Annotated in this window: 53 protein-coding genes and 6 pseudogenes; 27 read left to right on the forward strand and 32 right to left on the reverse strand. The window is 59.9% G+C overall.

The annotated features are described in order from the left end of the window. The 3 genes and pseudogenes from FHX09_RS26550 to FHX09_RS26560 form a co-directional block, all read right to left on the reverse strand. Positions 1-813, reverse strand: a pseudogene (locus FHX09_RS26550) (ISNCY family transposase); the annotation flags it as partial. 142 nt (positions 814-955) lie between these two features. Further along, a complete protein-coding gene (locus tag FHX09_RS26555) occupies positions 956-1420 on the reverse strand; it encodes a DUF5680 domain-containing protein (RefSeq protein WP_132594199.1) in 465 nt (154 codons plus the stop codon). 69 nt (positions 1421-1489) lie between these two features. After that, positions 1490-2074, reverse strand: a complete 585-nt coding sequence (locus FHX09_RS26560) for a hypothetical protein (RefSeq protein WP_132594250.1) — start codon at positions 2072-2074, stop codon at positions 1490-1492. Between the two features lie 303 nt (positions 2075-2377). On the opposite strand from FHX09_RS26560, the gene dnaE reads away from it, so the two are divergent. Continuing rightward, positions 2378-5875, forward strand: coding sequence for a DNA polymerase III subunit alpha (dnaE, locus tag FHX09_RS26565; protein ID WP_132594201.1), 3498 nt, complete (start codon positions 2378-2380; stop codon positions 5873-5875). A 2-nt stretch (positions 5876-5877) separates the two neighbouring features. On the opposite strand, the gene FHX09_RS26570 is transcribed toward dnaE, so the two are convergent. Continuing rightward, on the reverse strand, positions 5878-7113 hold the full coding sequence (locus FHX09_RS26570) for a L,D-transpeptidase family protein (RefSeq protein ID WP_183722932.1): 1236 nt from the start codon (positions 7111-7113) through the stop codon (positions 5878-5880). 94 nt (positions 7114-7207) lie between these two features. Beyond that, positions 7208-8527 carry a DNA polymerase IV gene (locus tag FHX09_RS26575; RefSeq protein ID WP_183722934.1) on the reverse strand — a complete coding sequence of 440 codons (1320 nt, stop codon included), beginning with the start codon at positions 8525-8527 and terminating at the stop codon, positions 7208-7210. A gap of 45 nt (positions 8528-8572) precedes the next feature. Between FHX09_RS26575 and FHX09_RS26580 the strand changes: the two genes are divergently transcribed. After that, positions 8573-9160 carry a GNAT family N-acetyltransferase gene (locus tag FHX09_RS26580; protein ID WP_132594207.1) on the forward strand — a complete coding sequence of 196 codons (588 nt, stop codon included), beginning with the start codon at positions 8573-8575 and terminating at the stop codon, positions 9158-9160. Here the strand turns inward: FHX09_RS26580 and FHX09_RS26585 are convergent. Together FHX09_RS26585 and FHX09_RS26590 are read right to left on the reverse strand one after the other, a co-directional pair. After that, the gene (locus tag FHX09_RS26585; protein ID WP_132594209.1) at positions 9135-9806 is read right to left on the reverse strand and encodes a hypothetical protein; all 672 of its coding nucleotides are present in this window, start codon (positions 9804-9806) and stop codon (positions 9135-9137) included. The two genes, FHX09_RS26580 and FHX09_RS26585, sit on opposite strands and share 26 nt — an antisense overlap. 2 nt (positions 9807-9808) lie before the next feature. Beyond that, the gene (locus tag FHX09_RS26590) at positions 9809-10117 is read right to left on the reverse strand and encodes a DUF3572 domain-containing protein (RefSeq protein ID WP_132594211.1); all 309 of its coding nucleotides are present in this window, start codon (positions 10115-10117) and stop codon (positions 9809-9811) included. A gap of 132 nt (positions 10118-10249) precedes the next feature. Between FHX09_RS26590 and FHX09_RS26595 the strand changes: the two genes are divergently transcribed. Both FHX09_RS26595 and FHX09_RS26600 read left to right on the forward strand, forming a co-directional pair. Next, entirely contained in the window at positions 10250-10621 is a 372-nt protein-coding gene (locus FHX09_RS26595) for a response regulator (RefSeq protein ID WP_007531841.1), read from the forward strand. An 18-nt stretch (positions 10622-10639) separates the two neighbouring features. Continuing rightward, positions 10640-12010: a PleD family two-component system response regulator gene (locus FHX09_RS26600; protein WP_132594213.1), complete on the forward strand. Its 1371-nt coding sequence runs from the start codon at positions 10640-10642 to the stop codon at positions 12008-12010. A 704-nt stretch (positions 12011-12714) separates the two neighbouring features. Here the strand turns inward: FHX09_RS26600 and rpmG are convergent. The 5 genes from rpmG to topA form a co-directional block, all read right to left on the reverse strand. Then, positions 12715-12882, reverse strand: coding sequence for a 50S ribosomal protein L33 (gene rpmG, locus FHX09_RS26605; protein WP_003587245.1), 168 nt, complete (start codon positions 12880-12882; stop codon positions 12715-12717). Between the two features lie 93 nt (positions 12883-12975). Continuing rightward, positions 12976-14163 carry an MFS transporter gene (locus FHX09_RS26610; protein ID WP_007789726.1) on the reverse strand — a complete coding sequence of 396 codons (1188 nt, stop codon included), beginning with the start codon at positions 14161-14163 and terminating at the stop codon, positions 12976-12978. Positions 14164-14422: 259 nt separating this feature from the next. Further along, entirely contained in the window at positions 14423-14878 is a 456-nt protein-coding gene (locus FHX09_RS26615) for a DUF983 domain-containing protein (RefSeq protein WP_007789728.1), read from the reverse strand. Between the two features lie 32 nt (positions 14879-14910). After that, positions 14911-17283, reverse strand: coding sequence for a ribonuclease R (gene rnr / locus FHX09_RS26620; protein WP_132594215.1), 2373 nt, complete (start codon positions 17281-17283; stop codon positions 14911-14913). Continuing rightward, a complete protein-coding gene (gene topA / locus FHX09_RS26625) occupies positions 17280-19931 on the reverse strand; it encodes a type I DNA topoisomerase (protein WP_132594252.1) in 2652 nt (883 codons plus the stop codon). Before topA ends, rnr begins: the two co-directional genes overlap by 4 nt. Before the next feature lie 258 nt (positions 19932-20189). Between topA and FHX09_RS30380 the strand changes: the two genes are divergently transcribed. After that, positions 20190-20318, forward strand: a complete 129-nt coding sequence (locus FHX09_RS30380) for a hypothetical protein (RefSeq protein ID WP_281040991.1) — start codon at positions 20190-20192, stop codon at positions 20316-20318. Here FHX09_RS30380 and FHX09_RS26630 read toward each other — a convergent pair. The 4 genes and pseudogenes from FHX09_RS26630 to FHX09_RS26645 form a co-directional block, all read right to left on the reverse strand. Further along, a pseudogene (locus FHX09_RS26630) lies at positions 20311-20433 on the reverse strand (DNA-protecting protein DprA); the annotation flags it as partial. The gene FHX09_RS30380 and the pseudogene FHX09_RS26630 overlap by 8 nt on opposite strands. Before the next feature lies 1 nt (position 20434). Beyond that, on the reverse strand, positions 20435-21055 hold the full coding sequence (gene plsY / locus FHX09_RS26635; RefSeq protein ID WP_184450876.1) for a glycerol-3-phosphate 1-O-acyltransferase PlsY: 621 nt from the start codon (positions 21053-21055) through the stop codon (positions 20435-20437). Between the two features lie 20 nt (positions 21056-21075). Beyond that, positions 21076-22365: a dihydroorotase gene (locus FHX09_RS26640; protein WP_132594218.1), complete on the reverse strand. Its 1290-nt coding sequence runs from the start codon at positions 22363-22365 to the stop codon at positions 21076-21078. Continuing rightward, the gene (locus FHX09_RS26645) at positions 22362-23318 is read right to left on the reverse strand and encodes an aspartate carbamoyltransferase catalytic subunit (RefSeq protein ID WP_132594220.1); all 957 of its coding nucleotides are present in this window, start codon (positions 23316-23318) and stop codon (positions 22362-22364) included. The genes FHX09_RS26640 and FHX09_RS26645 overlap by 4 nt, the downstream gene beginning before the upstream one ends. A gap of 178 nt (positions 23319-23496) precedes the next feature. Between FHX09_RS26645 and FHX09_RS26650 the strand changes: the two genes are divergently transcribed. From FHX09_RS26650 to FHX09_RS26665, 4 genes are all read left to right on the forward strand, one after another. Beyond that, positions 23497-25146 (forward strand): acyl-CoA dehydrogenase family protein, encoded by a 1650-nt coding sequence (locus FHX09_RS26650; protein ID WP_132594222.1) that lies wholly within the window; start codon positions 23497-23499, stop codon positions 25144-25146. Further along, a complete protein-coding gene (locus tag FHX09_RS26655) occupies positions 25146-25763 on the forward strand; it encodes a GNAT family N-acetyltransferase (protein WP_132594224.1) in 618 nt (205 codons plus the stop codon). The genes FHX09_RS26650 and FHX09_RS26655 overlap by 1 nt, the downstream gene beginning before the upstream one ends. Before the next feature lie 149 nt (positions 25764-25912). Then, on the forward strand, positions 25913-26575 hold the full coding sequence (locus FHX09_RS26660; protein WP_184450878.1) for a TetR/AcrR family transcriptional regulator: 663 nt from the start codon (positions 25913-25915) through the stop codon (positions 26573-26575). 294 nt (positions 26576-26869) lie between these two features. Continuing rightward, complete coding sequence (locus FHX09_RS26665) at positions 26870-27202, forward strand: DUF6105 family protein (RefSeq protein ID WP_007792773.1); 333 nt, start codon at positions 26870-26872, stop codon at positions 27200-27202. On the opposite strand, the gene ruvX is transcribed toward FHX09_RS26665, so the two are convergent. Beyond that, positions 27139-27633 (reverse strand): Holliday junction resolvase RuvX, encoded by a 495-nt coding sequence (gene ruvX, locus FHX09_RS26670; protein WP_007792771.1) that lies wholly within the window; start codon positions 27631-27633, stop codon positions 27139-27141. The genes FHX09_RS26665 and ruvX overlap by 64 nt on opposite strands. Before the next feature lie 117 nt (positions 27634-27750). Between ruvX and FHX09_RS26675 the strand changes: the two genes are divergently transcribed. The 5 genes from FHX09_RS26675 (at position 27751) to FHX09_RS26695 (ending at position 31190) form a co-directional block, all read left to right on the forward strand. Next, on the forward strand, positions 27751-28455 hold the full coding sequence (locus FHX09_RS26675; RefSeq protein ID WP_007792769.1) for a metal-dependent hydrolase: 705 nt from the start codon (positions 27751-27753) through the stop codon (positions 28453-28455). Positions 28456-28580: 125 nt separating this feature from the next. Further along, on the forward strand, positions 28581-28868 hold the full coding sequence (gene gatC, locus FHX09_RS26680; RefSeq protein WP_007792766.1) for an Asp-tRNA(Asn)/Glu-tRNA(Gln) amidotransferase subunit GatC: 288 nt from the start codon (positions 28581-28583) through the stop codon (positions 28866-28868). A gap of 54 nt (positions 28869-28922) precedes the next feature. After that, positions 28923-30404 carry an Asp-tRNA(Asn)/Glu-tRNA(Gln) amidotransferase subunit GatA gene (gene gatA, locus FHX09_RS26685; protein WP_132594226.1) on the forward strand — a complete coding sequence of 494 codons (1482 nt, stop codon included), beginning with the start codon at positions 28923-28925 and terminating at the stop codon, positions 30402-30404. Positions 30405-30425: 21 nt separating this feature from the next. Continuing rightward, positions 30426-30890 carry a GNAT family N-acetyltransferase gene (locus FHX09_RS26690; RefSeq protein ID WP_132594227.1) on the forward strand — a complete coding sequence of 155 codons (465 nt, stop codon included), beginning with the start codon at positions 30426-30428 and terminating at the stop codon, positions 30888-30890. Between the two features lie 24 nt (positions 30891-30914). After that, entirely contained in the window at positions 30915-31190 is a 276-nt protein-coding gene (locus tag FHX09_RS26695) for a hypothetical protein (protein ID WP_132594228.1), read from the forward strand. A 36-nt stretch (positions 31191-31226) separates the two neighbouring features. Here FHX09_RS26695 and FHX09_RS26700 read toward each other — a convergent pair. Continuing rightward, positions 31227-31483: pseudogene (locus FHX09_RS26700) on the reverse strand (YjhX family toxin). Between the two features lie 293 nt (positions 31484-31776). Here FHX09_RS26700 and FHX09_RS26705 point away from each other — a divergent pair. Next, positions 31777-32283 carry a GNAT family N-acetyltransferase gene (locus FHX09_RS26705; RefSeq protein WP_132594230.1) on the forward strand — a complete coding sequence of 169 codons (507 nt, stop codon included), beginning with the start codon at positions 31777-31779 and terminating at the stop codon, positions 32281-32283. Here FHX09_RS26705 and FHX09_RS26710 read toward each other — a convergent pair. Next, the gene (locus FHX09_RS26710) at positions 32275-32589 is read right to left on the reverse strand and encodes a DUF1294 domain-containing protein (RefSeq protein WP_132594232.1); all 315 of its coding nucleotides are present in this window, start codon (positions 32587-32589) and stop codon (positions 32275-32277) included. The two genes, FHX09_RS26705 and FHX09_RS26710, sit on opposite strands and share 9 nt — an antisense overlap. Positions 32590-32728: 139 nt before the next feature. On the opposite strand from FHX09_RS26710, the gene gatB reads away from it, so the two are divergent. The 5 genes and pseudogenes from gatB (at position 32729) to FHX09_RS26735 (ending at position 36248) form a co-directional block, all read left to right on the forward strand. Next, on the forward strand, positions 32729-34231 hold the full coding sequence (gatB, locus tag FHX09_RS26715; RefSeq protein ID WP_132594234.1) for an Asp-tRNA(Asn)/Glu-tRNA(Gln) amidotransferase subunit GatB: 1503 nt from the start codon (positions 32729-32731) through the stop codon (positions 34229-34231). Between the two features lie 4 nt (positions 34232-34235). Continuing rightward, the gene (locus FHX09_RS26720; protein WP_007792746.1) at positions 34236-34739 is read left to right on the forward strand and encodes a GNAT family N-acetyltransferase; all 504 of its coding nucleotides are present in this window, start codon (positions 34236-34238) and stop codon (positions 34737-34739) included. A gap of 13 nt (positions 34740-34752) precedes the next feature. After that, positions 34753-35215, forward strand: a pseudogene (locus tag FHX09_RS26725) (GNAT family N-acetyltransferase). A 104-nt stretch (positions 35216-35319) separates the two neighbouring features. Beyond that, positions 35320-35718: an NADH:ubiquinone oxidoreductase subunit NDUFA12 gene (locus FHX09_RS26730; protein ID WP_007792741.1), complete on the forward strand. Its 399-nt coding sequence runs from the start codon at positions 35320-35322 to the stop codon at positions 35716-35718. A gap of 104 nt (positions 35719-35822) precedes the next feature. Continuing rightward, complete coding sequence (locus FHX09_RS26735) at positions 35823-36248, forward strand: DUF2155 domain-containing protein (protein ID WP_007792740.1); 426 nt, start codon at positions 35823-35825, stop codon at positions 36246-36248. 3 nt (positions 36249-36251) lie between these two features. Here the strand turns inward: FHX09_RS26735 and aat are convergent, their stop codons facing one another. The 5 genes from aat to FHX09_RS26760 form a co-directional block, all read right to left on the reverse strand. Further along, positions 36252-36866 carry a leucyl/phenylalanyl-tRNA--protein transferase gene (gene aat, locus FHX09_RS26740; protein ID WP_007792737.1) on the reverse strand — a complete coding sequence of 205 codons (615 nt, stop codon included), beginning with the start codon at positions 36864-36866 and terminating at the stop codon, positions 36252-36254. A gap of 6 nt (positions 36867-36872) precedes the next feature. After that, entirely contained in the window at positions 36873-38219 is a 1347-nt protein-coding gene (gene accC, locus FHX09_RS26745; protein ID WP_007792735.1) for an acetyl-CoA carboxylase biotin carboxylase subunit, read from the reverse strand. Between the two features lie 10 nt (positions 38220-38229). Next, entirely contained in the window at positions 38230-38703 is a 474-nt protein-coding gene (accB, locus tag FHX09_RS26750) for an acetyl-CoA carboxylase biotin carboxyl carrier protein (RefSeq protein WP_007792734.1), read from the reverse strand. 22 nt (positions 38704-38725) lie between these two features. Then, positions 38726-39163, reverse strand: a complete 438-nt coding sequence (gene aroQ / locus FHX09_RS26755) for a type II 3-dehydroquinate dehydratase (protein ID WP_007792731.1) — start codon at positions 39161-39163, stop codon at positions 38726-38728. A gap of 144 nt (positions 39164-39307) precedes the next feature. After that, positions 39308-40066, reverse strand: a complete 759-nt coding sequence (locus FHX09_RS26760; protein WP_007792729.1) for a DsbA family protein — start codon at positions 40064-40066, stop codon at positions 39308-39310. Positions 40067-40276: 210 nt separating this feature from the next. On the opposite strand from FHX09_RS26760, the gene FHX09_RS26765 reads away from it, so the two are divergent. Continuing rightward, a complete protein-coding gene (locus tag FHX09_RS26765; protein WP_132594236.1) occupies positions 40277-41434 on the forward strand; it encodes an aminotransferase class I/II-fold pyridoxal phosphate-dependent enzyme in 1158 nt (385 codons plus the stop codon). A gap of 89 nt (positions 41435-41523) precedes the next feature. On the opposite strand, the gene FHX09_RS26770 is transcribed toward FHX09_RS26765, so the two are convergent. Beyond that, positions 41524-42531 carry a 2-dehydropantoate 2-reductase gene (locus tag FHX09_RS26770; RefSeq protein ID WP_132594238.1) on the reverse strand — a complete coding sequence of 336 codons (1008 nt, stop codon included), beginning with the start codon at positions 42529-42531 and terminating at the stop codon, positions 41524-41526. Positions 42532-42601: 70 nt separating this feature from the next. Beyond that, positions 42602-42817: a hypothetical protein gene (locus FHX09_RS26775; protein WP_037117532.1), complete on the reverse strand. Its 216-nt coding sequence runs from the start codon at positions 42815-42817 to the stop codon at positions 42602-42604. Between the two features lie 196 nt (positions 42818-43013). On the opposite strand from FHX09_RS26775, the gene ftsZ reads away from it, so the two are divergent. Further along, positions 43014-44042, forward strand: a complete 1029-nt coding sequence (ftsZ, locus tag FHX09_RS26780; protein WP_007792717.1) for a cell division protein FtsZ — start codon at positions 43014-43016, stop codon at positions 44040-44042. 229 nt (positions 44043-44271) lie between these two features. Continuing rightward, positions 44272-44469: a hypothetical protein gene (locus tag FHX09_RS26785; RefSeq protein ID WP_132594240.1), complete on the forward strand. Its 198-nt coding sequence runs from the start codon at positions 44272-44274 to the stop codon at positions 44467-44469. A gap of 240 nt (positions 44470-44709) precedes the next feature. Here the strand turns inward: FHX09_RS26785 and FHX09_RS26790 are convergent, their stop codons facing one another. Both FHX09_RS26790 and FHX09_RS26795 read right to left on the reverse strand, forming a co-directional pair. Further along, positions 44710-45036, reverse strand: coding sequence for a hypothetical protein (locus FHX09_RS26790; RefSeq protein ID WP_132594242.1), 327 nt, complete (start codon positions 45034-45036; stop codon positions 44710-44712). A gap of 2 nt (positions 45037-45038) precedes the next feature. Further along, positions 45039-45292: pseudogene (locus FHX09_RS26795) on the reverse strand (DUF2188 domain-containing protein). 211 nt (positions 45293-45503) lie between these two features. Here FHX09_RS26795 and FHX09_RS26800 point away from each other — a divergent pair. Next, positions 45504-45677, forward strand: coding sequence for a hypothetical protein (locus FHX09_RS26800; protein WP_165933195.1), 174 nt, complete (start codon positions 45504-45506; stop codon positions 45675-45677). Between the two features lie 12 nt (positions 45678-45689). Here the strand turns inward: FHX09_RS26800 and FHX09_RS26805 are convergent, their stop codons facing one another. Further along, the gene (locus FHX09_RS26805; RefSeq protein ID WP_165933196.1) at positions 45690-46628 is read right to left on the reverse strand and encodes an MBL fold metallo-hydrolase; all 939 of its coding nucleotides are present in this window, start codon (positions 46626-46628) and stop codon (positions 45690-45692) included. 135 nt (positions 46629-46763) lie between these two features. Further along, entirely contained in the window at positions 46764-47594 is an 831-nt protein-coding gene (locus FHX09_RS26810) for an alpha/beta hydrolase (protein WP_007792703.1), read from the reverse strand. A 306-nt stretch (positions 47595-47900) separates the two neighbouring features. Between FHX09_RS26810 and FHX09_RS30150 the strand changes: the two are divergent. Further along, positions 47901-48023: pseudogene (locus tag FHX09_RS30150) on the forward strand (LysR family transcriptional regulator); the annotation flags it as partial. 46 nt (positions 48024-48069) lie between these two features. On the opposite strand, the gene FHX09_RS26820 reads toward FHX09_RS30150, so the two are convergent. Together FHX09_RS26820 and FHX09_RS26825 are read right to left on the reverse strand one after the other, a co-directional pair. Further along, a complete protein-coding gene (locus FHX09_RS26820; RefSeq protein ID WP_132594244.1) occupies positions 48070-48720 on the reverse strand; it encodes a TetR/AcrR family transcriptional regulator in 651 nt (216 codons plus the stop codon). A 220-nt stretch (positions 48721-48940) separates the two neighbouring features. Then, a complete protein-coding gene (locus FHX09_RS26825) occupies positions 48941-49594 on the reverse strand; it encodes a TetR/AcrR family transcriptional regulator (RefSeq protein WP_132594246.1) in 654 nt (217 codons plus the stop codon). Positions 49595-49716: 122 nt separating this feature from the next. Here FHX09_RS26825 and FHX09_RS26830 point away from each other — a divergent pair, with 122 nt between their 5' ends. Further along, entirely contained in the window at positions 49717-50910 is a 1194-nt protein-coding gene (locus FHX09_RS26830) for an HlyD family secretion protein (RefSeq protein WP_132594248.1), read from the forward strand. A 38-nt stretch (positions 50911-50948) separates the two neighbouring features. Continuing rightward, on the forward strand, positions 50949-52547 hold the full coding sequence (locus FHX09_RS26835; RefSeq protein WP_183722944.1) for a DHA2 family efflux MFS transporter permease subunit: 1599 nt from the start codon (positions 50949-50951) through the stop codon (positions 52545-52547). The last annotated feature ends 360 nt before the right edge of the window (positions 52548-52907 follow it).

The following is a 52907-nucleotide window of genomic DNA, read 5'->3' on the forward strand; positions in this document are numbered from 1 at the left end:
AGCTTGTCGCCAGCCGGCACCGCCTCGCCGGCCAGGACCCGCCGCTCGGTCTGGGCGATGATCCGTTCGATCAGCGGCTTATAGTGGCGGACTTGCGCCTGCCAGAGGTCAACCGCCGGGCCCGCCGCCAGGGGCAACTGTTCACTCGCCTGCTGCAGATAACTCAAGGTTGTCTGCGTGATCTTGAGCAGTGTGCGGTAGTGCTTGATCCGTTTCGGGCGGCCGCGGGAATATTCGATCGCCCGAGCCTGCTTCTTTGCCGCGCGGCAGTGGTCGCGCCATGGGATGGCACGACCCTGTGCATCGGCCTGCTGCAACAGCCGCACCATCACCCGGACAGCGTCCCATAACAGGCTGCTTCGGCTCGTGGATCAGTGCGGCCGTGACGGTGCTGTCCACACCCACGACCTTGCCACTTTCCAGCCTCTCCTGCCGGGCGCTCGCCAGTAGCACCTGGTTGATCTTTTCAAAGGTTTGCGCCCGGATCGCGCTGATCGTCTTGTGCAAGGCCGACTTCTTCGGAATCCACCCCCACGGCAGCCGGGCAAAGGCGCCCGAAACGAGGCGGAGTCTTCGAGATGGAAGGCCAGTTCCTGATAACTCAACTGGCGATGCTGCTTGAGGCACAGCCCTCGGCCGGCAGCCCCTCGCGACCGGTCTCCTTGAGACCATGCCGGCGCAGGTCCCGCGTCACCAGCCCGAGCAGATCGCGATCATCATCCAGCCATTGCGACATCGCCTTCAGTTCACGACCGATCTCGTGTTCGCGAAAAGATCGAATACACTGGCTTGGACCGTGCGTTCTTGGCGCATTGTCGGCTCCGGCGGTTACGGGTTTGTCTTTAGAATCAGTAGCTTGATCTAAAGTATACCTGAAACCGCCGGGCTTTGCCCGCGCAGATATCACGATTCATCTAATAATTTCAGCAGTTTACCGTTTACGGACGGGCGCTAGCTAGGAGTGGATGAGCCCACCTTGATAATCGAGTTCGTAAGCCCGGCGCTCGTTCACGACGATTACTTCGCGGCCGCTGAAATGGCTGCAGTCGCCGGTGCTTTGATCGGCATAGAAACCGAAGGCATGCTCGAATTCCATGCCGCCGAGAAAGCGTCGGTATTCGGCATACATTTTCGACAGCGCAGCCTTGATGACGGTCCCCGCTCGCTCTCCGTCGATCAGCGAATGCTCAACGATGCGGCCGAAATAGTTCATCGCCCAGATCGGTTCGCTGTCCAGCCACACCACTTCCTGCCCCGCGAAATCCGTTCCGCCGAAGTAGCTGTCGAGATAGCGCCACGGGCCGCGCTGATAGCCGATGTCATGCGATCCCGTCCGGCAGGCAGACGAAGGAATTCCACCGCCGACATAGGTATTGGCCTTGGCCTCGACGATAAAGCGGTTCAATTCGGCGATATCCATATCTTCGCCCTCCCGCTCGGCAGCCTCTCAATAATGGTGCCAATTGTAAAGAACAAAATAGGAACAAAGCTATTGCCCGCAGATTGCTTGTCCTGTGTCGTCCTTCCACTGGGCGATCGGTATGGTGCGGGGTTCGGCTTTGACGTCCTTGCCGTTCTTCTGCAGCTTGCCGGTCAAGGCGTTGTAGTCGCAGGAACCGCCGGCATTGGGGTCGAGCGTGTCGTAGTGATTGTAGGTGAAGCCGCCGACGACAAACTGCTTGTTCCGATAGGCAACCGTCAGCGTCTGGTCCCAGCGATCACGGCCGATGGCGCTGTTTTGTGAGTGTACGGCGATCGAGGATTTGCCGACGGCTTTCAACGACGGTTCCTGTCCGAAGACGCCCTCAGCGCTGGTGCTGCCCCAAATCTTGTTTGGCGCACTCAGCGAAAGTCGCAAGAGCTCGTGGTCGCTGTCGCGAAGATAGATGTATATGCCGATCTGGTCGTCGCTGGCGCTGCCTGCTGGCGCGACTAACAGTGCAAGATCCATTCCCCCGTCGCCATCCCAATCACCGGTCGCAGCATCGACGATGCGCGCAGCATCAATCTGCTCGGCATTGGCAGTAAACGCCGCCGATAAAGCCAATCCAGCAATTAATACAAACTTAAACATGCTTTTCTCCCGTCGCCACACCGCCAGCAGAGCGGAAAAGAATCCTGTTGACAATAGAACACTAGGAGAACAAAATAAAAACATAAGAGAACAGGAGAGCCAAATGACTGACATGATCCGTGATATCGCAGCATTCACCTCCATCGCAATGTTCGTTGCCAGCTTCTCGCTGATCTGCATGGCAATGTAAGAATTACGGGGACCGCATGACCGCCATGCGGTCTGAACGCTTCCCTTCTCTGGACATCGACCCCTCAATGCTGAGAATAGCTCTGATTGATTCAGGTGATCGGAAGGCATGTCATGGCGGGTGCGGAGAAAGACGCGGTAAGCGGTTTCATCGGCGGTACGCCCGGCTTCGTTCACCTTCGGGTCCACTCGGCCTATTCGCTGCTTGAAGGCGCGCTGCCGCTAAAGAAGATCCTCTACAAGGCGTCGGGCGATAGCCAACCGGCGATCGCGATCACCGACACCAACAACCTATTCGTCGCCCTCGAGTTTTCTCAGAAAGCGGTGGATGAAGGACTGCAGCCGATTATTGGCTGCCAGGTCTCGATCGACATGGAAGACGGCCTGGAGACGGAACGGCGTGGCGGCCAGCAGGCGCTCGTCAAGCTCCCGTCTTTGGTACTGTTGGCTGCGACCGAGGCCGGCTACGAGCGGCTGGTGGATCTCGTCAGTCGGGCCTATCTCGGCGGTGAGGGCGGTCAGTCGATACACATTTGTGCCTCTTGGCTCGATGAGATCGGAACCGACGGCCTAATTGCTCTGACCGGTGCCTTGACGGGGCCGATCGATATGGCGCTGAAGGACGGCCATACAGCTCAGGCGGAAGCACGCCTTCTGCTGCTGAAGCGGCATTTCGGCGACCGACTGTATGTCGAACTGCAACGTCATGGCACCTATGACAAACGCCATGAGCAGAAGGTGATCGGTCTTGCCTATGAGTATGATTTGCCGCTGGTCGCCACCAACGAAGCATTCTTCCCGACGCGCGACGACTATGATGCCCACGACGCCCTGATGGCGGTGGCCCACAACGCCATCGTTTCGGACGATACGCGGTTCCGCCTGACGCCCGATCACTACCTAAAGAGCCGCGCCGAGATGGCGAAGCTGTTTGCGGATCTGCCGGAAGCGTTGGAAAATACCATCGAGATCGCGCGCCGCTGCTCGTTCATACTCAAGACGCGCAAGCCGATCCTGCCGCGCTTCACGGGCGCCACGGCCGATCCCGAGGAAGCGGAACGCGAAGAGGCGCTCGAACTGCGCCGGCAGGCAGAGGAAGGGCTGGACAATCGCCTCGCCACGCTCGGCATGTCGCCCGGCTACGAGGAGAAGGACTACCGCGAGCGCCTGGAATTCGAGCTCAGCGTTATCGAACGCATGAAGTTTCCGGGCTACTTCCTCATCGTTTCGGACTTCATCAAATGGGCAAAGCAGCATGACATTCCCGTCGGTCCGGGTCGTGGCTCGGGTGCGGGCTCTCTGGTTGCCTACGCGCTGACGATTACCGACGTCGATCCGCTGCGTTTCTCGCTGCTCTTCGAACGCTTTCTCAATCCGGAACGCGTTTCGATGCCCGACTTTGATATCGACTTCTGCCAGGATCGCCGCGAAGAGGTGATCCGCTACGTGCAGCGCAAATACGGCCGCGAGCAGGTGGCGCAGATCATCACCTTCGGTTCGCTGCAGGCGCGCGCGGCACTGCGCGACGTCGGCCGTGTGCTGGAAATGCCCTACGGTCAGGTCGACAAGATCTGCAAGCTGGTTCCCAACAACCCAGCCAATCCCACGCCACTGTCGAAGGCGATTGAGGAAGAGCCGAAGCTGCAGGAGGAGGCCGGCAAGGAGCCGGTCGTCGCGCGCCTGCTCGATATCGCCCAGAAAATCGAGGGCCTTTACCGCCACGCCTCGACGCACGCCGCCGGTATCGTCATCGGCGACCGCCCGCTGTCGAAGCTGGTGCCGATGTATCGCGATCCGCGTTCCGACATGCCGGTCACCCAGTTCAACATGAAGTGGGTCGAGCAAGCCGGCCTCGTCAAGTTCGACTTCCTCGGCCTGAAGACGCTGACGGTGCTGAAGGTCGCCGTCGATTTTGTCGCCAAACGCGGCATCAAGGTGGATCTCGCTTCGATCCCGCTCGACGACAAGAAGACCTACGAAATGCTCTCGCGCGGCGAAACGGTCGGCGTGTTCCAGGTTGAAAGTGCGGGCATGCGCAAGGCGCTGATCGGCATGAGACCAGACTGCATCGAGGACATCATCGCGCTCGTGGCGCTTTATCGCCCCGGTCCGATGGAGAACATCCCGACCTACAACGCCCGCAAGCACGGCGAGGAAGAAATAGAATCGATCCATCCGACGATCGACTACCTGCTGAAGGAAACGCAGGGGGTTATCGTCTACCAGGAGCAGGTGATGCAGATCGCCCAGGTCCTGTCCGGCTACTCGCTTGGCGAGGCCGACCTTCTGCGCCGCGCCATGGGTAAGAAGATCAAGGCCGAGATGGACCAACAGCGCGAGCGCTTCGTCGATGGTGCCGTGAAGAACGGAGTGTCGAAGCCGCAGGCCGACAACATCTTCGAGCTTCTGGCGAAGTTCGCGAACTACGGCTTCAACAAGTCGCACGCCGCCGCCTACGCGATCGTCTCCTATCAGACCGCCTACATGAAGGCGCATTATCCGGTCGAGTTCCTCGCCGCGTCGATGACGCTTGATATGTCGAACACCGAAAAGGTCAACGACTTCCGCCAGGACGCCAAGCGCCTCGACATCGAGGTGATCCCACCCTCGGTGCAGACTTCGTTTCGCCACTTCGAAACCGGCGACAACAGGATCTATTATGCGCTGGCGGCGCTGAAGGGTGTCGGCGAATCGGCTGTCGATCATATCGTTGAGGTTCGTGGCGACACTCCATTCGCGAGCCTTGAAGATTTCTGCCTGCGCATCGATCCGCGACAGGTAAACCGCCGCGTGCTGGAAAGCCTGATCTTCGCCGGTGCTTTCGATTGCTTTGGGCTCGATCGCGCGCAACTGGCAGGTGGTCTCGACCGGATCATGGGCTATGCCCAGCGTGCACACGAAAACAAGCTGAGCGGCCAGTCGGATATCTTCGGCAGCGCTCTTTCGTCAGGCCCCGAGAAAATCTCGCTGCCGCCGTTTTCGCCGTGGCTGGCCTCCGAGAAGCTGCTTAAGGAGTTCCAGGTCCTTGGCTTCTACCTGACCGCGCATCCGCTCGATAGCTACCAAAACATTCTGCAGAAGATGCGCGTGCAGACCTTCGCCGAGTTTTCGGCGGCAGTGAAGCAGGGAGCAAGCAACGGACGCCTTGCGGGCACCGTCATTTCCAAGCAGGAGCGCAAGACGAGGACCGGCAACAAGATGGGCATCATCGTGTTTTCGGATTCATCCGGTCAGTTCGAAGCCGTGCTGTTTTCCGAGATGCTGAACCAGTACCGCGATGTGCTGGAATCCGGAAAGTCCTTCGTGATCACCGCGACCGGGGAGGAGCGGCCGGAAGGTGTCGGCCTTCGGCTGCAGACCATACAGTCGCTTGAGGAGAAGTCTCTGCAGATGCAGAAGGCTCTGCGCGTCTACGTGCGCGATTCCGGGCCGCTTCGCGCGGTCGCGGCGCACCTCAATGCCAAGGGTGATGGCCTCGTCTCCTTCATCGTGATTAAGGAGGAGGGCAAACGCGAGGTGGAAGTCGAGCTTCCGCAAAAATATCGCATCACGCCCGAGATTGCCGCGGCCCTTCGTGCGGCACCTGGCGTCGTTGACGTCGAGTTGGTCTGACGTCAGCCCCTTGTTAGGGTAATGAAGTCGGTTCCGTTGCCGGTCTCGAGTCCGAGGCCGGTGTCGGAAATCGTCAGTGTCGAGCCGGGGGTCAGCATGGCGTCGATTTTTCGCCGCGTCTCATCGGGAATATCGATACGGCTCAGAGCATTGGCGATCGGCGTGCCTGATATGATCGAGCTCTCGAGGCTGCTGATTCCAAGCCGCGTCATGGTTGCGCGCGAGAGTGTATTTGGAAGCGTCGCACCCATCCAGTCTGCCGAGCCGGTTTCGAAATCGATACTGCGTGCCATCAAGAAATGCGTGCCGAGGGCAAGGCGAGGGTTCTCGATCGAGATCGGCGCTTCAAGAACAGGCTGGAAACCTTGGCGGATCATGATGACGCCGTTCGGCGGCGTTCCCTTCCCGGCCGCGGCATAAACCGCCTTGGTGAGTGCGTCACTCGTTGGTGACTTGTCTGCCGTGGGCTCAACCGGATATTTCAATTTGAAATCGCTGATCGCCTGCAGCGTTGCCGAGCCGAGCAAGCCGTCGGGTCCACCTGCGGCAAATCCGAGCTCATTGAGGTGGGTCTGAAGGTCGATGACCTCCTCGCGCAGACTGCGGCGCGTGATGAGAATGCGGATCGGCGTGTCGTTCGCGGGCGCTCTTGCCGCCGGCGTTTGGGCAGCCGGTAGCGCGACGTCGTTCATCGCGACCTGAACGGGAGCCTGGCCGATCGCCGGCCGCAAAGCCGCGTCGGAAAGCAACGCTGCGGGCTCTGGCATGTCCGGCCGGAAGAGCGTCGGATGATCGATCGGTTCAGGCGTTAGTTCGCCATCGGTAATGATAACCGGAACGCCCATCTCCGTCAGCTGATAAAGCTGCTTGGCGAAGGCTGACGGCATGCGGACGCAGCCGTGCGATGCCGGGTACCGGGGCACGGAGTCCGACTCGTGAAGCGCGATGCCGGACCAGGTCAGCCGCTGCATGAAGGGCATCGGAGCCGCCGAATAGAGGTTGGACTCGTGATATCGCCGCTTCTCGATAACGGAAAAGATGCCGCTCGGCGTTGCATGGCCCGGCTTTCCGGTCGAGACTTTCGAGGTCGCCACGACCTCGGCGCCGTCATAGAGTGTGAGCGACTGCGCATCCTTCGATACGAAGATCTGCAGCGTGCGTGCATCCGCCGCGAGCGCGGGGTGCACGAGTGCGGTGGCCGACAGCAGGCCGAGGACAAAAACGAGACGCGACAACATATGACTCAACCGGTACGCAATACTTGAAACACCAGCCTAATCGGCGAAGCTTAAGGAAAACTTGAAATAGCGGACCTTGAGGCAGGCTCACATATTAGTGTTCGCGCTTGCCGCCAAACGTATATCCGGTCTGGACGGTGCCTTTGCCGAACTTGTCGCGCAGCTTGTCCATTGCCGCTTCGGCGGCTGCCCTGCGGCCGGATTGCGCATCGATAAGGTCGGGTGGATCGGCGCGCGCGGGGTCGCAAAGATCGGTCACGCCGATCCCGATCAGGCGAAACTTCGTACCGTCCGTTTCCTTCTCGAGAAGTTCCAGCCCGGTGCGGAAGATCCGGTCGGCAAGCTGGGTCGGGTCTTCGAGTTTGCGATTGCGAGTGCGCAACTTGAAGTCCGCCGTCTTCATTTTCAGAACCACCGTCTGGCCGGCAATGTCGTGCTTCTTCAGCCGCCAGGAGACCTTCTCCGAAAGACTGCGGAGGATCGGAACGAGTTCATCGTAGCGGGAAATGTCATCAAAGAAGGTCGTTTCGGACGAAACGCTCTTTGCCGCATCGTTCAGATGGACTTCGCGGTCGTCGACGCCACGCGAAAGGCGCGCCAGCCGCTGCCCCATGCTGCCATATCGACGCATGAGGTCGTTTTCCTCCATCCCCTGTAACTGGCCGATGGTGCGGATGCCGTCAGCCTCGAGCGTAGCCGCAAATGCCTTCCCCACGCCCCAGATCGTCGTCACCGGCCGCGGGGCAAGGAAGGAGACGGCCTCTTCCCGGCCGATGACCGAGAAACCTCTGGGCTTTTGCAAGTCGGACGCGACCTTGGCGAGAAACTTGCAGTAGGAAAGGCCGACGGAGATGGTTATGCCGATCTCCTTCTCGATGCGCTGGACGAACCTGGCAAGCGTGCGCGCCGGCGGATCGTGATGCAACCGCTCGGTGCCGCCGAGTTCCAGAAACGCCTCGTCGATCGAAAGCGGCTGAACCAGCGGCGTCAGTTCCTGCATCAAGGTGCGGACCTCGCGTCCGACCTTGACATATTTTTCCATGTCGGGCCGAATGACCACTGCCTGCGGGCAGGCCTCCAAGGCCTTGAACATCGGCATCGCCGAACGAACGCCATGGATGCGCGCGATGTAACAGGCGGTCGAGACCACCCCGCGCTTTCCGCCGCCTATGATGACAGGCTTGTCGGCGAGCTCAGGATTGTCGCGCTTCTCGATCGCTGCGTAGAAGGCGTCGCAATCGATGTGCGCCAGCGTCAGCTCGTACAGTTCCTTGTGCCGCACGAGACGAGGGCTTCCGCACGCCGCGCAGCGGCGCGTTTCGGCCTTCTGCTCGGCAAGGCAGTCGCGACAGAAGCCGGGTGTCTTGGCGTACACAGGTGTCATGACGAGAACAAAGATTGAACATTGCAACATTAGCCTCTAAACTTTTGAGTCTCAAGAGAGGCGAGGAGGATTGCATTGGATATCGATCTCCGTTTCGAGCCGGTGACCGCGAACCGGTGGGGTGACTTCGAACGGCTCTTCGGTCCTCGTGGAGCCTTCTATGACTGCTGGTGCGTTGCGCTCCGTTTGCCTCATGCCGTGCGAGCGAAGATGGGGCCGGGAGAGCGAAAATCGCACATGCAGGGCCGGATAGCCGTCGGTCCGCCGCCAGGCATCCTGGCCTATGCTGATGACGAGCCGATCGCTTGGGTCCAAGTCGGATCCCGGCACGACGTGCCGCAATTTAATTCGCCGCGAACGGTGTCCCGACCGGTGGAGGAAGGCGATGCTCACGATCCGTCATTCTGGGCAGTAAGCTGCTTTTTCCTGCTCGCGCATTTGCGGGGGCAGGGGCTCAGCCATCGTCTCCTTGCCGGTGCAATCGATCATGCGCGGCGTCACGGCGCTCGCTACCTTGAAGGCTGTCCGATCGACCACGTCAAGCAATCGAAGTCGGTGACGCTTTGTACGGGGTCGACTGCGATCTTCGATGCGGCTGGATTTGAAACCGTGGCAAAGCGAAAGGATGGCCGGCCGCTCATGCGGCTGGATTTGCGCTCGTGAGGGCATCGGCCGCGAAATGTGCCCTTAGCAGCTCTGCGGCATGGTCCCAGCCAGTGGCCGCCACGATGTTTCCAACCGGCGGTAGTGCGAACGGCTTGAAATCCGCGTTGGCCATCATGGTCAGGAGCAGGCACTCAGGCAGATGATCGGCAACGGAAAGGAGATTGCGCTGCATATCATCGATGAAGGCGACAGGCAGGCTTCGCCGATCATGAAGCCTTGCGACAACGGGCCCCTTGGGCTCCTCCGTGGCGATCAGGTCGAAAGAGAGGTCGAGCTGGTTGAGAAATTCTCGTCGGATACCGTGGTGCCGAGGTGGCATTGCGGTCAAGAAGACGATGTCGGCGTCGGCCGAGAGCGCCTGCAGCGTTTCGACCGCGTTTTCCGCCGGCCTCTGCCAGAGGTGCTGGTTCGCGAAGAATACTTCCTCAAACGAATCGATGGCTGCTTTATCCAACTCGCTGCCATCGAGCAAAGAGACGATATTGCCGTAGAGGCGGAACGACCGTGGCAGGAGGTCGTAACTGTGCGAGCGCAGAAAAGCGGTAAAGGGAGTGAGGAACTCGAGAACCACTTCGTCGATGTCGCAGACGACCAAAGGCCGGTCGCCGAGGCGCACCTGGCTGATGTTGGTAGCAGTATCCATGCTCAATATTCTCCCGAGCCAAGTCCCGGCGGCGAAAAGTGCAGCCATGCCGCATTCAATGCGTCGGGCGCGGTGCCGGTCGCCTGGCAAAAGGCCATCGCTGTCGGCTCGTGTTGCATGATGAAGTCCATCATGCCGGAAATAAACCCAGGATCGCTGATCGCGTGGCGGACTTGCGCCGGTTCGACGCCGGTCAACGCGAGGAAACGACTGAACAGTTCCGGTTCGTTGGCAAGCCAGGTGAGAACGGAGATTGCGGTCAGCTGTGGATCGGCCGCGAGTTGTTTCGAAGTCTTGAAGTTGCTTTGCATTTCTCTGGGTAAATTACCTATTTTTCAACCAAATAGCGATAGTGTGCCGCCATCGGTTCTATGGAACCAAGCCGCCGCATAAGTCTTCTTCTTGCGGGGAAGCGGTACCAGAACGGACGTAGGACGCGTGTCATGCCCAAACAGGTGATGATTGTAGAAGACAACGAGCTCAACATGAAGCTCTTTCGCGACCTTATTGAGGCGTCCGGCTACACGACGATCCAGACCCGAAATGGCATGGAGGCGCTCGATCTCGCGCGCAAGTACCGGCCGGACCTGATTCTGATGGACATTCAGCTACCTGAGGTTTCCGGTCTCGAGGTTACGAAATGGCTGAAGGAAGACGATGATCTGCACGTCATTCCCGTTATCGCCGTCACAGCATTTGCCATGAAGGGAGACGAGGAACGCATCCGCCAGGGCGGCTGCGAGGCCTATGTCTCCAAACCCATTTCCGTTCCTAAATTCATTGAGACGATCAAGACCTATCTGGGCGATGCCTGACGCATCGGAAAGAAGCCTATGACTGCGCGCATTCTGGTGGTTGATGATATTCCGGCCAACGTCAAGTTGCTTGAGGCTCGGCTAGTCGCCGAGTATTTCGACGTACTGACCGCCGGCGACGGCTATCAGGCCCTGGCAATCTGCGAGCGGAACCAGGTCGATCTTGTCCTTCTCGATATCATGATGCCTGGAATGGACGGCTTCGAAGTGTGCGAGCGCCTGAAAGCCAACCCAAAGACTTCGCATATACCCGTCGTCATGGTGACGGCTTTGGATCAGCCGGCCGACCGCGTGCGTGGCCTGAAGGCCGGCGCCGATGACTTTCTCACCAAGCCGGTCAATGACCTTCAATTGATCTCGCGGGTGAAGAGCCTCTTGCGGCTGAAGACGCTCAGCGACGAATTACGGATTCGCTCTGACACCGCCCATACGATGGGAATCGACGAACTGCTACGCTCGGGCGAGGGACGGGGCGACGAATCTGCCCAGGTCCTGCTCGTCGACGGGCGCGCCAATTCGCAGGAACGCATCATCAAGGCACTGAAGCCTATCGCCGACGTCTGCGCGATCTCGGATCCGCAGGCGGCTCTTTTCGAGGCGTCGGAAAATCCCTTTGAGCTCGTCATCATCAACGCCAATTTCGACGACTACGATCCCCTGCGTCTGTGTTCACAGCTTCGCTCTCTGGAGCGCACGCGTTATCTGCCGCTCCTGATCATCACGGAGCAGGGCGATGACGACATGGTGATCCGGGCGCTGGAACTCGGCGTCAACGACTATATCGTTCGGCCGGTCGATCCCAACGAACTGGTGGCGCGCAGCCTCACTCAGATTCGCCGCAAGCACTACAACGATCGCCTACGCGCGAGTGTCAAGCAGACGATCGAGCTTGCCGTCACGGATCCGCTAACCGGGCTCAGCAACCGCCGCTACCTGGATAATCACCTGAGCACGCTGTTCAATCGCTCAATGGCGCGGGGCCGCCCGCTATCGGTGCTGATCACCGATATCGATCGGTTCAAACAGGTCAACGACACCTATGGGCATGATGCCGGGGATGATGTGCTTCGGGAGTTTGCGAACCGCATTCGCTCCACCGTCCGCGGCGCCGATCTTGCCTGCCGCTACGGCGGTGAGGAATTCGTGGTGGTCATGCCCGATACCTCGCCCGAGGTGGCCGCAACCGTCGCGGAGCGATTGCGCTCTGTGGTCGAAACGACACCGTTCCTGCTGAAGTCATCGGGGCAGGAGTTGAGCGTGACTGCCTCCTTCGGCATCTCGTCGCGAATCTCGTCGGTCGTTACGCCGGGGCAGCTGATGAAGCAGGCCGATCTTGCGCTCTACGAGGCAAAAACGGGCGGTCGCAATCGGGTCGTCGCCGCGGCTTGAGTAACACTTCTATGAAGCATTTGGGTCATCCACAGCTACCCGATTCATGCCTGCCGACGCGTGGCAGCCAAGTAACTTGAATGCAAAGCCGGCCATTTGACCTGAACATTTGTTGGCTCTCGATAGCGCGCCAAGCAGATGCGGTACGGGCTCAGTGATAAATGTGAGGATCAATCAGATTTAGGCGACATTTCGCAAGTAGCTGTGATAACCAAGTTTCGAGGCGTAAAGGCGCAAGCTAATACTATTGACCTATAGTTTCGCCATTCTTTGTCAATTTGGCGCTATTCTTGCTATTGGAGGCGACTCGAAGCTCTAAAAACTGTCCCAAAGCCGTACTTTTAACCATAGAATCAACCTCGGAGATCTAACCATTAAGAATTTGTTGATTTTCTTTCATTTTCGAGCAAATTATCGAACCATAAGAGATAAGCACTCCCCGTGAGGAGTCTGAGATACCCCATGATGCTCAGGTCCGCCGCATCTCCTGGGTCGTGGGGTCGGTCGGCTGGTTTGCAACATTTAGCGGTTCCTCGTGCCGCGTTGCTTGCCGGTCGACCCCCTTTCAAGAAAACGCCGTCCTTTCCCATTTCGGGAGGACGGCGTTTCTGTTTTCAGGCATCAGAAATCAGACAATAAAGCCGGCGAACAAAAAGCGCGCAGCCCGTAGGCGCGCGCCTTTTTGAAGACGTCAGATCAAGCGATTACTTGATCTTGGTTTCCTTGAACTCGACGTGCTTCTTAGCGATCGGGTCGTACTTGGTCTTCGTCATCTTGTCGGTCATCGTACGGCTGTTCTTCGTCGTGACGTAGAAGAAACCGGTGTCGGCCGTCGACAGCAGCTTGATCTTGATTGTGGTAGCCTTGGCCATGGTCGTCCTGCCTTTAATAAAATGAAAGCCGTGGCAGGCCGGATAGGCTCCACGGCAAATTCTGGCGCGAAACTACGAATCCAGCCCGAAAAGTCAAGCCCGCTTTCGGAGGAAAAGCAGTCTGACGGCGGAAAGCAGGGCATAAAGCCCGAAGAATCCAGCGATCGCCCAGGCAAAACCGTTGTTGCCCGCAACGTCGATGGCCGCGCCGATGACCTGCGGTCCGGCCACTGTGCCAACCGCATAGCAAAACACAAAGGCCGCGTTGGCTGCCGCGAGGTCGGAGCCGGTCAGGCGCGAGCCCAGGTGACTGAGGCCCACCGTATAGAGTCCCGCAACGCAGCCGCCCCAGAAGAGGAGAACCGTCGCCATCAGAATCCAGCTGTGCACGAGGACCGGCAGCATCAGGGAGCCGATCAGGCCCATGAAGGCCATGGCGGCCAGCAGCGGACGCTTGTCCTTCATGCGGTCCGAAAGTAGGCCGACGGGAATCTGGAAGATCACGTTGCCGATTCCCATTACGGTCAGCAGCAGGGCTGCCTGCGATTCGGTAAAGGCGGCGCGCACTGCATAGATAGGGAACAGCGCCAGACCACCGGCTTCGACGGCCCCGAAGATGAAGACGGCAGCTGTTGCTGTCGGCACCAGGAAGACGTAGCGCATGAAATGCAGCTCGGGTTTCTCTTCGAGGACCGGACTCTCATACCGCGCGATATAGATTGGAATGGCTGCCAGCAGAACGGCGCCGGCGCCGACAGCAAACGGCAGGATGCCATCGCTGCCGAGAATCGAAAAGAGCAGCGGTCCGCCGGCAAACCCCAGCGACAGGACAGTGGCATAGATGCCGAGCACGAAACCGCGCTTGGAAGGCGGCGAGGCGGCGTTGATCCAGAATTCCGACAGGATGAACAGCGTCGTTGTCGCGCCGTGAAAGGCGAAACGCAGCGGAAACCACATCCAGAAATCCTGGGCGTAGTAGAAGGCGAGCGCGCTGATCGCTGAAATCACGACGGCCCAGATCATGGTCGGGGCGACACCATATTTGTGCGCCAGCTTCGTGGTGATGGGCGCAGCCGCCATCGCGGCAACCCCGGCCATCGCGGTGTTCAATCCGATAAGCGTCGACGGAATGCCGCGCTTTTCGAGAATGATGCTGAGAAGCGGAAGCCCGAGGCCGATTGCTATGCCGACAGCGGAGATGGACGAGACGGCTGCCACCAGCGAAGGCCAATGAATTTCTTCGACATCGCCTGCTGCTGTGCCGTTTCGCGGCTGAGACATATACGCATCCTTAGAGACCTGCTGCACAGAATCGCTCACCGCGAAGCACCATAGAAAGGCACAGGAGTACCAAATCCGAGTGACGGCTGTGCTTTACAAGATGAAACGCGCTGGCGGCAATAACCTGGATGATCTTGAATGGATATAGTCAAAGAACCTTACCGAATAGGCATGAGATTTCGCCCCGCGGAACCGGGGCACGGCTGGGCGTGCCACTACACGTCAATTGTGTCGTGAAGGTGAAGGGGCAGGTACGCGCCTAGCGTTTGCGGCCCGGTATCTCGTAGGCGTCGTGATCGTCGGTTTGTCCACCGAAGCCGTGCATCTTCAATGCCCATTGCAGGCCGATGACGCCGCCTTTGATCGGCTGGATGATCAGCAGTGTCGCCAGCAGCGTGATAGGCGTCCAGATCGCGAACGTCAGCCAGAGGGGCATTGGCCAGAGGAGGTCGGTTGCCATGTAGCCGCCGATAATGAGATGGCCGATGACCACGATGGCGAGATAGGGCGGCAGGTCGTCCGAGCGATGGTGGTGCATGGCCTCGCCGCAGGCGGCACAATTGTCCACCGGCTTCAGGAAGCTTTTGAAGAGTTTGCCGCTGCCGCATGCGGGGCAGGTGTTCAGCATGCCGCGCTTGATAGAGCGGCCGAGCGGACGCTCCACCTCCTCACTGCCTCCGTAACGGATTGCCTGGTCGGTAGAGGTGGTCGTCATCGTTCGTTTCCTTTCGCGGCGTCCCTACCCGCCTATCGCCGCCCTCTTGGCGGCCTTGTTCCGGCCTTCTTGCGCGCGCGGCTAGCGTCGCGCCGGCCCGCCTTGTGGAACGAACGTACAGCTGTGGGCATCTTTCGCCCTTCGCTGATCATCTCGAAGCGTAGCGCACCGGCAAGCGGAATGGCTTCTGCAAGCTTGACCGTGACACCGTCGCCGAGGCGATATCCAAGCCCGGTCTTTTCGCCAGACAGCGCCTGGTGTGCCTCATCATAGATGAAGTAGTCCGTTCCGAGCGTAGATATAGGAACGAAGCCGTCCGCTCCATAGTCCGGGAGAGTGACAAATAGTCCCGATTTCGTCACACCTGATACGCGTCCTTCGAATTCCTCGCCGACGCGACCGGCAAGATGATGGGCGATCAGGCGATCCACCGTTTCGCGCTCGGCAGCCATGGCGCGCCGCTCGAAGGTGGAGATCTCGGCGGCGATGTCATCGAGCACCCCTTCCTCATCGGGGGTGATGCCACCTTCGCCGAAGCCGAGCGAGCCGACCAGCGCACGATGCACGATGAGGTCCGCATAGCGGCGGATCGGCGAGGTGAAGTGCGCGTATTTCATCAGGTTCAGGCCGAAATGCCCGATATTCTCGGGGCTGTAGATCGCCTGGCTCTGCGAGCGCAGCACCATCTCGTTGACCATCGTCTGATGCGGGGTGTCATCGGCCTTGGCAAGGATCATGTTGAAATTGTTGGCGCGCATGTTGCCGCCCTTGGCGAGCGATATGCCAAGGGTCGCCAGAAACTCGCGCAGCACTTCCTGCTTGGCGAGTGTCGGGCCGTCATGGATGCGATAGATCAGGACCTGCCGCTTCTTCTCCAGCGTCTCGGCGGCCGAGACGTTGGCCTGGATCATCATTTCCTCGATGAGCTTGTGGGCATCGAGGCGTGGCGGCACGAAGACACGATCCACGGTGCCATCCGGCTTCAGCAGGATCTTGCGCTCCGGCATGTCGAGTTCGAGCGGCTGGCGTCGCTCGCGCCCGCGCGTCATCACCCTGTAGGCATTCCAGAGCGGCTTCAGAATGGGTTCCAGAAGCGGTCCCGTCTTGTCGTCGGGTTTTCCGTCGATCGCTGCCTGTGCCTGCTGGTAGGAGAGCTTTGCCGCGCTCTTCATCATGATGCGATGGAAGGTATGGCCGATCTTGCGGCCGTCCTTCGAAAACACCATGCGAACGGCAAGCGCCGGGCGGTCCAGACCTTCTCTCAGCGAGCAGAGGTCGTTTGAAATCCGCTCCGGCAGCATCGGCACGACCCTGTCGGGGAAATAGACCGAGTTACCGCGTTTCAGAGCTTCGCGGTCGAGTGGCGAATTCGGCCGCACGTAATAGGAAACATCGGCGATGGCGACGGTGACGATGACGCCGTCCGGATTGTCCGACGAAGGATCTGTCTCTGCATAGACCGCGTCGTCATGGTCCTTCGCGTCGGCCGGATCGATGGTGATGAGCGGGACATCGCGCCAATCCTCGCGATGCGACATTGTCGCGGGCTTGGCATCATCCGCCTCGGCGACAACTGCCGGCGGGAATATATAGGGAATGCCGTGCGCATGGATGGCGATCATCGAGATCGCCTTTTCGGATGCAACGGAACCGATGATTGACAGCACCTTGGCGCGTGGCAGGCCGAAGCGACCGAGGCGAGCGACTTCGACTTCGACGAGATCGCCGTCCTTGGCCTCGCCCTTGTACTCAGGGTCGATCACCATTTCCTCGCCGCGCCGCTCAATCGGCAGCAGACGGCCGGCTCCACCCGGCGCATCCTTGAAGACGCCAAGCAGCGCGCCGCGGCGCTTGTCGAGGATCTTGATGATGCGCGCCGTGTAGGCTGGCCCGCCGCGGTCGGCGGCCGGAAAGATCTTCGCCAGGATGCGATCGCCCATCCCGGCAACAGGGGCCTTGCCCTTGCCGTTGCGTCCCGCCGGGGACGTCGACTGGCGGATGGCGACGGCGGGCGCAACGCCCTGATCATCAGGCCACTCCGCCGGACGACCGATCAGTTCGCCGTCCTTGTCGCGCGTCGTGATGTCGAGCACGGTGACGGGCGGCAGGGCGCCCGGCCGGATCAGCGACTTTCGCGTCTTCTGGAGCATGCCTTCCTGCTCCAGTTCGCGCAGGAGGTGCTTCAACTCGACGCGGCTTTCGCCTTTCAGCCCGAAGGCCTTCGCCAGTTCGCGCTTCGACGCCTTCTGCGGATGATCGGCGATGAAACGCAGGATCACTTCGCGGGAAGGCAGCGTGCCGTGGGCCATGTTCAGCGGTTCGGCTGCGGGTTGCTGGCTGGCGCGTCCGATCTTGCCCGGACGCTTGCCCGTGCCCTTCGTTCTCTCCCGCGGGATTTTGCTCACTCTTTGCTCTTCTTCGTCTTTGCCGGCGCCTTGGCCGTCGTCGGCTTGGCGGCGGTCTTGGTCGTCTTGGTTTCGGCGGCCGCGGCCTTCGCCTTCGGTTTTGCCTTGCTCTTCGAGGCCGGTGCCTTGCCCGCCTTGGCGGCGATCAGCGCCAGCGCTTCCTCGACGGTCAGTGCCTGCGGATCAGTGCCCTTCGGCAGCGTCGCATTGACCTTGCCCCAGTTCACATAGGGGCCGTACTTGCCGTCACGAACGGTGATTGCGCCGCCATCGGGATGGTCGCCGAGTTCCTTCAGCGCTGCTGCTGCCGTCCGCCCGCGTCCGCCCGGCGCCTTGCTCGCTTTCTCGGCGATCACGGTCACAGCGCGGTTAAGACCGATCGAGAAGACGTCTTCGACGCTTTCAAGGTTGGCGTAGCCGCCATCGTGCAGCAGAAACGGCCCATAACGACCGATGCCCGAAGAAATCATCTTGCCGGTTTCCGGGTGCTTGCCGATGTCGCGTGGCAACGAAATCAGAGCCATCGCCTTTTCGTAGTCGATGTCCTCTGGTTTCCAACCCTTCGGCAGGGAAGAGCGCTTGGCATCCTTGCCATCTCCACGCTGTATGTAGGGACCGAAGCGCCCGGAACGCAGCGTCAATTCCTCGCCGGTCACCGGATCGGCACCGAGATTCTTCGGCTCGTTCAGCGCAACGCCTTCGGCTTCCGAACCGCCTTCGGATGAAAGCTGGCGGGTATAGTTGCATTCTGGATAGTTCGAGCAGCCGACGAAGGCGCCGTATTTCCCGAGCTTCAGCGACAGATTGCCCGTGCCGCAAACCTGACAGATGCGGGGGTCCCCGCCGTCTTCGCGTTTCGGGAAAACAAGCGGCGCCAGCGCCTCGTTGAGCGAGTCGAGAACGTTGGTGACGCGAAGCTCTTTCGTGTCCTCGATCTGGGAGAAGAAATCCTTCCAGAAATCGCGCAGAACCTGTTTCCAGTTCAGCTCGCCGGCCGAGATCCGGTCGAGCTTCTCTTCGAGATCCGCCGTGAAATCGTATTCGACATACTTGGTGAAGAAGCTTTCGAGGAAGGCCGTCACCAGCCGTCCCTTGGCCTGCGGGATGAGTTTGCGCTTGTCGATGGTGACATATTCGCGGTCCTGCAGCGTCGCCAGCGTCGCAGCATAGGTCGAAGGGCGACCGATGCCGAGCTCTTCCATCTTCTTGATCAGCGACGCTTCCGAGTAGCGCGGTGGCGGCTCGGTGAAGTGCTGGGTCGAATTGATCTTCTGCTTCGCGAGGTTCTCGCGCGCATTGATTTCGGGCAGGCGACCATCTTCGTCACCGTCGTCGCTCTGTTCGCCATCTTCCTTCTGGTCGGTATAGGCGGCGATGAAACCATCGAAACGGATCACCGAGCCGACAGCGCGCAGGCCGGCCTTCTCGCCGTTGTTGTCGGCCGTGATTTCAGCCGTCGTGCGTTCGATCTCGGCCGAGGCCATCTGGCTCGCGATACCACGCTTCCAGATCAGGTCGTAAAGCTTGATCTGGTCGGCATCGAGGAACTGACGCACGCGATCGGGCGAGCGATTGAAGTCGGTCGGCCGGATTGCTTCGTGGGCTTCCTGTGCGTTCTTCGCCTTGGTCGAATAGACGCGAGCTTTCTCGGGCATGTAGCGCTGGCCGAATTGATCGACGATGGCCTTGCGTGCCGCATCGATGGCTTCGGGCGCCATCTGAACGCCGTCCGTACGCATGTAGGTGATCAGACCAACCGTCTCGCCACCAATGTCGACACCCTCGTAGAGCTTCTGGGCAATCTGCATGGTACGAGACGCTGAAAAGCCGAGCTTCGAGGAAGCGGCTTGCTGCAGTGTGGAGGTTGTGAAGGGTGGTCCCGGGTTGCGTTTGACCGGCTTCGCCTCGACGGTATCCACTACATAGGTGGCACCCTCGAGAAGCGCTTTCAGTTTGCCGGCTTCCTCGCCGTTCGCGATCGAGCGAGCCTGCAACCGCTTGCCATTCGCTGCAACCAGCCTTGCCTCGAACTCGTCGCCTCGCGGCGTCTTCAAGAGAGCCGAAAGGTTCCAGTATTCTTCAGAGATGAAGCGCTCGATTTCGGATTCGCGATCGCAAACGAGGCGCAGCGCCACCGACTGCACGCGGCCGGCTGAACGTGCACCGGGAAGCTTGCGCCAGAGTACGGGCGACAGGTTGAAGCCGACGAGGTAGTCGAGGGCGCGGCGAGCCAGATACGCATCAACCAGCGGCACGTCGATATCACGCGGGTCGGCCATCGCATCGAGGACGGCCTTCTTCGTGATCGCGTTGAAAACGACCCGCTTCACAGTCTTGCCGTTCAGCACGCGCTTTTTGTTCAGCATGTCGAGGACGTGCCAGGAAATCGCTTCACCCTCGCGATCCGGGTCGGTTGCGAGAAACAGGCTGTCGGACGACTTCACCGCATCGGCAATGTCCTTGAGCCGCTTGGCTGACGCACTATCGACCTCCCACAGCATCTCGAAATCTTGATCGGGAAGAACCGAGCCGTCTTTGGCAGGTAGATCGCGGACATGGCCGAAGGAGGCGAGCACCTTGTATCCGGAGCCCAGATACTTGTTGATCGTCTTTGCCTTGGCAGGCGATTCTACCACTACAACATTCATCATGATTCTCTAAAAAATGGGCCAGGCCGGCGGATAAGCAGATGGAATCCCTGCCGTGCCAAGATAACCGGTTCCTCGACATGGACAGGGAAATCGTTTCGGTCAAGTGGTTTGACTGCATTTTTACGCATTATAATGCTACGCAACCAATGCGAGATAGCAATCGTATTACAATTTGTGATAATTGAGGTATCGTTTTTGAAGTGTGGTTCAGGCTAGCCGAAAAGGCAGGGTTTCTCTTTCCTGAGAGACTATCCCATGGCGGCCAAGTTCGCAAAGAAAGATACCGGACGATCCGGCTCGCATGAGAACATCGCCTTCATAAGGCCGATGCTTGCTGAGTTGCGACGGGTGGCCGAAAAAGAGAACGCCGATATAAATGATTAATGAGGTCGCGAAAGGTCGCCGGTCCGACATTGTCGGAGCGGATAAGACGCAGCCACGCGATGCGTCGGCGTTCTGTCAGCGCAATTCCCTTTGGCCTTGCGCTGCGAGCGTCCATCCTATCCCTTCGCCCCGATTTTGCTTTCCGTCCCGCTCATCAGGCGGGAGATGTTGGCCTTGTGCTTCCAGAAGGAGATTGCAGTCATGATCGCCGTGACAGCTGCAACCTTTTCGGCCCCCAGTATCCATAATGCAACCGGAATGACAAGCATTGCAACCAGTGCGGAAAGCGACGAGTACCGGGTCGTGAAGGCGACCGCCAGCCAGACCGCAGCAAAGGCAAGAACCATGATCGGCGCAACGCCGAGCAGCGTGCCGATATAGGTGGCGACTCCCTTGCCGCCCTTGAAGCCGATCCAGACCGGGAAGAGGTGCCCGATGAAGGCAAAGTAGCCTGCAATCAGCGCTGCTTCGTTACCCAGGAAGTAGCCGACGATCCAGGCGGCTGCGGATGCCTTCAGTGCATCGAGAAGAAGCGTTGCGGCAGCAAGCTTCTTGTTGCCGGTTCTGAGCACATTGGTCGCGCCGATATTGCCGGATCCAATGCTGCGCACGTCGCCAAGTCCGGCCGCCTTCGTCAGGATCAGGCCGAAGGGGATGGAGCCGAGCAGGTAGCCGATGGCGCCTGCCGCCAAAGCGATCGGCAGCGTGATCTGCCACGTCATGAGATCCGAGACCATGTTCCCCTCCGGTGGTCTTTTTATATCGTATGCACGCACTGTCCGGCGACGTAGGTCGCAACAGCGCGTCCGCTGAAGCGCGCGTCTTCGAACGGCGTGTTCTTCGAGCGGGAAAGAAGCATGTCCTTCGAAACAAGCCAAGGGTCATCGAGATCGATCAGCGTAATATCTGCTTTCGCTCCCGGCTTCAGCGTGCCGGCCTCGAGGCCGAAGATCTGCGCCGGCCGCGTCGACATCGCATCGATGAGGCGCATGAGGCTTACCTGACCGCTGTGATGCAGGCGAAGCGCCGCAGCGAGCATCGTTTCGAGGCCGACGGCGCCGTCCGCGGCCTCGCCGAAGGGCAGGCGCTTCGTGTCGACGTCCTGCGGATCGTGCGAGGAGACGATGATATCGATTGCACCGCGGGCCAGCGCATCCACCATCGCCACGCGGTCGTCTTCGGACCGCAGCGGCGGGTAGAGCTTGAAGAAGGTGCGGTACTCGCCGATGTCGTTCTCGTTGAGCGAGAGATTGTTGATCGAGATGCCGCAGGTCACGGTAGCGCCGCGGCTCCGGGCAAGTTCAATCGCTTCGACCGATTCCGGCACGGAGATCATCGCGGCGTGGTAGTTGCCGCGCGTCAGCTTCGCGATGCGCAGGTCGCGTTCGAGCGGGATGAGCTCGGCTTCCTTCGGAATGCCACCGAGACCAAGCCAGCTCGCGAACAGTCCCTCATGCATGACGCCGGTGGCGCCGAGATATTTGTCGCGAGTCTCACAGGAGATCACCGCGCCGAATTCACGCGCATAGGTCATGACCCGGCGCAGGACCTGGGTGTCATGGACGCTGGAGCGGCCATCGGTGAACGCGACGGCGCCTGCTTCAATCAGCAGGCCGATCTCGGTCATTTCTTCACCGGCAAGGTGCTTGGTGATCGCCGCTGCAGGATAGACGTTGACGAGTGCCTTGTCCTTCGCCGTCTTCTTGACGAACTCGACCAACGCGATGTCATCGATGACAGGATCGGTATCCGGCATCATGATGATCGACGTGACGCCACCGGCGGCTGCCGCACGGCTCGCCGACGCGATCGTCTCGCGATGTTCTGCGCCCGGTTCACCGATATGAACGCGCGCATCCACCAGGCCTGGCGTGGCAACGAGGCCGGTGCAATCGCGCACTTTGGCGCCAGCGGGCGTGCCCTGGTTCTGCGCATCCGCACCGGCTGCAACGATCACGCCGTCCTTGACGATGATGGTGCCGACTTCGTCGAGATTGCGCGAGGGGTCGACGATGCGAACGTTCTTGAAGACGATCGAGTTGCTCATGCGCCGGCTCCTTCGGTGCGTGGACCCTGATTTTGCGAGACAAGCAGCGTCTCCATCACGGCCATGCGCACCGCCACCCCCATTTCCACCTGTTCTGCGATTACGCTCTGCGGTCCATCCGCTACCTCCGAGGAAATCTCGACGCCACGGTTCATCGGGCCGGGATGCATGACCAGCGCATCGTCTTTCGCCGCCTTGAGCGTTTCGGCGTCGAGCCCGTAGAAGTGATAGTATTCGCGCACCGAGGGCACGAAGGCGCCAGACATACGTTCGCGCTGCAGGCGCAGCATCATCACCACGTCGGCGTCCTTCAGGCCTTCCTTCATGGAATGGAAGACTTCGACGCCCATGTCGGCAATGCCGGCAGGCAGCAGCGTCGCTGGAGCAACGACGCGTACGCGCGCGCCCATGGCGTTTAGCAGCAGGATGTTCGACCGCGCAACGCGGGAATGCAGCACGTCACCGCAGATCGCGACGATGATGCGCGACAGCTTGCCCTTGGCGCGGCGGATTGTCAGCGCGTCGAGCAGCGCCTGGGTCGGATGCTCGTGCTGGCCGTCGCCGGCGTTAACGACCGAGCAGGAAACCTTCTGTGCGAGTAGGGCGGCTGCGCCGGCGCTGGAGTGGCGGATAACCAGCACATCGGGCCGCATCGCGTTCAGCGTCATCGCCGTATCGATCAGCGTCTCGCCCTTCTTCACCGAGGAATTGCCGACCGACATGTTCATCACGTCGGCGCCGAGGCGCTTTCCGGCGAGCTCGAACGAAGATTGTGTACGCGTCGAGGCTTCGAAGAAAAGGTTGATCTGCGTGAGGCCTCTCAGCGTCGACGTTTTCTTCTCCCTTTGCCGGCTGATCTTGACGGCCTCGTCGGCCTTGTCGAGGAGAAAGGTGATATCCTGCTCTGTGAGCCCTTTGATACCGATGAGGTGGCGGTGGGGAAAGAAGACCATGAACCTGCCTCTTGCTGTCGTCTGCGGGGTCTATAAAGAGTGCGCCGGGCGGCGGCAAGCTTGCGCTGTGGGAAAGGCCCGTCTCCCCCTGCAATTTTGCCCGAATTCAACATTGCAGAGATAGGGAAATTATAACTTCCGGTTTCCCTTTGCCTGCCTCTTGCACTAGAAGCGATTCATGATGCCCGCCGAAGAGAAACTTGCCGAACTCAACCAGCCGAGCCTGTGGTCCGGGATCAATGCCTACAGGTCCGATCCGCTGATCGTGGACCTGACCGGCACGTTGCCGCGCGGGATCCGCGATGATCTCGACAATATGGGGCGCTACGTGACCTCTCCGGAGGCGCAGGAGCTGGCGCGCATGGCGAATCAGGGAACGCCGCAGCTGCGCACGCATGGTCCGCGCGGCGAGCGGCTGGATGTCGTCGAGTTCCATCCGGCCTGGCACGCGCTGATGCGCCGTTCGATGTCATCGGGGCTTCACTCGTCGGTGTGGGATCCGCAGGCGGATACCGAGGCGAAGGACCAGGCGCACAAGGTCAGGGCGGCGCGCTTCTATCTGACGGCGCAGCTCGAATCTGGCCATCTTTGCCCACTGACAATGACGAGCGCCTCGGTCGCGGCCCTTTCCGCCACGCCGGCCGTTCAGAAGGATTGGGCGCCGAAGATACTGTCGCGCAAGTATGATTCCACGAACAAGCCGGCCATGCAGAAGTCCGCCGTGACGATCGGTATGGGCATGACGGAGAAGCAGGGCGGCACCGACGTCCGCGCCAACAAGACGACGGCCGAAAAGGTCAGCGAAGGCATTTACCGCCTGTCCGGCCACAAGTGGTTCATGTCGGCGCCGATGAGCGACGCTTTCGTGATGCTGGCGCAAACGAAGGATGGGATGGGCTGCTTCCTCGTTCCTCGGCTGCTGGAAGACGGTTCGGCGAACGGCCTCCACTTCCAACGTCTGAAGGACAAGGTCGGCAATCGCTCCAACGCCTCGTCCGAGGTCGAATTCAGCGATACCTTCGGCTTCCTGCTCGGCACGCCGGATGGTGGCATCCGCACTATTCTCGACATGGTGACGTTGACGCGCCTCGACTGCGCGCTGGCCTCCTCGGGCATGATGCGTGCCTCGCTCGCGGAAGCCGTGCACCATACCCGCGGCCGCAGCGTCTTCGGCAAGATGCTGGTCAGCCAGCCGATCATGACGCGTGTCTTGGCCGATATGGCCCTCGATGTGGCGGCCGCGACAGCGCTGTCCTTCCGCCTCGCCGATGCGTTCGACCGGGCGCGCGGCAGTGCCGAAGAGGCGGCCTACGCCCGCGTCATGACGCCGGTTGCGAAATACTGGTGCTGCAAGATCGCGCCCGCACTGATCTACGAGGCGATGGAGTGCATCGGCGGCAGCGGCTACATCGAGGAGCGCCCGATCGCCCGCCATTACCGGGAAGCTCCGGTCAACGCGATTTGGGAGGGCTCGGGCAACGTCATGGCGCTCGACGTGCTGCGCATCCTGAACCGCGGCAAGGATCTCTTCGAAACCGTGTTTGCCGGGCTCGCGCGCGATCTCGGGCCGGCCGGCAAGAAGACGATCGACGTGCTGCGCGCCGCGATGGCGCTCTGCGAGCGGGACGAAGGCGCTGCGCGTCTGCTGGTCGAACAGCTCGCACTCGCTGCCGGCGCGGCCGAACTGTATCGCCTGGGAGCAGGCCGGATCGCCGACGCCTTCATTGAGACGCGGCTCGCAGGCGGCTGGCGCTCGACCTACGGCATGCTGGATTCGCGCTTCGACGCCAGCTACATCGTCGATCTGCTCTATCCGCCGGCAAGCTGATGACTATACTGCGCCCCGTCCGTGCCGATGATCTCGAACAGATCTATCGAATCTCGCTGGTGACGGGCGATGCTGGCCGCGATGCGTCCGAGTTGCATCGCGACGGCAAGCTGATCGGCCATGTCTACTCAGCGCCCTACGTCTTGCTCAGTCCCGAAACGGCTTTCGTGGCAGAAGATTTTGAAGGGGTTGCCGGCTATATTGTCGGTGTCTTCGACACGATTTCCTTCGAGGAGCGGCTTGAACGCGATTGGTGGCCGGCGCTCCGAGAGACGTACGCCGATCCACAGGGCGATCCGGCCAGCTGGGATGCGGATCAGAAATATATCGCCGCGATCCATCACCCGTCTCTGGTGCCTGCCGCGATCGTCGAAACCTTTCCAGCCCATATTCACATGAACCTTCTGCCGCGCCTTCAAGGCCAGGGGATGGGCACCGGGCTTCTTGATCGATGGTTGACGAATGCCCGAGACGCCGGCGTAACAGCAGTCCACCTCGGTGCCAGCGCCGATAACCATGGTGCCCTGCGCTTCTGGGGTTCCCGTGGGTTTGCACGTCTCGAACCTCCCTTTGTGGATGCTTCCGATCCGACGGCCTGGTTTGGCCAGGAGCTCTAGGGTCAAGCAGCGTCATGTCGCCGAACGGTGACAGTGCCCTGACTGCCGTCACCTTTGGCAGGCTGTCCACAATCTTTCAAAGGCTTGTCCGTTGTCGGTGTTGGGTGGTGTTGCTACTCACCGCAAGTGACAATTCGGACCGAATCCTAATGCTCAATGAACCCATGGTGCTAACGCCCGTTGCCGACGCAATCCGTGTCGAACCGGAAAAACGTATCCGAGACCGAAGCGCGACGGAGAAGGCAATCCTTAAGGCAGCCAAGTCGCTGCTGGCGGAGGAGGGGTTCCAGAATTTCGGGGTCAACGCAGTTGCCCGCCGCGCGGGATGCGACAAGCAGTTGATCTACCGTTACTATGGGGGCCTCAACGGCTTGGTGGAGGCGATCGGCGCTGATCTCGGCACCTGGGTCAAGGATCGTATTCCCGAGGACACCGGCGGCATGTTCCTTCTGACTTACGGCGACCTGATGGAGCGCTTGTCACTCTTGTTCCTCGAGGCCTTGAGGGATGATCCGCTTGTTCGTCGTATCGTTGCCTGGGAGGTTTCCGAAAACACCGAGCAGGTCAGGCGGCTTTCCGAGGCGCGGTCGAAGGCCTTGGCAAACTGGCTCGACCGGATGCGCGGATCGCTGACGCCGCCGAAGGGCGTCGATGTCGTGGCCGTCAATGCGATTCTGATCGCAGCCATTCAGCATCTCGTGCTTTCCGCCTCCGCCGGCGGCCAGTGCGCTGGGCTGGCACTCAAGACGCCGAAGGATTGGGAGAAGGCGGCAACCGCCCTGAAACGCATCGTTCGCGGCGTCTACGGCTGAAGCAGAGACAGTCTTTCCACAGGCCTTCCGTCGCGCGTTAACCTTAACAAATGGTTTACGTTGCGCCTTTCCGGTTAAGAAGTCAGGTTGCTGGGGCAGTCCAAAGTGTTGGGTGTCCGGAACCATGGGAACCAAAATCGCGAGAGCCGCGTTTCTTGTTGCCGCGATGATGTTTTTCGCTGTGCTTGCGCTGGATATCGCTGTGCCGGCGCTGGTTCTGGGTTCGATGGCGTTGTCGATATGGCTGGTTTCTTACGAGGGGCTATCCATTCGAAGAGAACGAGAGACGACCGCATGAAGTGGTTTCTGATCTTCTGGGCCGGTCCCATTGTCTTTCTGGCGGGATGGTACTGGCTTTCCTACTATGACATGAGCTTCGGCATCTTCATGCTGAGCAGGCAGGTTCACGACCTGACCTTCGAGATTTATGGGAAGATCCTCGGCATTCCGCCGGAAACCATTCCGCCGCTGGTCGCGCGTGCGATCGTCGTCGACAGTCTCGTCGTTTTCGCAATCATTGGGTTCCGCCGACGCAAGGCGATTGCCGCCTGGTGGCGTGCTCGTCACGGATCCAAGTCGTCGGATGCCGCTCTGCCGAGCAAGGAAAGCCTGTCCAGCGCTCCCTGAAGAATGAAGCTTGCCGCGGCCGAGTCGATGCGCTCGGCACGCTGCCTGCGCGATACGTCCATTTCCAGCAGAGCACGCTCGGCGGCGACCGTCGACAGCCGCTCGTCCCAGTACACGAAGGGCAGGGCGGTTTTCTGCTCCATGTTGCGCACGAAGGCGCGCGTTGCCTGTACGCGCGGTCCGGCCGATCCGTCCATATTCATCGGCAGGCCGATAACGAAGGCGGCAACCTTTTCCTTCGTGGCAAACTCCAGCAGCGTTACCGCATCGATCGTGAATTTCTCGCGTTTGATGACAGGCCGGGGCGTCGAAAAGCGCCGACCGAGATCGGACATCGAGAGCCCGATCGTTTTCGTGCCGAGATCGAGACCCGCGATCGCCTGTCCCGGCTGCAGCACCGTCGCCAGTTCCTCAATCGTCAGCACCGTCATCGTCGTTTCATCCCGTCAAAAGAAATTGAAGCAGCGCCGCTTTTCTTTGTGGCCGCATCGGATATGTCCATAACCAGCAAAGCAGGCTTTTGCATCCCATAATAAGAGGAGAATTTCATGAAGATCACTTGGCTTGGTCACTCCGCTTTCCGCATCGAGATCGGAAAGGCGAAAATCCTGCTGGATCCGTTTCTCACGCACAATCCGTCCTTTGCGGGCCAGAATGCAAAGGATGTCGCGAGCGGTGTTACACATATCCTGCTGACCCACGGTCACGGTGATCATGTCGGCGATACCGTCGCACTTGCCAAGGAGACTGGCGCGGTCGTTCTCGCAAACGCCGATCTTGCCGCCTGGCTGAGCTCGAAGGGCCTGAAGAAGATCGAAGCGGGCAACACCGGCGGTACGATTTCGTTCGACGGCTTCTCGGCGACCTTCACCAACGCGCTGCATTCCTCCGCCCAGATCACCGAGGATGGCGTTTCGCACGCCCTTGGCAATGCCAACGGCCTGATGCTGCACTTCGACGAGGAGGCTTCTATCCTCGCCATGGGCGACACCGACATCTTCTCCGACATGGCATTGATCAACGAGCTGCATCAGCCCGACATCGGCCTCATGCCAGTCGGCGACCGCTTCACCATGGGTGGCGCGGTGGCGGCATTGGCCTGCCAACGCTACTTCAACTTCAAGACCGCCATACCCTGCCACTACGGCACCTTCCCGATCATCGACCAGACGCCCGAGAAGTTCGTCTCCGGCATGGACGGATCGAAGACAGCTGTGAAAACGCCGAAGCCGGGCGAAAGCCTTTCTCTCTAGTCGAGGTCTGCCGAAATCGCTTCGATTTCGGAGAAGGAATTCCACGCAATCCAAAGACCATGCCCGTTGCGCACAGCGGGCATGGCCTTTATAGCGGGTAGGAAAAATCCCATCCGGAGAATGTTATGTCCGTCGACTTTGCCACCGTTAAGCGCGTAGCGCGCCTTGCCCGTATTGCCGTCTCGGAAGAAGAGGCAAACCGCATGGTGGGCGAGCTGAATGGTATTCTCGGCTTCGTCGAGCAGCTCTCGGAGGTCGATGTCGAAGGCGTAGAGGCAATGACATCGGTCACTCCGATGGAGATGAAGAAGCGCAGGGACGACGTGACCGACGGGAACAAGGCCGCCGACATTGTCTCGAACGCTCCTGTCACCGATCAGAATTTCTTCCTGGTACCCAAAGTCGTCGAATAAGGCTCTCGCTGCTTTCCGACCTCCGTTGCCATTCCAGATTTGAAGCGAATTACCATGAGCGAACTCACCAGCCTGACCATTGCCGAAGCCCGCACGAAGCTGCGCGCCAAGGAGATCAAAGCAACCGAACTGACCGAGGCCTACATCTCGGCAATCGAAGCGGCCAACGAAAAGCTCAATGCCTATATTAAGGTCACGCCCGAGAAGGCGCTGCAGATGGCGGAAGCCTCAGACGCGCGTCTCGCCGGCGGCAAAGGCGGTGCGCTCGAAGGCATCCCGCTCGGCATCAAGGACCTGTTCGCGACCGAAGGCATTCATACCCAAGCCTGCAGCCACATCCTGGATGGTTTCAAGCCGCACTACGAATCGACCGTCACCCAGAACCTGTGGGACGACGGCGCCGTCATGCTCGGCAAGCTCAACATGGACGAGTTCGCGATGGGCTCTTCCAACGAAACCTCTTACTACGGCGCGGTGATCAATCCCTGGCGTTCGGGCGGCTCCAACCAGCAACTGGTACCAGGCGGTTCCTCCGGTGGTTCCGCAGCTGCGGTTGCAGCCCACCTCTGCGCCGGTGCTACCGCGACCGATACAGGCGGTTCGATCCGTCAGCCGGCCGCCTTCACCGGCACGGTCGGCATCAAGCCGACCTATGGCCGTTGCTCGCGCTGGGGCACGGTGGCTTTCGCCTCGTCGCTCGATCAGGCCGGCCCGATTGCGCGCGACGTGCGCGACGCCGCGATCCTGCTGAGGTCGATGGCGTCAGTCGATTCCAAGGACACGACCTCCGTCGACCTGCCGGTTCCGGACTATGAAGCCGCGCTTGGCCAGTCGCTGAAGGGCATGAAGATCGGCATTCCGAACGAATACCGCGTCGACGGCATGCCAGAGGAAATCGAAACCTTGTGGCAGCAGGGAATTGCCTGGCTCAGGGACGCAGGCGCCGAGATCGTCAACATCTCGCTGCCGCACACCAAATACGCGCTGCCGGCCTACTACATCGTCGCCCCCGCCGAAGCCTCGTCGAACCTCGCCCGCTACGACGGGGTCCGCTACGGCCTGCGTGTCGACGGCAAGGATATCGTCGACATGTACGAAAAGACGCGCGCCGCCGGCTTCGGCAAGGAAGTCAAGCGCCGCATCATGATCGGCACCTATGTTCTCTCGGCCGGTTACTACGACGCCTACTACATCAGGGCCCAGAAGGTTCGCACGCTCATCAAGCGCGACTTCGAACTGGCCTTCAATGCCGGTATCGATGCGATCCTGACGCCCGCGACACCGTCGTCCGCCTTCGGCGTCGCCGACGAAAACCTCGCCTCCGATCCGGTCAAGATGTACCTGAACGACATCTTTACGGTGACGGTCAACATGGCCGGGCTGCCCGGCATCGCGGTTCCGGCCGGCCTCGATCACAAGGGCCTGCCGCTCGGTCTACAGCTGATCGGCAAACCGTTCGACGAAGAAACGCTGTTCAAGACTGCGCATGTGATCGAGCAGGCCGCGGGCAGGTTCACGCCTGCCAAGTGGTGGTAAGCGAGCTGACAATCCGGAAAAATGACCGTCGCCGACCATCATATGGTCGGCGACGTCGGTTTTGCGGCATGGAAATCCAGCGGCGCTGGCGAAGCTGGTTTCAACCGGGCTGACGTCATCGAAGGTGCCCGCAGAGCATTCTTCGACTATCCCGCTACAGCAAAGGGCGATGTCATCGTCGCTGAGTTCGAAGGTAGGATAGCCAGCTGGGGCGCCCGGGAAAACAAACCCAATTACATTTCTGACAGCTGGATCGATCCCGCCTGCCAGGGCCGCGGCATCGGTTCCGCCATGGTGCGCTACTTCATTGAACGCATTGCCGCTGACGGCTTCAAAGTTGCAAAAATCCACACCCGCGCTACCAATGGCGGCGCCATCCGACTTTACGAGCGGGCCGGCTTCTCGATCGTCTGGCGCGGTGAGAAGTTTGATGCGGAACTCGGCATTCCGCTCGAAAAGGTGCATCTGGAGAAGCGTCTCGGCTGAAGGCGCAATTTCGGGAGGAGGCCTATGGCCAAACAGAATATTGCGGACATGATCGAAGCATTCGACTGCCTCGCGGCGGCAGGTTTCACCGTGGGTGCGGAGTGGCAGGCCGTGCATGCAATCTGCCAGGCGCACGAAGGCGAGGCGCCTTTCGATTGGGGTCATGCCTTCTGCCATCGTATCGAAGGCGACGACTGGAATGCTGACTACTGGTACCGCCGTGCTGGCAAGCATCGTGGGAGCGGCTCGGTGGCCGAGGAGTGGTCGGCGATGAAGGCCGAGCTTACCACGCGTCTTTGAGGAAGCCGCGCGCTGAGGCGACGCGCGGCCAGGAGTTTATCTGTTGTCCTGTTCCGCTCTCACCAGAACCAATCCCCGTTCGGTGATGCGATAGGGCTTGCCGCCCGAGGATTTGATGGCCCTCTTCTGCTTCAGCTTGCGAAACAGCTCGAGGCCGAAGCCGGGATAGACCCAGCCGTCGCGGGTGAAGCACTTCACCGCCTCGATTTTCCGGTTGTCGTCGCGTTCGATTTCAATCCGGCCACCTTGGGCCAATAGTGCAGGATGCGCTGCTCCGTGCGTGAAATATCCATGGAATGTTGATCCGGTCGTAGCGCCTTGAGGAGGCGCGTAAAAACGATCTGGCGTCCGATTGGACGTCAGGGCTTCGTTTTTTCGGGCCCGTGCGCGCAAGAAAAACCTGCGGGCAGGGCCCCTACCGGGTCTGAGAAGACCAGTTCAACATAAGGTCGTCATATCCGCTGACCTCAATTTCGTCAAGTTTTGCAACCAATGGGGGATGTTGTGCTGGGTCTCGCGCTCGAAACCCAAGGCTTTGATAACGCGGTGATTCGGTGTTTACTTCTGCGAAAACGCGGAGAGGCTATTGATCCACATTCGCAATGCCCGCGAAGGCGAAGCGGAGCTTTTGAGCGAGATCGGAATAAGGGCCTGGCAGAAGGCAATGGCATCCATCGGCGAAGGGGATGCCATGGTCGATTCCGCGCGAAGCGCGTTTTTCGATTTCGTTACGGGTAGCTGGATCACCGTCACTGTCATCGAATGGAACGGGCATGCGGCAGGATGGGCGGCGCGCGAGACGCTCGACGAGAAGATTTCGGATTTCTGGATCGATCCTGCCTTCACCGGTCATGGTCTCGGAACTGCACTCTTGCAGGATATCGAGAAAGACATAGCAGCGCAGGGCTTCGATACGGCAATGATGCAGACGCACTCCGGAAACTCCGAAGCGATCAGCTTCTTCCAGAAGCGTGGATACGCAATTCATTGGCTATCGATTGTCTACAATCCCAAGCTCGATCGTGATGTGCCGTCAGTCGGTCTGTCAAAGGCTCTGGAATCGGCGGACGACGGCACATACGGTCTAGTCTAGCAGCGTGCCGTCCGACACGACGTAGCCGAGGGCGCCTGATAAAAGAAGCGCGGTCAGCATATGAAACATGGCAATGGCCCTGAGGATCGATCGGAACGGTTCTTTCTGCGTCTTGTGACGTAGGAGCCTTTGCGCGCAAACCGCGCCCAGGCTGCCACCGACGAATGCGAGCGTCAGCAAGGTTTTCTCGCTGATCCGGCGACGATGATGGCGAGCAGCCTGCTTGTCGAGGAAATAGATCGAGAACACGAAGGCATTGAGTGCCGGGAAGAGCCCGAGGATCATGAGAATATCAGTCGCCGTCATGCGGGCCACGCTAGCGACATTGCGTTAACACGCCCCAAACCGGCTGGCCCGCCCAACGGGACCGCCGAAAGCCTTGCACCGGCAAGCCATTTCCGTTACCTCACGAGTTGAAAAGAACAGCCTCAAAAAGAGCATCTCAATGACCATTGTCGACGTTCGTACGCCTGATCCGAAACGCTTCATTCCCGGCGCCACTGGCGATTGGGAAGTCATCATCGGCATGGAAGTTCATGCACAGGTGCTGTCGAATTCGAAGCTGTTCTCGGGCGCGGCGACGGAGTTCGGCAAGCCGCAGAATTCCAACGTGTCGCTCGTCGATGCGGCCATGCCCGGCATGCTGCCCGTCATCAACGAGGAATGTGTCAGGCAGGCGGTCCGCACCGGTCTTGGCCTGAAGGCGCAGATCAACAAGCGCTCGCTCTTCGACCGCAAGAACTATTTCTATCCCGACCTGCCGCAGGGCTATCAGATTTCGCAGTTCAAGGATCCAATCGTCGGCGAAGGCAAGATCGTCATCTCGCTCGGGCCGGATCGTCAGGGCCAGTTCGAGGACATTGAGATCGGCATCGAGCGGCTGCATCTGGAGCAGGACGCCGGCAAGTCGCTGCACGACCAGCACGCCACCATGTCCTATGTCGACCTGAACCGCTCGGGCGTCGCACTGATGGAGATAGTCTCCAAGCCGGACATGCGATCGTCGGATGAAGCCAAGGCCTACATGACGAAATTGCGCTCGATCGTGCGCTATCTCGGCACCTGCGACGGCAACATGGACGAGGGCTCCATGCGCGCCGACGTCAACGTCTCCGTCCGTCGCCCGGGCGAAGGTTTTGGCACCCGTTGCGAGATCAAGAACGTCAACTCCATCCGCTTCATCGGCCAGGCGATCGAATACGAAGCCCGGCGCCAGATCGGCATCCTGGAAGATGGTGGCGCGATTGAGCAGGAAACCCGTCTCTTCGACCCGAACAAGGGCGAGACGCGGTCGATGCGCTCGAAGGAAGATGCGCACGATTACCGCTACTTCCCGGACCCGGATCTTTTGCCCCTCGAGTTTGACGATGCGTTCGTCAAGGCGCTTGAAGCCGACCTTCCGGAATTGCCCGACGACAAGAAGGAGCGCTTCGTGCGCGAACTCGGTCTCTCGGTCTACGACGCTTCCGTTCTGGTCTCGGAAAAGGCGATCGCCGACTATTTCGAAGCCGTGGCCGAAGGCCGCGACGGCAAGGCAGCCGCCAACTGGGTCATCAATGATCTGCTCGGTGCCTTGAACCGGACAGGCAAAAGCATCGAGGAGACGCCTGTCTCGCCGGCGCAACTCGGCGCAATCATTGATCTTATCAGGGCGGAGACTATTTCAGGAAAGATCGCGAAGGACCTGTTCGAAATCGTGCTGAACGAAGGCGGCGATCCTGCCGAGATCGTCGAAGTCAGGGGCATGAAGCAGGTGACCGATACTGGCGCGATCGAGAGGGCGGTCGATGAGATCATTGCCGCCAACCCGGATCAGGTGGCGAAGGTCCAGGCCAAGCCGACGCTTGCCGGCTGGTTCGTCGGTCAAGTGATGAAAGCAACGGGTGGCAAGGCAAACCCGCAGGCAGTCCAGGCTCTGGTCAAGGCGAAGCTCGGCATCGAGGAGTAAGACCGTGTATTTCGTGCGCACCGCCAGCGAGGGTGATCTAAGCAAGATGCGCACCTTGCTGGATGAGGGCTTTCGCGCGACCTATGCTGGCCTCTATGGCGAAGCGAAGGTAGCCGAGCTCATTGCGCATCTGTTTTCGCCGGCGGCGCTGCAGGCGCGACTGGCGAAGAAGAATGCCGAGTTCCTCGTTGCCGATAACGGTAAGGATATCGGCGGTATCGGTTACGCCGCCATGTCGGATGAAATGACGAAGACCGTCATGCTGCATCTGCTCTATGTTCGTCCACCGCTGCATCGCCAGGGTATCGGGCGGGAGATCTTTGCCGAGTTGGAAACCTGTTTTCCCGATGCCGAGATCATGCGCTTGGAGGTAGAGCCGCGGAACAAGACGGCGATCGCCTTCTATCATGCTCACGGCTTCGAGGATGTCGGCCGCAATGAAAACGACGGGCCGGGGCAATCCGGCATACCGACGCTGATCCTCGAAAAACCTCTCGAACAGCGCTAGCCACAATGTGACCATGAGCCAAACCATCATTCGCGAGGCGCGCAACGCCGGACGTGGCGGCACTCGTTGCCATCTTTGCCGGGGATGAACTCGGCGGCCACGGCGATACGACGGCGCCTGAGGCCTTCGGCGACTATCTCCGGGCTTTCGAGCGGGTCGCCTCATCACGCGACCAGACGCTCTACGTCGCCGAACGCGAAGGGCAGGTCGTCGGCACGTTCCAGACGATGATCGTGACGTCGCTGGTTGGCAGGGGCTCGTCCTCGATGATCATCGAGGCGGTGCAGACGCGGGGCGACATGCGAGGACAGGGCATCGGCGCTCAGATGATCGAGTTTGCCATCGCGGAGGCAAAACGTCGCGGTCTTCGGCTCGTGCAACTGACCTCGAATGCCAGCCGCAAGGATGCGCACCGTTTCTATGAGCGACTGGGCTTCAAACAATCGCATCTCGGCTTCAAGATGGCGCTGAAATGAGCCGGTGTGGCGCCGGAATCACTGGACAATGTGGATCGCTGGCGGCATAAGCGAGGGATCAAATTCTGGTCCCGCTCGCCGTCCGGCTAGCTCAAGGAAAAGACATGAAGAATCTCCTCGTGCAAATCTTCACCTGGTGGAACGGTCAGACGATCGGTACGCGTTTTGCGACATGGCGTTTCGGTAAGCGCGTCGGTGAAGACGAATTGGGCAACGTTTATTACGAAGGTGGCATGTCGTCCTACGGCCTTCCGAAGCGTTGGGTGATCTATAAGGGCTATGCCGAAGCCTCCGCAATTCCCCCGGGTTGGCACGGCTGGATGCACCACCGCACGAACGTTCCTCCGAGCCAGGAAAACTACGTCGCCAAGGAATGGCAGAAGCCGCATCGCGCAAACCCGACGGGTTCGCCGCAGGCTTATCGCCCGCCTGGATCATTGGTCGTTCCTGGCGAACGTCCGCGGGTTACGGGCGACTACGATGCCTGGACACCTGGCAACTGAGCAGGCCCCGCCGGCCCCGCTTTTGGCCACAATTGACCATTACCCGCAGAATGGCCGCAGCGATTGCGGCCTTCGATTTCAAGATGCTGTGGAGACGGGCAGATATGAAGCTTTTCACGCGGAAGAATCTCCTGCGTGCCGCCGGGCTCTCCCTGGCGCTTGGCCTTCTGCCGCAGGTCGCCTCCGCTGCGCGCATCGAGAACTCGGTCGCTGTTTTCTCCGGCCTCGACAAGATCACCGGCCGCATCACGACGTTCGATGTCTATGTCAACGAGACCGTGCAGTTCGGCGCGCTGCAGGTGACACCTAAGGCCTGCTATTCGCGCGATCAGGCCGAAGCGCAGAAGATAGATGGTTTTGTGGAAGTCGACGAGATTACGCTCGACCGCAAGATCCGCCGCATCTTCACCGGCTGGATGTTTGCCGACAGCCCCGGCCTCAATGCCGTCGAGCATCCGATCTATGACGTCTGGCTGAAGGACTGCAAGCAGAACTCGGACGTGCCCGCGCCCGACAAGGCAGCCAACTAATTCTCAAAATTCCAGGTGCGGTGATTCAATTGCTGCCGCGAGTATGTGAGCGTACTCATCCTTCGGAACATCGATGGCTCCGAAAGTCTTTAGGTGCTCGGTCGTAAACTGTGTATCGAGCAGGGTAAACCCCTTGGTCCGCAGCCGTTCCACGAGATGAACGAGGCAGATCTTCGAAGCGTCCGTCCGACGTGAGAACATGCTTTCGCCGAAGAACGCCGAACCCAGCGACACTCCGTATAATCCGCCGACAAGCTCGTCACCGTCCCATGCCTCGACCGAGTGCGCGTGGCCGATGCGATGCAGCGTGGAATAAAGCGTCTTGATCGTTTGATTGATCCAGGTGCTCGGCCTGTCCCCGGTCTCCGCCGCGCAGGCTGCGATCACCGCATCGAAATCGTGGTTGAAGCGGATGTCGAAAGGCTTGCGCCGGATCGTCTTGGCGAGGCTTTTGGAAACGTGGAATTCATCAAGCGGCAGGACACCGCGAAGATCGGGCTCGACCCAGAATATCTCTGGGTCATCAGCCGATTCGGCCATCGGAAAGAGGCCGATAGAGTAGGCGCGCAGGAGGATTTCCGGTGTTATGCCTGGAGACTTCCTGCGCGATCCTGCCATTCTCTGTTACGCCGGTTTTTTGGCCAGATAGTTTTCCAGCCAATGGATATCATAGTCGCCGTTGGCGATGTCTTGATTGTCCACCAGATCTTGGAACAACGGAAGCGTGGTCTTGATGCCGTCCACGACAAACTCGTCCAGCGCGCGACGCAGACGCATCATGCATTCGACACGCGTGCGACCGAATACGATGAGCTTGCCGATGAGGCTGTCATAGTAAGGCGGGATCTTGTAGCCCTGGTAGGCGCCGCTATCGACGCGAACCCCAAGACCACCCGGCGCATGGAAGTGCGTGATCGTGCCCGGAGAGGGCACGAACGTACGCGCGTCCTCGGCGTTGATGCGGCACTCGATGGCATGGCCGTGGAAGTTGATCTCTTCCTGCTTGACGGAGAGCCCGCCGCCGGAAGCAACGCGAATCTGCTCGTGGACCAGATCGATGCCGGTAATTGCCTCGGTAATCGGATGTTCCACCTGCAGACGGGTGTTCATTTCGATGAAATAGAACTCGCCGTTCTCATACAGGAACTCGATCGTGCCGGCGCCGCGATACTTCAGCTTCTTCATGGCATCGGCGCAGACCTGGCCGATCTTCATTCGCTGCTCGACGTTCAGGGCCGGGGAGTTGGCTTCTTCCCAGACCTTCTGATGGCGGCGCTGCAGCGAGCAATCGCGTTCGCCGAGATGGATCGCATTGCCTTCGCCATCGCCGAACACCTGGATTTCGATGTGGCGCGGCTTGCCGAGGTACTTTTCCATGTAGACGGCATCGTTGCCGAAAGCGGCTGCCGCTTCGGTACGGGCCGTCGACCAGGCTTCGATCAGGTCGGCCTCGGACTTGGCAACCTTCATACCGCGGCCACCGCCGCCTGCGGTTGCCTTGATCAGCACTGGATAGCCGATTTCAGCGGCAGTACGCAGTGCGTCTTCCTCGGTCTTGACCTCGCCATCGGACCCCGGAACGACAGGGATACCGAGCTCCTGCGCCGTTGTCTTGGCGGTGATCTTGTCGCCCATGAGGCGGATATGTTCCGCCGTCGGGCCAATGAACGTGATGCCATGCGCTTCCAGGATTTCCGCAAACTTGGCGTTTTCGGACAGGAATCCGTATCCCGGATGCACGGCATCGGCACCCGTGATTTCGCAGGCGGCCACGATCTGATGAATGTTCAGATAGCTTTCGCGCGAGGGCGGCGGGCCAATGCAGACGCTTTCGTCGGCAAGGCGCACATGCATGGCATCGGCGTCGGCAGTCGAGTGAACCACGACGCAAGGAATGCCGAGCTCTTTGCATGCGCGCAGCACGCGAAGCGCGATTTCCCCGCGGTTGGCGATGAGGATTTTCGAGACCATGACGCTCGCCTTATTCGATGACGACGAGGGCTTGGCCGTATTCGACGGGGCTTCCGTCCTCGACGAGGATTTCGGTGACCTTGCCGGACTTCGGCGAAGGGATCTGGTTCATGGTCTTCATCGCTTCGATGATGATCAGCGTCTGACCTTCCTTGACGGTGGCGCCGAGCTCGATGAAGGGACGCGCGCCCGGAGCCGGAGCCATGTAGGCCGTGCCGACCATCGGAGCGCTAACGGTGTTGGCAGGGTTGCGCGCGGGAGCCGCAGGCGCCGCGGCGGCGGCTGGAGCTGCAGCGACCGGCGCTGCGGCGGCAAATGCAGGCGCGCCGATCGGAGCCTGGACGTACTGGGTGTTGCCGGCGCGCGAAACGCGAATTCGCAGATCGTCCTGCTCGACTTCGATTTCCGTCAGATCCGTATCGTTGAGGATGTTCGCGAGGTCGCGGATCAGTGCCTGGTCGATACCGTTTTTCTTCTCAGCCATGAGTGTTTGCCCTGTGTTCTTCTTATGCCGTGAGATTCTTCAGCGCATGCAGCGCTAGAATATAACTATGAGGCCCGAAGCCGCAGATGACGCCCTTAACCGCAGGCGCAATCATCGACTTGTGGCGGAATTCTTCTCGCGCGTGGACGTTGGAGATATGAAGCTCTATCACCGGAATGGAAATAGCGCGAATTGCGTCGTGGAGCGCGACCGACGTATGCGTGTAGGCTCCGGCGTTGATCGCCACGCCAACGGCCTTGTCGTTTGCTTCGTGAAACCAGTCGACGAGCATACCTTCGTGATTGCTCTGGCGAAAATCGATATCGAAACCGAGCTCACGCCCAGCCGCCTTGCAATCCGCCTCGATATCCTGAAGCGTCTTGCCCCCATAGATGCCCGGCTCTCTTTTGCCGAGCATGTTCAAGTTGGGCCCGTTCAGGACGAATATCGTTTGCGTCATCGAGTGTTCCATCAAGTGCGAGACGGCAACCTATAGACTCCCAACGAACCTAATGAAAGCCCTTTGGGAAACGCAGCCCGAATCGCGCCACATTTGTCCACATGGCTGAAACGCTTCGATTTTGGCGATTTGATGGGCGTCGTCTCAACAACTCGTCTTACCGCAGGCGCGCATGTTCTTGACCTTGGTTTCGAGATCATCGAAACCGACTGCGCCCTGAACCAGTTCGTTGCCGATCACGTAGGACGGTGTACCGGTGATGCCGAGGCTCTGGGCAAGTTGATAGGTCTCCTTCACGGAGGCATCGCTGGAGCTCTTGGCCATCTCGTCACGGATTTGCTTTTCGCTGACGCCAAGCGACCCGGCGACTTCAATTGCGCTCGCTTCGTCGGCGCGGCCATCACTGCTGAGAAGCGCGATATGGAACTCGCTATACTTTTCCGGCGCCAGCTTGCGGAACGCATCGGACACCTTGTGGGCGGCGACCGATTCCGGGCCGAGGATCGGGAATTCCTTGAGCACGAAGCGGACATTCTTGTCCTTTTCGAGCATCGTCTGCATGTCGGAAAGTGCGTGTCGGCAATAGCCGCAATTGTAATCGAAGAACTCGACGATCGTGATGTCGCCCTTCGGGTTGCCGATCGTCATGTCATACTTCGAATCGAAGATCGTTGACTTGTTGTCAGCAATCACCGCATTGGCTTTGACGAGGCGCGCCTGCTCCTGCTTCTTCTGCAGGGCATCCTGAACATCCAGCATGATCTCCGGATTTTCGATCAGATACTGCTTGATGAACTCGCCGAACTCCTTCTTCTGCGCTTCATCGAGCGCCGATGCCGGGTAGGCCGTTGCCACCGAGGCAGTCAGCGCCAGTGCGGTGAAGATTTTCGGAAGTATGGCCATTATATCCTCGTTATCAGCAGTTCGTATGCATCGTTCTAGGCGCCGGATAACACTGCCCGGTTAACGGCGGAAATCAGATGCCGTCAAATTATGGTGCGTCCGGTCGTCTTCAAACAAGAATTTTCGCATCCGCTGTTCAATCGCGGGATTGTGATGATCCGATTATTGCGGCAATTGTCTGGCCGCAAGCAAAGTTAGAGAGAAGCGATCTTGTTTTCCATTTCCCAACGCAGTGAAGTCGAGCCCTTCCATGCCATGGATGTTCTGGCCGAAGCGACAAAGCGGCGAGCGAGCGGTCACCCGGTCATATCCATGGCTGTCGGACAGCCCTCCCATCCGGCGCCACGCGCTGCTCTGGAGGCCGCGCAGGCAGCGCTCGTCGAGGGCAGGATCGGCTATACGGACGCGCTCGGCACGGCGAGGCTGAAACATGCGCTGGCCGGGCACTATCGCAACCGTCACGGGCTGGAAATCGATCCGGCGCGCATCGCGATAACCACCGGTTCTTCCGCCGGCTTCAACCTTGCCTTTCTCTCGCTGTTTGATGCCGGAGACGCGGTCGCCATCGCCCGGCCGGGCTATCCTGCCTACCGCAACATTCTCGGGGCTCTTGGGCTTAGGGTGATCGAGGTACCGGTGACTGCCGACACGCATTTCACGTTAACACCCGAGAGCCTGGAGGCTGCCCAAACTGCAAACAACGTCAGACTGAAGGGCGTGCTGCTGGCGAGCCCCGCCAACCCCACTGGCACGGTGACCGCTCGCCAGGGACTGAAGGCGTTGGCCGACTATTGCGCGGCGAATTCGATCGCGTTCATTTCAGACGAAATCTATCACGGGCTGACTTTTGCCGGCGAAGAGACCAGCACGCTGGAATTGACCGACGAGGCGATCGTCATCAACTCCTTCTCCAAATATTATTGCATGACCGGCTGGCGCATCGGCTGGATGGTGCTGCCCGAGCGGCTGGTGCGCCCCATCGAGCGTGTCGCGCAAAGCCTCTACATCTCGCCGCCCGAACTCTCGCAGATCGCCGCGACGGCAGCGCTCAGCGCGACCGCGGAACTCGATGTCTACAAGGCAAGCTACGCCGCCAACCGCGAGTTTCTGCTGAAGCGCCTGCCGGAAATCGGCCTGTCCATTGCCTCGCCGATGGATGGTGCCTTTTATGCCTATGTCGACGTATCGCGCTTCACCAATGACAGCATGGCGTTCGCCAAACGGATGCTGGCAGAGATCAACGTCGCCGCGACGCCGGGTCTGGATTTTGATCCGCTGGAAGGCAATAGGTCGATGCGCATGTCCTACGCCGGCTCCGAGGCACAGATCGTTGAAGCAGTCGAGCGCATTGCAGCGTGGTTGCAATAATTCTATATCCTAGGTAGTTGTGGAGGCTCCCTAAATCAATTTCTGAGCGGCTCACTAGAAGGCAGCAAGCCGCTCGACCGTTCGCGCACTCACTTCACCGGTCGGCAATTCTCCCGGTCAAGCTGCGACACCAGCGCCAGGATCGTTTCGGAAACCGGTGTCGGCGTTGCGGTCAGGCGGCCCAGTGAAACGACCATTCCCACCAGCGGGGTAATCTCCAGCGACTTCCCCGCCAGGAGGTCTTGCAGCATGGAGGTGCGAACCGGCCCGATTTGCCGGGCCTGTTCCAATCGCTGCTCGACGGACATCCCGACATTCGCGCCAAGTGCCTCTCCAACAGCCTTTACCTCCTTCATAACCTTGCCGATCTGGTCGGTGATCGCGGCATCCGCCATCAGATCGGACATCAATGATCGCGTCAGCGCGCTGATCGGGTTGAAGGAGGCGTTGCCCATCAGCTTGCTCCAGATATCGTCGCGGATGCGGCTCGAGAGTCTCACACCGATATCGGCGCGCTGCAGGAGCACTTCGATGTCGCGCAAATCTGCAGTGATCTCGCCGGAGGGCTCGCCGAGAATAAAGTGGCCTTTGTTGCTAAGCCTGATCTCGCCTGGCTTGCTGACTTCGGCGCCCTGGTGGGCGACGCAGCCGACCACGCGCTGCGGACCGACAAGGCGCCAAAGCTTGCCATCCTCATCGAGCTCGTCGAACTGCCGTTCCGCATGCCCGCTGTCCTGGTCGCGATGAAAATACCACCACGGAATGCCGTTGAGGATCATCATGACGCGTGCGCTATCTTTCAGCAGATGGTCGATTCCCTCTGCGGCGGCGCTGAGCTGATGGCCCTTCAGCCCGGTGATGACGAGATCCTGCGGCGGCAGTTCCCTCGGATCGTCGGTAGCTGTCAGATTGACGGTGACGGGTGCTTCTACACCGGCCTCAATGAGGCGCAACCCATCGCTTCGGATGGCCGCGAGATGAGCGCGGCGGGCAACGACCGAAACCGTTGCCTCTGCGCCGAGAGATAAGGCAAGCTTGGCGGCGATCGCGCCGCCGAGTGCACCGGCGCCGAAGATGCAGATATTCTTGAGGGACATGCGATGATCTTTCCGCGATTGGTGGGTCGCGCAGAACTTAGGTCATCCCTTCCTCAAGGCGAATGATTTTTTAGTGACCGCTGCCGGGAAGAAGTTCGTTGCGGCGAAGCTCGTCGATGGCTGCCACCGCATCTTCCGCAGACCAGCCCGCGCGAATGGCGGCGCCGATCATCCGGACCTCGGCCTCCTCTTCGATCTTGAGGAACAGCGGTTCCAGGGCCTCTTGGGCGGTAAGAATATGCTCGTTTGGAGGCGTAACTGACTGGCGGGTGGCGGGCGTAGGCATCTGCACGGTACTCCTCTCTCTGGCAGGGGACGATTCAAAATAAAGCGCGAGGGCAAAAAAGGTTCCGGATAAAGTTTCAGACGGTGTCATCTTGTTCTTTCGCCCCGGCTCTGCCTTGTTGCGCGGCTAGGCTGATGCTCGATTCGGTTCCCGACAAGAGGCGGAGCCATGACAAAAACGCACGAAGGAGATTGCGATGACGAACGCCAAGAACGGGATTTCCGAAATGCGACCGAGAATTACAGTAATTGGCGTCGGCGGCGGCGGCGGCAATGCGATCAATAACATGATAGCGGAAAATCTCGAAGGCGTCGATTTCATCGCGGCCAATACGGATGCGCAGGTGCTGGCGACATCAAAGGCATCCCGCCGCATACAGCTTGGCGCGCATATAACCGAAGGGCTGGGGGCCGGTTCGCTGCCGGAAGTCGGTCGCGCAGCCGCCGAAGAATCGATCGATGAGATCATGGATCATCTGGCTGGCTCGCATATGTGCTTCGTCACCGCAGGCATGGGGGGCGGCACCGGAACGGGGGCTGCACCTGTTATTGCCCAAGCCGCCCGCAACGCCGGCATCCTCACGGTCGGAGTGGTTACTAAGCCCTTCACCTTTGAAGGCAACCGCCGCATGAAGACAGCCGATGTCGGTATCGAGGCGCTCCGCGAGGCGGCCGATACGGTGATCGTCATCCCGAACCAGAATCTTTTCCGCATCGCCGATGCGAAGACCACGTTCGCGGACGCCTTCATGACCGCCGACCGCGTGCTTTATGCCGGTGTCGGCTGCATCACCGACCTGATCGTCAAGGAAGGCCTGATCAATCTCGACTTCGCGGACGTGAAATCCGTGATGCGCGGCATGGGTCGGGCGATGATGGGTACCGGCGAGGCTTCGGGCGAGGGGCGTGCGATGAAGGCAGCCGAGGCTGCGATCGCCAATCCGCTGCTCGACGATATTTCGATGAAGGGCGCCAGGGGTGTTCTGATCTCGATCTCCGGCGGCACCGACATGACACTCTTCGAAGTGGACGAAGCGGCAAGCCGCATCCGCGACGAGGTTCAGGATGAGGCCGATATCGTCGTTGGCGCGATCTTCGACCGCAACCTCGACGGCAAGTTCCGCGTCTCGGTCGTGGCGACAGGCCTCGACGGGGTGGCAGTTGGAACGCAGGCCCATCAGGGCGTGGCACTCGGCCAGGACATGCAGACGCGTACGCTGCAGTAAACCGTCCTATCGCCTGCGTGTCCGATCGGGCGCGCGGGCTTTCCAGATTGATGTCGTTTCGGTGTGGTGTTGCCGTTGCGCCAGCGGCTGGCGCAGATCGAGGAATGGCGCGAACGAGCCTCGCGGCCGATTTCCCGAAGGCGTAAGGTCGCCTCCGTAGCACCGACGCCTGCAGAACCAGAGCGGCGGGCGAAACGGGCATCGCGCAGCTGGTGATGGAGGACATCGAATGGTGAAGTTTGGCTATTTTGCTGCCGGTCTGCTCATCCTGATCGGAGTGGTCTGGATGGGGCAGGGCAGCGGCTATTTTCCCTATCCCGAAGAAAGTTTCATGATCAACCAGACGCCTTGGGTCTATTGGGGCGCTCTTGCCGCGATCGTCGGAATTGTTGTGATTGTGGTGACGAAAAACGCGCAGCACCGGTAACGATCGGGCCTGTGGCGTAGCATATCAGCGTGGCCAACCGCGCTGACGGGACTGCGACATTCAACGGACGGGCAGGGTAAGCTGCCTGCATGGTATCACTGGCTGGTGACATTGATCTGGGCGAGGGCAGGCCAAGGGGGCACCGGATTTGGCATCTGAGGCCCCTAAAATAATTCGCCGGCAAAAGAAGCCTCTGGGGGAGCTTCCGCCGGCGAAGGATGTGATCTGTACAGAAGCGTCTTACGCTCGGCGGAAACGAGCGTCCGCCATGTCGGGCCGCGTGCCATCAGGAGCGCGAAGGCCGTAGTGCTTGCTTGCGAACACCCATTCCACATTGCCGGGCTCGAACGGGCGGCGCGGGTTTCTCAGCGCCATCCGGCGTTCGGAGAGGCTGCGCGGCAGGGTGTCGATCATATCATTGACGAAGGTTTCAACGCTGTCTTTCCAGCGGGGGGAGATCGAAACATCGACGCCGCCAAAGCGATGGAAGTCAGGATGTTTGCGGGAATAGCAGGCGCTGAGCATCCAGGCATGCTGCTGCTTCAGAAAACGTTCTTTAATGGTCATTCCTAGTCTTTTTCCTTGGCGTCATCGACGACATCGGCTTCGGGGCGGTCGCCTCCGTTCGACCGTTCCGTTGTCCAGCTGCCGTTTGCACGCTGATATGTAATGTCCGCATCCTGGCCACCGAGCTGTTGTCGCTCTGCGGCGTGTTTGGCCGCTGCCAGTGCTTCTCGTGAGTTGGGAAAGTTTCCGACCAGACATCGTCCAGGCCGTAAGCCCAGGCGCCATCATGTTCGGCGACGTGGTAGGTAATCGACATCGATCTTTCCTTCAAGAACTTTTCGCAGGAATTTGCATGGGGCTCCACGCAGATTGAATAACTGCAACGGAGCTCGCCCCATGCTTGTTTCCTCGGTGCCTGGCCTGTGTGGGGCTGGATTCAGCGGGAGGTGCGATCTTGCGCGAGCGCGGAACGCTTCGTAGGCTTGAGGCGTTGATGGATTCGTTCAACGCCTTTCAATAGGAACCCCATGCGCGCTCAGTCGAAGCCGTTCATCGTCGAAGTCAAATCATCCCGTCGCACGGAGCGTCGCCAGTCAGCGTCGATCTGGGGGAACCTCGATCTCGCAGCCGTTGCCGAAGAGATTGCGGAAGAACTGCCGCAGTCGGCGGCCGCGCCGGCAGAAGCCGCCGACGCGCAGTAACCGCTTCGAAACCTACGCCGAGACAAACCGGTAGGACGCATCCTTTCGTTCAGCATAGCCGACGCCCGGGTAGCTCCAGTGATAGCCGAGCATCTTGAGCTTGTCGGTCGCGGCACGATCCAACAGCGTTTGACGGGTCTTCAGCGCGATCTCCGGCTCGGTATCGAAGCCGAAATGCCACGCGGGATGCTCAAAGAAGATCACGTCGTTGGTGCAGGAGTCGCCTGTGATCAAAAGGTCGCCGTCTCCAGCCAGTTCGATTGAGACATGGCCCGGTGTATGCCCGCGGGTTTGCACGATCCGCATCCCTGGAATGATCTCCTGATCGGGCCGCACCAGCGTCAGCCTGTCCTTGACGGCAAACAGGTCACGCTGCGCACCGCGTGCAAAGTCATGAAGCGCGGATGGCATGTGCGTCTCGTAGTCCTTGTCGGTCCAGAAGCTCCACTCTGCTTCGCTGACGAAATACTGCGCGTTCGGATAGAGCACCTTGCCATTGGCGGTGGTCGTGGCGCCGGAGTGATCCGGATGGGCGTGGGTGAAAACGACCTTGGTGATCGCTTCCGGCGCGATGCCGAGTGATTGCAGGTTCGCCGCCAGTTTGCCGGCGCTTGCCTGGAAATGGCTGCCGGATCCGGTATCGATGAGGATCAGGTCGTTGCCATGGCGGATCAGCGGAATGTTGGCCTGAACGGGGGCGACCGCCGAACTACCGCCCAGCCGCTGCATGATCGCCTGGCGCTCCTCGGGCATGGCATCGGGAAGCAGAATCTCCGCGGGAAGTGTCAGGAAGCCGTCGCTGACGACGGTAATGTCGAACGTGCTGTGCTGGAAGCGGTGGAAGTCGGCTGCAATCGCGTTGCGTGAGGCAAGCATCGCCACTGCGGCAGCCGTCAGCTTCAGCAGGTCGCGTCGGGACAACCCGCTCGGAATGGTATCTCGTGAGGTCACGAGCGTCTCCTTTGATGAGCAGATGCTGGTGTGCGGCAGGCGGGTCCCCAAGGGATCCGCCTGCGAATGTTCGAACGGTATTCATCCGTCATACGATCGCCGGTCCGTATAGAGCCGGGCGAATGATCCTCCATCTCAGTCCAGGAAGAATTCCAGCAGATCGGCGTTGATGACATCAGGATGCGTGGTGCACATGCCATGCGGGAAGCCGGCATAGGTCTTCAGCGTGCCGTGCTTCAGGAGTTTTACCGAAAGCGGTGCCGAGTCGGCATAGGGAACGATCTGATCGTCGTCGCCGTGCATGACCAGCGTCGGCACCGTGATCCGCTGCAGATCCTCGGTGAAATCCGTCTCGGAGAACGCCTTGATGCAATCGTAGTGAGCCTTGGCGGCACCCATCATCCCCTGCCGCCACCAGTTCTCGATGACGCCCTGGCTGACTTTAGCGCCCGGGCGATTGAAGCCGTAGAAGGGACCTGCCGGGATGTCGAGGAAGAACTGGGCGCGGTTGGCGACAAGCGCCGCGCGGAAGCCGTCGAAAACCTCGAGCGGCAGGCCGCCCGGGTTCTTGTCCGACTTGACCATGATCGGCGGCACAGCGCCGATCAGCACCGCCTTGGCGACGCGGCCGGGCTTTGCGCGCGCGACGTAGTGGGCGACCTCGCCGCCGCCGGTCGAGTGGCCGACGTGGATCGCATTCTTCAGATCGAGCGCATCGGTAAGCGCGGCGAGGTCCGCCGCATAGGTGTCCATCTCGTTGCCCTGCCACGTCTGGCTGGAACGGCCATGTCCGCGCCGGTCATGGGCAATCACACGATAGCCTTTGTCCAGAAAGAACATCATCTGCGCATCCCAGTCGTCGGCGCTGAGCGGCCAGCCGTGATGGAAAACAACGGGCTGGGCATCGAGCGGACCCCAATCCTTGTAGAAGATTTCGGTTCCGTCCGTGGTCTTGATGAATGGCATGATCAGGGTCCCTCTTTCTGGATTGATTGCTTTGATGGCGGCAAAGACACGTGAGCCTCCCTCCGGCGCCCATGTCATCGGGCACCCGGGCAGAGCCCGCTCCTCACCGCTGCCACGCTACGTCATGCACATGACGAGGCTTTTAGCGGCGTCGCGAACCAACGCTAATTTGATGCAAATGATCCAGAATGGAAGATGCCGGTTTGAAGAATGATGGCGCAGGAAAGGCAAGAACTTGTGAGCGCCATATTCGAACGAATTCTTGCCGAGACATGCGGGCCAAGCCCGTATGCTGCCGACGTCAAGATGCACGAATGGCTCTCCTATTTCGACGCGGTGGCAGAGGAACCGCATTTTGGCCGGGCGGCGGCCACGGTCTATATTGCCCAGCCGCCGCTTTCCAACGATGTGCAGGCGCTGCAGCGGGAACCTGCTCAAGCCACGGGTGTCACGGTGACGAGCAGGGAATTGACTTTTATGTGTGACCACATCCTTCAACGAAGATGCGCGCACAGACCCTAGCTCGTGCCACGATATCATCGTCTGAGATTTCGGGGATCTGCCCGAGCATAATTGCGCGCTGCGGTTCCATCGCCATCATGCCCCGGAGCATACCCGTCGCCGTGGGAACGTCCTTGATGACGACGCGCTTCAGTTCGACCTGCCGGGTCAGCCATTCCTCCATCGTCTTGCTCGTGCGGCGAATCGCCTGCTCGTAGAAGACGGCGGCAAGTTCAGGGAAGCGGTCTGACTCGCTGAGGACGAGCCGGGTGATCACGATGGTTTCGGAAGAAAGCGTCAATCTGCCGTACGCTATCAGGAGGCGCTCGAGTCCCTCGACGAGCGAGTTCCCTGATAAGCTCTCGGCGTTGAGGCCAAGGAAGTATCGACTGATTTTCGCTGAGATCACGTCGGAGAAGAGGTCTGCCTTGGCCGGAAACAGGCGATAGAGGGTCTTCGTCGATACGCCCGCGGTCTGCGCGATGGCACTGATGCTCGCAGATGCGTAGCCAGCCTTCTTGAATTGGTCGTTCGCAGCGTCGATGATGACGCCCTTGGTCTCTTCGTCGGATCTCTCCTTAGGACGTCCTCGCGAACGTTTCTCAGCCTGCACTACTTCCTGCATTCCCCAATTCCTATCTTTGGCTTCCCCATTACCATAGCGTTTATTTAGGAAAACTTCAAGTTTCCTAAAGGCTATGTCGCCGAAGCACCGCTCCCAGATGCTCGATCATACGCCTAGTCGTGATCCGCTCTCGATAGCTCGATACTAGAGAACTCCGGATCGAACCCAAGTTTAGAGATGGAGGCGTCAGATGCCGTTGTCTTCGGGGGGCTAACTTTTTTCATTGAGCGTTCAACCGTCCGCATAGAAAGCAATCGACGCACTCTGACGCCCGGCGCCTGATCTCGTCGGGCGTCATTGCTCTCTGCTTCAGAAGGAGTGACGCTCTCTGGGGCTCCATGATCATCATACCGCGAAGAATTCCGCTTGCTTCCACCGGACTGTCAATCGAGAGTTCGCCGGTCTCCATGCGTTCTCCTAGCCAGCATTCGATGATCTTGTTCGTCGGCACGATGGCCCTGTCATAGAAGGCGGTGCTCACCTCTGGAAATCTGGCGGACTCTGCAACAACGAGTTTCGCCATCCGCACTGCATCTTCGGACAGAGTCAGAATCCCGTAGGTCGTCATCAGCCGCGTCAGGCCCTCGCGAAGATCCAGATCACGCAGTGTCGCAAGATCGATCTCCATGAGGAAGCGATGGATCTGCCTAGAGATGACCTCTGCAAGTAGCTCAGCCTTTCCAGGGAACAAGCGATAGATCGTCTTCGTGGAAATGCCCGATACGTGGGCGATCGTGCTCATCGCGGAATTCGCATAACCGCTGCTACGGAAACCTTCGTCGGCGACGCTAACGATGTGGTCACGCGTCTCCTTGTCGGACCTCGATCTGGGTCGCCCCCTATGCCTCGGATGGTCGCTCTTATTTTGGAACATGAAAATTTTCCAAATTATCGTTGACATCCGCTAGATAAGGCATATTTTGGAAAATAACAAGTTTCCTTAATGCAATGCGGCTGCGGCCCAAGCGACGGCAACCGAAAGCAGGAGTGATATCGATGGATGAGAATGTTATCGCGCTGACCGGAAAGTCCGACCGCAAGGCCGCCCCGGCTGCCCCGGAGGCACCTACCGCTGATGCTGGTAACCGTCCGGCACCCGCCGCTCCAGTGGCCGCCGCACCCGCGGCCCCGGTAGCCACGGAACGGAAGGGCGGTGGCATCAAGAAGCTCGTGATGGGCGTCTCGTTGCTTGCCGTAATCGCCGGCGCCGCCTACTATGGCCACAACTACTGGACAGTCGGCCGCTTCGAGGTGTCGACTGACGACGCCTACATCAAGGCAGACAACAGTGCCATCGCCCCGAAGATCGCTGGGTACCTGGCCAAGGTACTCGTCGGTGACAACCAGGTCGTAACGGCAGGGGACGTGCTGGCCGTCATCGACGACCGTGACTATGCCACCGCACTCGACCAAGCCAAGGCCGACGTCGATGCAGCCCGCGCCACGATCGAGGCGAAGAAGGCCGCCCTGGTGACACAGCAGTCAGTCATAGCGGCCGCCCATGCTTCCATCGAAGTGGATCGCGCCAACGAGACATTCGCCGAGCAAAACGACAAGCGTTATACTCGCCTCGCCACCAATGGCTACGCACCGGTCCAGACTGCACAGCAGGCATCCTCACAGATTGCCGCGAACCGGGCGACCACGGCTCGGGACATTGCCGCCCTGGAAGGCGCGACGAAGCAAGTCGACATCCTCAAGGCCGAGGTTGCGCAGGCTGAGGCAGCGCTCGCACGTGATATAGCTGTTCAGCGACAGGCTGAACTGAACCTCTCGTATTCGAAGATCGTCGCTCCGATCGACGGCGTCGTCGGCAACCGGACACTGCGTGTCGGACAGTACGTGCAGGCTGGTACCCAGCTCATGACGGTCGTTCCGACGAAAGCAGCCTACGTGGTCGCCAACTACAAGGAGACGCAGTTGACCGACGTGCGGCCCGGACAGGAAGTCGATATCGAAGTCGACATGTTCCCAGACCGCGTCTACCACGGCCGCGTCGACAGCCTTGCTCCGGCCAGCGGTCAGGAGTTTGCACTTCTGCCTCCCGACAATGCCACTGGCAACTTCACGAAGGTGGTCCAGCGCATTCCGGTCCGCATCGTGATCGATGCCGAGAGTGTTGCTTCCGGCGACCTTCGTCCCGGCATGTCCGTAACCCCCACAATCGATACCAAGGTCGGCAACGAGTAGCCCTAGAGGCGATCGCCCGGATCCAGGAGGATCAAGTCATGTCTAACGTAGCAACGTTGCCGACATCAGCGGCGATGGCGGCTCCGGCTGCCTCGCAGAAGGCCGGAGCGAAGGAATGGATCGCCGTCCTCGCAGGGATGATCGGCGCCTTCATGGCCATTTTGAACATCCAGATCACAAACGCCTCGCTCCTCGACATCGAGGGAGGCATCGGGACAGGCGTCGACAACGGCGCCTGGATCTCGACCTCCTACCTGATCGGCGAGATCATTGTCATTCCGCTGACGGCGTATTTCAGCAGCGTGTTCTCGTTTAGGAGATACATCCTGGTCAACACGATCCTGTTTCCGCTATTCTCGATGGCTTGCGCCTTCACGCATGACCTGAACTCGATGATCGCCATGCGCGGTCTGCAGGGTTTCGCAGGCGGCATCCTGATCCCGATGGCCTTCACCATGGTTCTCACCAAGCTGCCGAAGCCTCAGCAACCCATCGGTCTCGCCATCTTCGCACTTTCGGTCACCTTCGCGCCCGCGATCGGCCCAACCATCGGCGGCTATCTGACCGAGAACTACGGATGGCAGGCCATTTTCTTCATCAACACGATCCCGAGCGCCATCATGGCGATCGCTCTTGCGGCTACGCTCGAGAAGCAGCCGATGCGCCTTGGCCTTCTCCGCGAGGGCGACTGGGCTGGGATCGTAACGATGTCGATCGGACTCGCAGCTCTGCAGACCGTCCTCGAGGAAGGCAACAAGGACGACTGGTTCTCGTCGCCGTTCATCGTGAAGCTGAGCATCATCGCCTTCGTGTTCCTCGCTGCATTCATCTGGATCGAGCTGAAGGTCGAGAAGCCGCTCGTGAAGCTCCGCCTGCTAAAGCAGCGCAACTTCGGCATTGGCGTTGCCGTCAACGTGCTGGTCGGCGTCGCCTTGTTTGGTACGGTCTACATTCTGCCGCAGTATCTGGGCCAGGTGCAGCGCTACAACGCGCAGGAGATCGGCAATGTCCTGGCATGGACCGGGTTGCCGCAGTTGTTGCTGATCCCGCTGGTTCCGATCATGATGAAGCGTTTCGACGCTCGCTATATCGGCTTCCTCGGTATCAGCATCTTCGCCATTAGCTGCTTTATGAATATCCTGCTTTCGGCTGACAATGCTGGCGATCAATTCTGGATCCCGAACATTGTCCGCGCAATTGGGCAGGCTCTCGTGCTTACTCCGATCACCGCCATCACCACAGGCGGGATCGCACCCCAGGATGCTGCGGCTGCGTCCGGCTTGACGAACATGCTGCGTAACCTTGGTGGCGCCGTCGGAACGGCTACGCTTGGAACGGTGCTGACAAAGCGAGAACAGTTCCATTCGAACATCATCGGGCAGTCTATCACGATGGGCAGGGATGAGGTCCGCCAGCGCATCGATACGCTCACTGCATACTTCCAGTCGCATGGCGTCTCCGACCATGCAAAGGCGACGGGGCAGGCGATCGTAACCCTCGGCAGGACCGTGAAGCGCCAGGCTCTGATCATGGGCTTCAGCGACACCTTCGCTGTGATCGGCGTCGTTCTGGCCATCGCCGCAGTCGCCTTGCTGCTGACCCAGCGGACCTCTGGTGGAGGAGCTGGAGCCCATTGACGGCAGCCGCTGGTGGCGGGGCATCGCACCCCGCCCACCATCCATCCGTATAGTTTACTCCCAACACAGAGGCTTCTCCGGGTCGCGTAGACCAGAGGCATGTATCCAGAAGGACCGGACCTGGTAGTCGCGACCATCCCAGTTTGCAATTACCGCGTCAGCCATGCCCTTCCACCGCACTCATTCGGGTTGATTCCTGTTTTGTTCCTTGAGGCATTTTCCGGGCACCGAAGTGCCCGGAAAGGTAATTACTCGTCCGCCAAAAGATCGTGCCCCGGGAGGTGGTGTAGGTCGCGGCTGAAGGCCGTGCTTTCCGACATAGAGCCGGAGGGATATCAGCGGGCCACAGCGGGCAGACTG

Source organism: Rhizobium sp. BK538 (assembly GCF_014197575.1).
Lineage (GTDB): Bacteria > Pseudomonadota > Alphaproteobacteria > Rhizobiales > Rhizobiaceae > Rhizobium.

What these genes read in the sequence shown, in the direction of transcription:
- FHX09_RS26735 (WP_007792740.1), top strand. Translation starts at nt 35,823, where the DNA reads ATGAAGCTTTTCACGCGGAAGAATCTCCTGCGTGCCGCCGGGCTCTCC.
- FHX09_RS26810 (WP_007792703.1), bottom strand. Translation starts at nt 47,594, where the DNA reads ATGCCATTCATCAAGACCACGGACGGAACCGAAATCTTCTACAAGGAT.
- FHX09_RS26595 (WP_007531841.1), top strand. Translation starts at nt 10,250, where the DNA reads ATGCCCAAACAGGTGATGATTGTAGAAGACAACGAGCTCAACATGAAG.
- FHX09_RS26730 (WP_007792741.1), top strand. Translation starts at nt 35,320, where the DNA reads ATGAAGAATCTCCTCGTGCAAATCTTCACCTGGTGGAACGGTCAGACG.
- topA (WP_132594252.1), bottom strand. Translation starts at nt 19,931, where the DNA reads ATGAATGTTGTAGTGGTAGAATCGCCTGCCAAGGCAAAGACGATCAAC.
- FHX09_RS26825 (WP_132594246.1), bottom strand. Translation starts at nt 49,594, where the DNA reads ATGTTCCAAAATAAGAGCGACCATCCGAGGCATAGGGGGCGACCCAGA.
- FHX09_RS26570 (WP_183722932.1), bottom strand. Translation starts at nt 7,113, where the DNA reads ATGTTGTCGCGTCTCGTTTTTGTCCTCGGCCTGCTGTCGGCCACCGCA.
- FHX09_RS26600 (WP_132594213.1), top strand. Translation starts at nt 10,640, where the DNA reads ATGACTGCGCGCATTCTGGTGGTTGATGATATTCCGGCCAACGTCAAG.
- FHX09_RS26660 (WP_184450878.1), top strand. Translation starts at nt 25,913, where the DNA reads ATGCTCAATGAACCCATGGTGCTAACGCCCGTTGCCGACGCAATCCGT.
- FHX09_RS26615 (WP_007789728.1), bottom strand. Translation starts at nt 14,878, where the DNA reads ATGACGACCACCTCTACCGACCAGGCAATCCGTTACGGAGGCAGTGAG.
- aroQ (WP_007792731.1), bottom strand. Translation starts at nt 39,163, where the DNA reads ATGACGCAAACGATATTCGTCCTGAACGGGCCCAACTTGAACATGCTC.
- FHX09_RS26710 (WP_132594232.1), bottom strand. Translation starts at nt 32,589, where the DNA reads ATGACGGCGACTGATATTCTCATGATCCTCGGGCTCTTCCCGGCACTC.
- FHX09_RS26830 (WP_132594248.1), top strand. Translation starts at nt 49,717, where the DNA reads ATGGATGAGAATGTTATCGCGCTGACCGGAAAGTCCGACCGCAAGGCC.
- rpmG (WP_003587245.1), bottom strand. Translation starts at nt 12,882, where the DNA reads ATGGCCAAGGCTACCACAATCAAGATCAAGCTGCTGTCGACGGCCGAC.
- FHX09_RS26640 (WP_132594218.1), bottom strand. Translation starts at nt 22,365, where the DNA reads ATGAGCAACTCGATCGTCTTCAAGAACGTTCGCATCGTCGACCCCTCG.
- FHX09_RS26835 (WP_183722944.1), top strand. Translation starts at nt 50,949, where the DNA reads ATGTCTAACGTAGCAACGTTGCCGACATCAGCGGCGATGGCGGCTCCG.
- accB (WP_007792734.1), bottom strand. Translation starts at nt 38,703, where the DNA reads ATGGCTGAGAAGAAAAACGGTATCGACCAGGCACTGATCCGCGACCTC.
- FHX09_RS26645 (WP_132594220.1), bottom strand. Translation starts at nt 23,318, where the DNA reads ATGGTCTTCTTTCCCCACCGCCACCTCATCGGTATCAAAGGGCTCACA.
- gatB (WP_132594234.1), top strand. Translation starts at nt 32,729, where the DNA reads ATGACCATTGTCGACGTTCGTACGCCTGATCCGAAACGCTTCATTCCC.
- FHX09_RS26760 (WP_007792729.1), bottom strand. Translation starts at nt 40,066, where the DNA reads ATGGCCATACTTCCGAAAATCTTCACCGCACTGGCGCTGACTGCCTCG.
- FHX09_RS26590 (WP_132594211.1), bottom strand. Translation starts at nt 10,117, where the DNA reads ATGCAAAGCAACTTCAAGACTTCGAAACAACTCGCGGCCGATCCACAG.
- FHX09_RS26695 (WP_132594228.1), top strand. Translation starts at nt 30,915, where the DNA reads ATGGCCAAACAGAATATTGCGGACATGATCGAAGCATTCGACTGCCTC.
- FHX09_RS26560 (WP_132594250.1), bottom strand. Translation starts at nt 2,074, where the DNA reads ATGTTTAAGTTTGTATTAATTGCTGGATTGGCTTTATCGGCGGCGTTT.
- dnaE (WP_132594201.1), top strand. Translation starts at nt 2,378, where the DNA reads ATGGCGGGTGCGGAGAAAGACGCGGTAAGCGGTTTCATCGGCGGTACG.
- FHX09_RS26650 (WP_132594222.1), top strand. Translation starts at nt 23,497, where the DNA reads ATGATGCCCGCCGAAGAGAAACTTGCCGAACTCAACCAGCCGAGCCTG.
- FHX09_RS26575 (WP_183722934.1), bottom strand. Translation starts at nt 8,527, where the DNA reads ATGTTGCAATGTTCAATCTTTGTTCTCGTCATGACACCTGTGTACGCC.
- FHX09_RS26820 (WP_132594244.1), bottom strand. Translation starts at nt 48,720, where the DNA reads ATGCAGGAAGTAGTGCAGGCTGAGAAACGTTCGCGAGGACGTCCTAAG.
- FHX09_RS26770 (WP_132594238.1), bottom strand. Translation starts at nt 42,531, where the DNA reads ATGTCCCTCAAGAATATCTGCATCTTCGGCGCCGGTGCACTCGGCGGC.
- FHX09_RS26555 (WP_132594199.1), bottom strand. Translation starts at nt 1,420, where the DNA reads ATGGATATCGCCGAATTGAACCGCTTTATCGTCGAGGCCAAGGCCAAT.
- FHX09_RS26690 (WP_132594227.1), top strand. Translation starts at nt 30,426, where the DNA reads ATGACCGTCGCCGACCATCATATGGTCGGCGACGTCGGTTTTGCGGCA.
- FHX09_RS26775 (WP_037117532.1), bottom strand. Translation starts at nt 42,817, where the DNA reads ATGCCTACGCCCGCCACCCGCCAGTCAGTTACGCCTCCAAACGAGCAT.
- aat (WP_007792737.1), bottom strand. Translation starts at nt 36,866, where the DNA reads ATGGCAGGATCGCGCAGGAAGTCTCCAGGCATAACACCGGAAATCCTC.
- plsY (WP_184450876.1), bottom strand. Translation starts at nt 21,055, where the DNA reads ATGGTCTCGGATCTCATGACGTGGCAGATCACGCTGCCGATCGCTTTG.
- FHX09_RS26655 (WP_132594224.1), top strand. Translation starts at nt 25,146, where the DNA reads ATGACTATACTGCGCCCCGTCCGTGCCGATGATCTCGAACAGATCTAT.
- FHX09_RS26665 (WP_007792773.1), top strand. Translation starts at nt 26,870, where the DNA reads ATGAAGTGGTTTCTGATCTTCTGGGCCGGTCCCATTGTCTTTCTGGCG.
- FHX09_RS26785 (WP_132594240.1), top strand. Translation starts at nt 44,272, where the DNA reads ATGGTGAAGTTTGGCTATTTTGCTGCCGGTCTGCTCATCCTGATCGGA.
- FHX09_RS26800 (WP_165933195.1), top strand. Translation starts at nt 45,504, where the DNA reads ATGCGCGCTCAGTCGAAGCCGTTCATCGTCGAAGTCAAATCATCCCGT.
- FHX09_RS30380 (WP_281040991.1), top strand. Translation starts at nt 20,190, where the DNA reads ATGGCGGCCAAGTTCGCAAAGAAAGATACCGGACGATCCGGCTCGCAT.
- FHX09_RS26790 (WP_132594242.1), bottom strand. Translation starts at nt 45,036, where the DNA reads ATGACCATTAAAGAACGTTTTCTGAAGCAGCAGCATGCCTGGATGCTC.
- FHX09_RS26675 (WP_007792769.1), top strand. Translation starts at nt 27,751, where the DNA reads ATGAAGATCACTTGGCTTGGTCACTCCGCTTTCCGCATCGAGATCGGA.
- gatA (WP_132594226.1), top strand. Translation starts at nt 28,923, where the DNA reads ATGAGCGAACTCACCAGCCTGACCATTGCCGAAGCCCGCACGAAGCTG.
- ruvX (WP_007792771.1), bottom strand. Translation starts at nt 27,633, where the DNA reads ATGACGGTGCTGACGATTGAGGAACTGGCGACGGTGCTGCAGCCGGGA.
- accC (WP_007792735.1), bottom strand. Translation starts at nt 38,219, where the DNA reads ATGGTCTCGAAAATCCTCATCGCCAACCGCGGGGAAATCGCGCTTCGC.
- gatC (WP_007792766.1), top strand. Translation starts at nt 28,581, where the DNA reads ATGTCCGTCGACTTTGCCACCGTTAAGCGCGTAGCGCGCCTTGCCCGT.
- FHX09_RS26585 (WP_132594209.1), bottom strand. Translation starts at nt 9,806, where the DNA reads ATGGATACTGCTACCAACATCAGCCAGGTGCGCCTCGGCGACCGGCCT.
- FHX09_RS26610 (WP_007789726.1), bottom strand. Translation starts at nt 14,163, where the DNA reads ATGTCTCAGCCGCGAAACGGCACAGCAGCAGGCGATGTCGAAGAAATT.
- ftsZ (WP_007792717.1), top strand. Translation starts at nt 43,014, where the DNA reads ATGACGAACGCCAAGAACGGGATTTCCGAAATGCGACCGAGAATTACA.